Raw genomic sequence first — 56871 nt, 5'->3', positions numbered from 1 at the left:
GCGTTCACCGTCGAGCGTTACGTCTTCGACGGCTTGTTGGAAAAGGTCGAGGTTTTCTTGGTTTTCCAGCATTTCGCGGATGGCGGCTTTGTATAGGATACGGTCGGCCTGCGCGCGTGTGGCTCGTACTGCCGCGCCTTTGCTGGCATTCAAGCGGCGGAACTGGATACCGGATTTGTCGGTGGCCAACGCCATTGCGCCGCCCAATGCGTCGAGTTCGCGCACGAGGTGGCCTTTGCCGATACCGCCGATGGAGGGGTTGCACGACATTTGGCCGAGGGTTTCGATGTTGTGTGAGAGCAGCAGGGTTTGCGCACCCATGCGTGCAGCGGCAAGCGCGGCTTCGGTACCGGCATGGCCGCCACCGACGACAATCACGTCGTAGGTTTTGGGGTAAATCATGTAAGTCATTTTTATGTGTTCTGTAAAGGTTTCAGACGGCCTTTTGTTGATTAGGCCGTCTGAAAAGTGGAATCAAATCTTAAAAACCAAGCTTAGAAGGTATAGCCTGTTTCCAATTCGTCATCGCCGACCAATTCGACCAGCAACGCATAGAGCGGAGCCAAATCGTTGTAACGGCGGGATACACGGCGCAAATAGTTCAAGAAGCGCGGGATTTCAGGGCGGTATTTGTCTTTGCCGTCGCGGTAGTACAGGCGGGCAAAAATACCGGCCACTTTCAAATGGCGTTGTACGCCCATCCATTCAAACCAGCGGTAGAACTCGTCAAACTCGGCAGGCACGGGCAGCTGGGCAGCGCGTGCTTTTTCCCAATAACGGATGACCAAGTCCAATACAAATTCTTCTTCCCATTCGATAAACGCATCGCGCAACAGCGACACCAAATCATAGGAAATCGGGCCGTAAAGCGCGTCTTGGAAGTCCAACACGCCCGGGCGGCCTTTTGCCAACATCAGATTGCGGACGATAAAGTCGCGGTGGACATACACTTTGGGCTGCGCCAACAGGGGCGGCAGCAGCGTATCGACGGTTTGCTGCCACAACTGGCGTTGCTTGAAGGTCAGCTCGCGGCCCAATTCTTTGGCCACAAACCATTCGGGGAACAAGTTAATCTCGCGCAGCATGACTTCGCGGTCGTATTCCGGCAGTTTGCCGGGTTGGCTGGCTTTTTGCAGCTCGATCAATTCGTCGATGGCTTCGAGCAGCAGGGCTTTGTGGGCGGTTTCGCTGTTTTCCTGATTCATGGCGGTCAGGAATGTGGTGTTGCCCAAATCGTTCAACACCATAAAGCCCAATGCTTCATCCACACGAAGCACTTGCGGCACATTGACCATATTAAACAGTTTTTGCACTTTCAAATACGGTGCAACACTCATCTTCTCAGGAGGCGCGTCCATACAAATAACGGTCTGGCTGTCTGAAAACGTCGCACGGAAATAACGGCGGAAGTCGGCATCGGCTGCCGCAAAACTCAATTCGAACGGCTGGTTCGGGTAAACAGACTCCAGCCAGTTTTGTAATTCGGTTTGTCGTTGCATAGCGGTATCGCAGAATTTCAGGTTACAATAACCGCTATTCTAACTGGCAAACCGATTTAAGGGGCGATTTTGGCTCGTTTATTTTCACTCAAACCCTTGGTACTCGCCTTAATTATGGGCTTTGGCGCAACAGCCGTGCGCGCGGAAGATGCTTCTGTTCCGCAGGCGGAAGACTATACCCCTGCCCACGCCGCCGAATCCAAACCGGCAAAAACCGGCCAAAGCGAAGCCGATCCGCTTTCCTTGGGCAGCACTTGCCTGTTTTGCGACCACGAAGATGCCAAGCCGGCCGAAACCGCCGAAATCAAACGCAGCGGCGAGCCAGCCCTGCCTGCCGATTACACCCGCGTCAACGCCGATAAAATAGAAGGCCAGACCCAAGTCGGCGTCCGTGCCGAAGGCGACGTCATTGTCGAGCGCAATGCCGATGTTCTCAATGCCGATTGGGCGCAATACGACCAAGCCACCGATACCGTTACCGCCGGCGACCGCTTTACCCTGTATCAAAACGGTTCGACCGTATCCGGCGACCAATTGGTTTACAACCTCAAAAACCAAACCGGTTCCGGCACCGCCGTGCGCCTCAATACCGAACAAGGCGGCCGCCGCCTTCAAAGTGTCAGCGAAAAAGCCGAACTCAAAGGCAAAGGCCTCTATAAACTCATCAATACCAAATTCAACACCTGTTCGCCCGGCGATGCCAGCTGGTATATCCAAGCGCAAAGCATCGAAGCCGATGAATCGACAGGCATCGGCGTGGCCAAACACGCTTCGCTGGTATTCGGCGGCGTCCCCGTCCTCTACACGCCTTGGGCGGACTTCCCCATCAACGGCAACCGCAAAAGCGGCCTGCTCGTTCCGACCATTGCCACCGGTTCAGACGGCCTTGAGCTGAGCCTGCCCTACTACTTCAACCTTGCGCCGAATTTGGATGCCACCATCCGCCCGGGCATCATCAGCAAACGCGGTGTGCAACTGGGCGGCCAAGTGCGTTATCTGCAACCGAATTACAGCGGCGAAGTCGATGGCGACTGGATGCCGAACGACCAAAAAAGCGTCCACAACAACCGCTACCAGTTCAAATGGAAACACCAGCAGCAGCTGAACAGCAAAATCAGCGGCGGCATCAACTACAACCAAGTTTCCGACGACGATTACTACCGCGACTTCTACGGCCGCGAAGACATCGCGCGCAACGTCAACCTCGACCGTCAGGCATGGCTCAATTACAGCGACAAACTGCTAGGCGGCAGCTTCGACGGCTCGTTGCGCGTACAAAAATATCAAACGCTTGCCAACCAAGACGGTTATAAAGACGAACCTTATGCCATCATGCCCCGTCTGACCGGCCGTTGGCAAAGCCATCTCGGCAAAGCGCAACTCAACGTGTTCGGCCAATTTACCCGTTTTGACCACGATACCAAGCAAGACGGCAGCCGCGTGGTGCTCTACCCGAGCGTCAAATGGGACTTCCACAACCAATGGGGCTACATCCGGCCTAAAGTCGGCGTACACGCCACTTATTACAGCCTCAACAGCTTCAACGGCCAAAGCAGCCGCAATGTCAGCCGCGTCCTGCCGATCATCAACGTCGACAGCGGCCTGACTTTCGAGCGCAGGGCCCGTCTATTCGGCGGAGAATACCTGCAAACGCTCGAACCGCGCCTGTTTTACAACTACATTCCGACCAAGTCCCAAAACGACCTGCCTAATTTCGACAGCTCCGAAAACAGCTTTACCTATTCGCAGCTGTTCCGCGAAAATCTGTATTCGGGCAACGACCGCATCAATTCGGCCAACAGCCTGACGCTGGCCACACAAAGCCGTATCCTCACCCCCAACACCGGTGCAGAACTCTTCCGTGCAGGTATCGGCCAGAAGTTTTATTTCAAAAAAGACAACGTCCTGCCTGACGGCAACGTCAGCAATTATCCGCGCAGCCAATCCGACTGGGTAGCCTTTGCACACGGCAACCTTACCCCGAGCACCCGCATTGATTTGGACATCCACTACAACCAAAACCTAAGCCGTGCCGAAAGCTACGCCGCAGGGATTACCTACAACCCCGAACCCGGCAAAGTCTTAAGCGCGCGCTACAAATACGGACGCAACGAGCGCATCTATCTGCAAGCCAACGGCGACTATTTCTACGACAGGCTCAGCCAAGTCGACCTTGCAGCCCAATGGCCGTTGAGTAAAAACCTGTACGCCGTTGCCCGTTACAACTACGAAATCGAAGCCAAAAAACCGCTGGAAATGCTCATCGGTGCAGAATACAAAAGCAACTGCGGCTGCTGGAGCGCAAGCTTGGTCGGCCAACGCTATGTTACCGGCGAAAACAGCCACAAAAACGCCGTATTCTTCAACCTCCAACTCAAAGACTTGAGCAATATCGGCAACAACCCATTCGAAAAACTCCGCTTAGCCATCCCCGGTCACAGCAAAACCAACGAGGTAGTCAAACAATGAACTTCAAACCCCTGATTCTCGTCGCCGCACTCACTCTTGCAGTAGGCGCACACGCCGCCCCTAAAGCCAAAGCAGGCAAAGCGCGTGCCAACAAAACTCCAGTCGTCAGCGCCACCACCATGCCTGCCGTACAAAGCGGCGTACATCTTTCAGACGGCATTGCTGCGGTTGTCGACAACGAAGTCATTACCCACCGCCAAGTAGCGCAAGCCGTAGCGCAAGCGCGTCAAACCATGCCGAAAGGCACACAAATGGACGCCAACGAGCTGCGCCAACAGGTTTTGGCCCAAATGATCAACCAATCCCTGATCCTCCAAGCAGGCAAACGCCGCAACATCCAAGCGACCGATAGCGAAATCGAAGCCGTTATCGCGCACAATCCCAACATCAAAAATCCGTCTGCCGCCGTCCGTCAAGACATCGCCGACAGCATTATTGTTGAAAAAGTGCGCCAACAGGCCATCATGCAAAACAGCCGTGTCAGCGACTCCGAAGTGGCACGCTACATCGAGCAGGCCAAACAACAAGGCATCACCCTGCCTGAAGCCGACCCTGTGCGCCAATATCATGCCCAACACATCCTCATTAAAGCCGACAACGACAATGCCGCCGTCGGCGCAGAAAGCACCATCCGCAAAATCTACTCACAAGCCCGCAGCGGCGCAGATTTCGGCGGTTTGGCACGCCAATACTCGCAAGACGGCAGCGCCGGCAACGGCGGCGATTTGGGCTGGTTTGCCGACGGCATGATGGTTGCTCCATTTGAAGAAGCCGTCCACAAACTCAAACCCGGCCAAATCAGCGCCCCTGTCCGCACCCAATTCGGCTGGCACATCATCAAGCTGAACGACGTCCGCGAAGCAGGTACGCCTGAAGAGCGCCAACAAAACGCCGTCCGCCAATACCTGTCCCAACAAAAAGCGCAACAGGCGACCACCAACCTCCTGCGCGAACTGCACAGCAGCTCCTACGTTGACGTACGCTAATCGCGCGTATTGTTAAAAAGGCAGAAATCCGTACAATAAGGCCGTCTGAAAACCATTGTTCAGACGGCCTTTTCCCTTAAGCAACCATTGATTAAAGCACCCCATCATGTCCATCCGTCCTAACTGGCAAGCCGCCACCCTGCTGCAAGCCGAAGAAACCGCCCTTACTTCCGCCCACACCGGCCGCACCTACCGTATTCAAGCCGCGACACTCGGCGAGCGTCCGGCAGGCGGCTATCCCATACTGTATATTCTTGACGGGGATGCCTTTTTCCCCGCCATCCTCAATATGGCGCAATCCCTGCTCATCAACCCCATCACCAAAAGCCATGCCGCCTGTCTGATTGTCGGCATCGGCTACACCGGCGGCACCATCCGCGACTTAAGCCAACGCGCCCTCGACTACACGCCGCCGCTGCCCGACAACGCGCCCGAATCCGAACGCAAACAATACGGCCAAGCCGACCGCTTCAGCCACTTTATCGACGACGAACTCTCCGCCCTGCTCGACGGCAAATACCGCATCGATACCCAAAACCAAGCCGTCTTCGGCCATTCTTTCGGCGCCTTGTACGGCCTCTATTCCCTGTTCACCCGTCCCGAACGATTCCGCCATTATTTGCTGGTTTCGCCGTCTATCTGGTGGCAAGACCGCCGCGTGCTCGATTGGCTGCCCGACGCTTTGCCGCAAGGAATCGGCATCCGCCTCAGCGCAGGCGAGCATGAAGGCAGAAACAACCGTCCCGACCAAACCAGCCGCGGCATGGTCGCACAAGCCAAAATCCTTGCCGGCACTTTGCACCACCTCGGCGCAGATGTCCGCTTTACCCTCTACCCCAACGCCAATCACGGCAACGCCCCGTTTTACGCCCTGACCGACTGCATCGAATATTTGCGCAACGCATGGCAGCGTTGAAGCAGGTTTGCCAAACATTGAGGCCGTCTGAAACGCAAACTTAGAAGCGTATTGAACCTATTGGATCGATCTAAAATCCAATTATAAAAAGGCCGAGACCTTTGCAATAACATAGGTTGAGACCTTTGCAAAGGTCTCGGGGCATGAAAAAAGGAGAGGCTACCTGAAAAATAGATTTTCAGGTAGCCTCAAACCGGTTTGGCATGCATCCGAAACGGAAAATTTGAGCGGTTACATACCTTGGGTTGGTGGCAGTGTTATTTCAACTTGGCTGCCAATTTGTCGAATTTTTGTTTGATGTCGGCCTTGAAGGCTTCCACTTTCTCTTTGCGTTCGGCTTTGCGCTGTTTTTTCCAAGCTTCGTGTGCCTGACGTGCCACTTCTTCCTGCGCTTCTATTGCTGCCAATACGTCCTGTTGGGCAACGACTGCATCTTGCCGGAGAATAACGGTTTTGAAACGGTGGAAGAAAGCATCCAATACAGCCTCGTCGGATTCTTGCGCCAAAATAATGATTGCAGTACTGCCGTTATCCAGTTTTTTGGCTGTATTTTCCAGCAACGCCCCCTCTTCCAATGTTTGGGCAGTACCTGCATCACTGCCGATGAGTGCGCCAGTAGCTCCACCCAACAGAACACCGATAGGACCGCCGAGAATGCCGACCAGTGAACCAATGAGGCCGCCCGTCCATGTGCCTTCGACCGTATTGGCGGTAAAGTCGGTGCTTTCTGCTGGGATAATCAGGTCATTTTCCTTTTTAACCAAAACGGCTTGTGCCACCAAAGTATCTGTTGTCTGCGAGTAAGCTTTCAATTCAGAAAAGGCTTGATAAGCTTCGCTGGAGATGTTGAATAAGGCAACGATGATGTTTTGTTTCATAAGTCCACTCCCGTAGATTGAAAGATTTAAGAACATACTCGTTGTATGCAGTGTCATTATAAATTGCAAGGGGGGGGGGAAGCAATGCGGCAAACAAAACTTTGCCTATATAAAGCCTGTAGAACCGGCAAACGGATAACGAACAATACCCAGCCTTGCCTGTAGGAAATCGTCGCATCGTTCACACCACAGGTTGAGAGAAATAAGCCTGCAAGACCTCAAGCGTCGTCTGAAATCCGTTTCCACTCCAACGCTAAATCGTACAAGGTTTTTTTGCTTTCGCCGGTAATCTTGGCGGCAAGCTCGGCGGCTTGTTTGGTCGGCAACTCGGCCGCAAGGATTTTCATGGTATTTTGCGCCGCCTCGGGCAAATCGCTGTGTTTTTCTTTCACCGCAGGGTGCAACACCAGTACCATCTCGCCACGCGTTTGATTGCTGTCGTTTTTAAGGGCGGCTTGGATTTCGGTAACCGTGCCGCTGAGAAAGGTTTCAAACGTTTTGGTGATTTCGCGCGCCAAAGTCAAACGGCGTTCGGGGAACTGCGCGGCCATATCCGCAAGGCTTGCCTCGATGCGGTGCGGCGTTTCAAACATCACAATCGGAAAATCGGCTTCCGCCCATTTGGCCAACAGCTTTTGACGTTCGCCGGCCTTAGGCGGCAGGAAACCGTTGAAATAAAAATCGGATTCCGTCACACCTGCCACGCTCAACGCCCCCATGACCGCGCTTGCGCCGACCACAGGCACCACTTTAAATCCGGCTTCGCGCACGCGGGCGGCAAGTTTCGCACCGGGATCGCAAACCGCAGGCGTGCCCGCATCCGAAACTTGGGCGACGCTCAGGCCGTCTGAAAGATGGGCGATGATTTTATCGGCCATTTGCTGCTCGTTGTGTTCGCGCACGCTCACGAGTTTGCCCTGAATGCCGTACGCACTCAAAAGCTGGGCGGTAACACGGGTGTCCTCGGCGCAGATAATATCGGCCTTTTGCAGAACGGCCAGCGCGCGCAACGTTATGTCGGCTAAATTGCCGATGGGTGTGGCGACAACGTATAATGTCTGTTTTTCGATGCTGTCGACGGCTTTTTGCAGGTGTTTTGTGTACATAGATTCAAGGCCGTCTGAAACGGCGTCTCTTTAAAAACAATGATTATATAACGGGTAAACTTTTCATGCGCTTAAACCACAAACAGGGGGTGGCGGCCGAAGATGCGGCACTGGCATTCCTGCTGCGCAAAGGCTGCTCGCTGCTGGCGCGAAACTGGCATTGCGCCTACGGCGAAATCGATTTAATCGTCAAAAACGGCAGTACGATTGTGTTTGTTGAAGTAAAATACCGCAAAAACCGAGGTTTCGGTGGTGCCGCATACAGCATCTCACCGTCCAAATTATTGAAATTGCAACGAAGTGTAGAGTATTATCTGCAAAAGCACGGGTTAAACCATGCGCTCTGCCGCCTGGATGCGGTACTGATCGAGGGCGACGGCCAACCCGAATGGATTCAAAATATTACAGGTTAACCTCATGACAACATTACAAGAACGCGTTTCCGCACATTTTGCCGAGAGCATCCGCGCCAAGCAGGAAGCCGAAAAAGTACTGGTTGAGCCGACTGTACAGGCTGCCGAGCTGATGCTGCAATGCCTGATGAACGACGGCAAAATCCTGGCCTGCGGCAACGGCGGTTCGGCTGCCGACGCGCAACATTTCGCCGCCGAAATGACCGGCCGTTTTGAAAAAGAACGCATGGAATTGGCCGCTGTCGCGCTGACGACAGACACTTCCGCCCTGACCGCCATCGGCAACGACTACGGTTTCGACCATGTATTCAGCAAACAAGTGCGCGCGCTCGGACGCGCCGGCGACGTATTGGTCGGTATCTCCACCTCCGGCAATTCCGCCAACGTTATCGAAGCCATCAAAGCGGCACACGAACGCGACATGCACGTCATCGCCATGACCGGTCGCGACGGCGGAAAAATCGCCGCCATGCTCAAAGATACCGACGTTTTGCTCAACGTCCCTTATCCGCGCACTGCCCGCATTCAGGAAAACCATATTTTGCTGATTCACGCCATGTGCGACTGCATCGACTCCGTCCTGCTCGAAGGCATGTAACCCTTTCTTTTCAGACGGCCCAGCCCTTAAAGGCCGTCTGAACACCCAACCGTCCATACCCAAGGAAAAGGATATGAAGAATATCAAACGCTACGCCCTCCCCGTTCTGACTGCGACCCTCTTAAGCCTGAGTCTGAGCGGCTGCGTCGGCGCACTAATCGGCGGTGCAGCCGTCGGCACCAAATCCGCCGTCGACCGCCGCACCACCGGCGCGCAAACCGACGACAACGTTATGGCATTGCGCGTCGAGACCACCGCACGCTCCTACCTGCGCCAAAACAACCAAGTCCAAGGCTACACGCCCAAACTGAACGTTGTCGGCTACAACCGCCACCTACTCCTGCTCGGCCAAGTGGCTACCGAAGGCGAAAAACAATTTGTTGAACGCATCGCCCGTTCCGAACAAGCCGCAGAAGGCGTTTACAACTACATTACCGTTGCCTCACAAGCGCGTTCACTCGGCGACGTGACCAACGATACCTGGGGTACATCCAAAGTCCGCGCCACCCTGTTGGGCCTCAGCCCGGCCACCCAAGCACGCGTCAAAATCGTGACTTACGGCAACGTGACCTATGTGATGGGCATCCTCACGCCGGACGAACAAGCCCGCGTGACCCAAAAAGTCAGCACAACCGTCGGCGTACAAAAAGTCGTGACTCTCTATCAAAACTATGTTGCCAACTGATTCACAGGCAACTCAGGCCGTCTGAACATTCAGACGGCCATTCCTCCAACAATTACCTGCCACATCATGTCCAAGAATAATAAAACCCCTTTCCAACTTAAGCCCAAACACCTAATCCGCGCTTTATTCCTTGTCAGCTTTATCGCCGTCGCAGCCCTTGTTGCCGGCGTATTCAGTACCCTAAACTCCAGTAAAACCGACGTACCCGAAAAAAACCCTGCCGAACAAACCGACACACGCATTGAAGTTTGGCGCCCCAACGGCGCAGTCGAACCTGAAACCGTTCAACCTGCCAAAGACGGCGACGCAAAAACCGCCTCCGGCAATCCTGTCGTCCCACAAGACGAAAGAGGCGAAAAAGCGGAAGAAGGTATAAAAAACGACCGCCCCGCTGTACACCGCAGCAAACGCACAGAAAACAAACGCACTGAAGCCGACAAATCAGAAAACACACAATCCGACAACAGCAGCTCTGCCGCTCAAAACAAACCGAAAGCAGACAGCCAGCCGGTAGAAAACAAAGCCGCAAGCAACAAACCTGCCGCACAAACGGTAGAAAACAAACCGGAAAAAGCCAAAGCCCCCGAGTCCAAACCGACTCCGAAAGCCGAGCCTGAGGCAAAACCACAAGCCAAACCGCGCAATAAAGACAATCTCGACAACCTGTTTTAAACAGACGGCACACCCGTCCCGTTCAGACGGCCTCCATACTGTCTGAAACAAGAAGGAAACCTCATGGACAAAGTCATCATCAAAACCCCCGAAGAAATCGAAAAAATGCGCGAACTCGGCCGCTTGGTCGCCGAAGCCCTCGATTACATCGGCCAATTCGTCAAACCCGGCGTAACCACCAACGAAATCGACAAACTCGTTTACGACTACCACGTCAACGTTCAAGGCGGTTATCCAGCCCCCCTCAACTACGGCAACCCGCCCTACCCGAAATCCTGCTGCACCTCTGTCAACCACGTCATCTGCCACGGCATTCCTGATGACAAGCCGCTGAAAGAAGGCGACATCGTCAACATCGACCTGACCATTAAAAAAGACGGTTTCCACGGCGACTCCAGCCGTATGTTTACCGTCGGCAAAGTCTCCCCGATTGCCCAACGCCTGATCGACGTGACCCACGCCTCCATGATGGCGGGTATCGAAGCAGTCAAACCCGGCGCCACCCTCGGCGATGTCGGTTATGCCTGCCAACAGGTTGCCGAAAATGCCGGCTACTCCGTCGTACAAGAATTTTGCGGACATGGCATCGGCCGCGGTTTCCACGAAGCGCCGCAAGTAGTCCACTACGGCCGCAAAGGTGAGGGCCTCGTCCTCAAACCGGGCATGATTTTTACCATCGAGCCGATGATCAACCAAGGCAAACGCCATCTGCGCATCCTGAACGACGGTTGGACAGTGGTCACCAAAGACCGTTCCCTCTCCGCCCAGTGGGAACACGAAGTTTTGGTTACCGAAACCGGCTACGAAATCCTCACCATCAGCCCTGCCAGCGGTAAGCCTTAACCTTGAAAAAACCTTCAGGCCGTCTGAAAACATAGATTCAGACGGCCTGAAATTTATTCGCATTCTCAACCTAGAAAACCGAACAAAAACTCGAAATTAAGTTTTTACCCAAATTGAATTGTTTAATTATGTAAAAATTTGCCTACGCCATATTTAAGATAATCGCATAATTTGATGATTTATATAATGAAAATTTAATGAAATAATGAATTAAGAAATATTTACACAAATTATGGCAGACAGCGGAAAACTTCTTTCGAATATACTGTCTAATTATCTAGATCAGTCATTTGCAATACGCCCACATATCACCCCAAAAGCCTACAGGAAAGGGATGCCGGCATTCTTGCAGACCCATTTTTATGCCTAGAAGCATGCAACAAATACCACAATAAGGAAGATTCATGAAATCGTTCGAAAAAATTGAAAATATCCGCGATATCCGTAAAAAACTCGGCCTGAACCAAATGGACTTCTGGAGTCGCATTGGTGTGACTCAATCCGGTGGTTCCCGTTACGAGTCCGGCCGCAATATGCCTAAACCTGTACGCGAATTGCTGCGTTTGGTACACATCGAGCGCGTAGATTTGGCTAAAGTTAACCGTGACGACTTGGCCGTTGCTTCCCTGCTGAAAAACCGCGACCCTGAGTTGTACGCTTCTCTGAAAAAAGAAGCCAAAGCCGACAAAGGCAAATAATCAAGCTATTCAAAAGGCCGTCTGAAATTCGTTTTCAGACGGCCTTTTTACTTTCTACACTCTAAGGGCATGTCTGCACACATGCCCTTTTTCATTTACGGCTGATACTGTTTGAAATAGTCCAACACGGTTTGCGGCAGCCATTGCAGATTCAGACGGCCTTGATCGCGGCTGACGAAGCCGACATGACCGCCGTATGCCGGTTGCAGCAGCGTAACAGCCGAGGACACGTCCCGTCCAGTCGGCAGAGCTTCCGGCGGCAGGAAAGGGTCGTTGACGGCATTGAGCAACAGCAACGGCGTATCCACGCCTTTCAGGAACGGTTTGCAGGAATTGCGGCGGTAGTAATCGTGGCGGTCGGCAAAACCGTGTAACGGCGCGGTAAAGCGGTCGTCAAAGTCGCCAAGCGTTTTGCAGTTTTGCTGGCTTAAGGCCGTCTGAAACCGGGGAATCGCCCGGGCTTTCGGCAACAGCGAATTTAAAAAATAGCGCGTGTAAATCAGTCGCGTCATGCCCTGATCAAAACGCGTACCTGCCGCCACGGCATCAACTGGCGCGGAAACGACGGCAGAAGCGCGCGGAACGGCATTGCTGCCCTGCTCACCCAAATATTTGGCCAAGGCATTACCACCCAAAGAGACGCCGACGGCATAGATGGTTGAATAGCGTCGGGCAAGCGTGTTGAGCATAAAGGCGATTTCGGACGTATCGCCGAGGTGGTAGAACACGGGCGCGGTGTTTTCTATGCCGCCGCAACTGCGGAAATGGGCAACCACGCCATTCCAACCGCGCTGCTGTACGGCTTTCATCAGCTCGACCGCGTAATGGCTCTCGCTGCTGCCTTCCAATCCGTGGAACAAAACCACCAACGGCGCATCAGGATCAGCGCTGTCGACAAAATCGTAGGCAACTTGGGTTTTGCCGGTACTATCGGGCAGAAGCTCGCGGCGGTAGTCGGGCGCCTTGCCTTGCAGCAGCTTGGCAAACAGGGTGTCGGCATGGCCGTTTCTGAGCCAATACGGCGTGTTGGGTGAACGTGTATTCATGATTTATTTCTTCTATTTTTCAGACGGCCTGAAGATGAGCATATACACCAGCAAGGCAGTCAGCGTGCCGTTTGTCCAGCCTGCCCAAACGTCGGTGGGATAATGCACGCCCAAATAAATGCGTGAAAACCCGGTCAACAGGGCAAAGGAAATACCGCCTATCCAAGCGGCGCGGCGGTAGCGCGTGCGGCGGCAAAGCAATATCAGCATGACGGCAATGGCGGCGGAAAACGTACTGTGGCCGCTGGGAAAGGAAAAATTGCTCTCTTCAATCAGGCGCGGCCAAAGCAGCGGGCGTTCGCGGGCAAACCATACTTTCACAATCAGCATGTTCAAAGTCGGCACCAATGCCGCCAGTACGCAAAACAGTGCTTCACGCTTCTTATCGGCAAAATACAGGGCGGCGGCAACCGCGCCGATCAGCGGCACGGCAATCGCGGTTTTGCCCAGATAGTGCAACACGGTGGCAATCGGATCAAACTATGTTCCCGCGTGGGCATGGACGGCGTACATCAGAGGCGGTTCAAAAGCGAAGCCGCCATATTGTGCCAGCCAAATGCCGATGATGAGGGTCGGCGGCAAAAACAGCAAAGAGGCAAAAGTCAGTGCGCGTCTGGATTGGGCTGGGGATAAGTGCATTACTCCACCGTTTCTTTCAAAGTCGCGCCAATCGCCTGCAAACCCTGCAACGCATCTTCCCACGCCGCATCCAGCAATCGGCAGGCCTCGCCTTCCGCCTTGATGCCGAACTCGATATGCGGCGGAGTATAACGGCCGTCTGAATCGGTACGGCCCACTGTGGGCAGGCTGTACGAACGGATACCGGCGTAGGTATGTTCAAGATGTTCCATAATCGGCGTAATGCGCGACTCGGGTTGGTCGAACACATACACGCTACGACTGCCGCGTTCAGTTTGGTTGAAGCGGTCGGCGTAATAAGTTTCCAATACCCATTCGGCCATCGGGTGCGCCATCACGGGGAAGCCGGGGAAGAAATAATGTTCGCGGATGGAAAATCCGGCGATGTTGTTAAACGGATTGGGCACCAATTCCGCTCCCTCGGGAAAATCCGCCATTTTCAGACGCTGGGCGTGTTCCGGCGAATCGAGCGGCTCACCTCGCTTCTGGGTCACGCCTTCGATAAACTTGGCGGCTTCAGGATGGCGGACGACGGGCAAATCCAAAGCGGCCGCGGCGGCTTGGCGCGTGTGGTCGTCAGGCGTAGAACCGATACCGCCGGTCACGAAAGTCGGCAGGCCGTCTGAAAAACTGCGGCGCAGTTGTTTGACCAGCAAATCGGGTTCGTCAGGCAGATATTGCACCTGATTGAGCTTCAGCCCGTGCGATTCCAATAAAGATTTAAAAAAGGCGAAATGCTTGTCTTGACGGCTGCCGTGCAGGATTTCATCGCCGATGATAATAAGGTTAAAAGCGTTCATGATGAGGTTTCTTGAATACGGCCCTCCGAACATTCAGACGGCCTAATTGCTGACAATGTATTCCATTTATAAGATAATGGTTTCAACTTTTCAAGTCTGGAGAAATCCCAATGAGCCAAAACCATACCATTTTACAAAATCTCCCCATCGGTCAAAAAGTCGGCATCGCCTTCTCCGGCGGTCTTGATACCTCTGCCGCGCTTTTGTGGATGAAACTTAAAGGCGCACTGCCTTACGCCTACACCGCCAACCTCGGCCAACCTGACGAAGACGATTACAACGCCATTCCTAAAAAAGCAATGGAGTACGGTGCAGAAAACGCCCGCCTGATTGATTGCCGCGCACAACTGGCACACGAAGGCATTGCCGCCATCCAATGCGGCGCGTTCCACGTTTCCACCGGCGGTATCGCCTACTTCAACACCACGCCTTTGGGCCGCGCCGTGACCGGCACCATGCTCGTTTCCGCCATGAAAGAAGACGATGTGAATATCTGGGGCGACGGCAGCACCTACAAAGGCAACGACATCGAGCGTTTCTACCGCTACGGCCTCTTGACCAATCCGGCACTGAAAATCTACAAACCTTGGCTCGATCAACAATTTATCGACGAACTCGGCGGCCGCCACGAAATGAGCGAATTTCTGATTGCCAACGGCTTCAACTACAAAATGTCGGTTGAAAAAGCCTACTCTACCGACTCCAATATGCTGGGTGCCACCCACGAAGCGAAAGACTTGGAATTCCTCAACAGTGGCATCAAAATCGTTAAGCCCATCATGGGCGTTGCCTTCTGGGACGAAAGCGTCGAAGTCAAACCCGAAGAAGTCAGCGTACGCTTTGAAGAAGGCGTGCCGGTTGCATTGAACGGCAAAGAATACGCCGACCCTGTCGAACTCTTCCTCGAAGCCAACCGCATCGGCGGCCGCCACGGCTTGGGCATGAGCGACCAAATCGAAAACCGCATCATCGAAGCCAAATCACGCGGCATCTACGAAGCCCCGGGCATGGCGTTGTTCCACATCGCCTACGAACGTTTGGTTACCGGTATTCACAACGAAGACACCATCGAACAATACCGCATCAACGGCCTGCGCCTCGGCCGCCTGCTCTACCAAGGCCGCTGGTTTGACAGCCAAGCCCTCATGTTGCGCGAAACCGCCCAACGTTGGGTCGCCAAAGCCATCACCGGCGAAGTAACCCTCGAATTGCGCCGCGGCAACGACTACTCGATTCTGAACACAGAATCACCTAACCTGACCTACCAACCGGAACGCCTGAGCATGGAAAAAGTCGAAGACGCAGCGTTCACACCGCTCGACCGCATCGGCCAACTGACCATGCGCAACCTCGACATCACCGACACCCGCGCCAAACTGGGTATTTACTCGCAAAGCGGTTTGTTGGCATTGGGCGAAGGCTCCGTACTACCACAGTTGAATAATAAGGAGTAGAATTAGGGGGCTTTAAAGCCTCCTTTTTTTAAAGGAATAAAATGAAAGAATATAAGGCCGTCATTTATCAAGAGAACCTGCTTTCCAGTTTGGTTTTCGGCAGCGCCAAAATCAATCCGGTCAAATTCAGCGATTTCCTCAACAGCCACGCTTCGCAAGGCTGGAAGGTCGTTACCATGGAAAAAGATCAGCGCCGCATGCTGCTGTTTTTCGTACGTGAAGCCTACGTCGTCATTTTGGAAAAAGAACGTGTTTAAACTCGGCGTCTATGCCTGTCTCGGATTATTCGGAAGATTAGAGCCATGACAATCAACGATTTTTGGAACATCATTGATCAAGCACGTCCTGAATCTCGCAATATTGGGGAATTCAACCAAAACTTGAATCGGTTATTGGAATCTTTACCAGATGAGGATTTATTATATTTCGATTATTTCTTTAAGATGTACGAATGCACAATTATTGCCAGTCCCAATAGATTAATTTGGTCTGCGCTATCTTTGGTGTACGGTGGTAAGCATAAATACAATACTTATGGCTTTGCAGCTTGGCTGATTTTGCAAGGTAAAAGCCACTATCTTGCTGTTTTACACGATGCCGATCGGCTGGCTGATACCGAAGCCACTCCAAACTATTGCAGTGGTAGTTTGAAAGGGCATGAGCATGAGTTTCCTGAACAACGTTACTTGGCAGGCAGAATATACAGCAAGAGAAACCGCATCGGTATTCGCGCATTCGAAAAAACTACCAAAGAATTCGCCCCAAAAGCCAACACAGAGTGGCAAAAAATCGAACAGCAAGAATTAAACTCTCCCACCTTTCAGTCCAATAGAAATTGGACACTGGAAGATCTTGCCGTGATACTACCCAATACCTATCAAAAATATATATGTGTATGAATGTAGGATTAAATACATATCTGAAAAGAAAATGAAAGACGACGGATTTATCAACTGATACCGCTTTAAAAACACCCTATTTTGAAAACTTAACGCAACATCCTTGTTTAATAGACGAGGCCGTCTGAAATTTAAGTTTCAGACAGCCTTATTACCCTTCCCAAATTGATCAAATACCATGAAATTCTTTTCTCACTTTTATCTTGAAAACCATATGTATTTCAACGACTACTTGAAATACGTCCTGATTTTCGCCGCCCTCGTCATCCTCCTGCTCGCCGTATCGCAATACCTGCGCCACCGCATGGACACCAAATACCGCGACCTGAGCATTATTGCGCTGCTGTTGCTCATCCTCATCTGCGGCACGCAATATCTTTCATACAGCGAGCGTCAAAACTTTGCCGCCGATACTTCGCGCATGGTGGGTTTTCTCAATGCCTTGATTGAAAACCAAAAAGTTGAAAAACAAGACATCATCGTCAACAGCACGCGCCTGTTCAACGGCATGATTATCGGCATCAAAAACCAATACTACGAAGTCCATTTCAATCAAGACTTCTCCGCCTACACGCTGACGCCCATCAATTTGGTCAACAACAATATCGAACTCATCGATAAAGAATAACAGGATACACACACATGGAAGCATACTCCCTGCTCGCCCTCAAACTGCTGATGGGTATTTTAGGTTTGATTTTGCAAATCAACCTCTTAGGTAAAGGCAACCTCGCGCCGACCTCCGCCATGGACCAAGTGCAAAACTATGTACTCGGCGGCATCATCGGCGGCGTGATTTACAGCGACAGCGTCGGCCTGCTGCAATTTTTCCTTGTGCTGATTTTGTGGACGCTGTTGGTCTTGAGCCTGAAATTCATCAAAAACCACAACCGCTGGGTCAAATCCATCATTGACGGCAAATCCGTCTGGGTTATCGTCAACGGCAAAATCCAAACCGATGAATGCATGAAAAACGGCATCAGCGCACACGACCTCATGTTCAAACTCCGCGCCGCCGGCATCTACGAAATCTCTGCTGTCAAACGTGCCGTGATGGAACAAAACGGCCAGCTCGCCGTCATTAAGTACGGCGACGAAAGCCTGCGCTATCCGCTGATTACAGACGGCCAAGTTGACCCCGACATCCTCGAAATCATTAAGCGTGATGAAGAATGGCTGCAACAGGAACTCGACCGCCTCCACCTTGAAGCCTCGCAAGTCTATATCGGCGAATACATAGACGGAAAATTGGTGGCACACCGTTATCCTTCTTGATTTGAAAATAGCAGGCCGTCTGAAACCTTGATTTCAGACGGCCTTTTTGTATTCAGCCCAAACACTGATTTTTTAATCGCGATATTCAAACGTTGTGCCTAAAAATTGAGCCAGTGCGGAGACGTGGGAATGTCGGGGGTCTTTGACGGCGGTCAGCAATAAAATATTGCCGTGCTGTTTTTCCAAATCCAGCAGCCGTTTGATGGCTGCCTGCTCGGTATCGCCTTGCAGCTCTTCATGATAACGGCTGACAAAACCGTCGAAATTTTGAGCCGGATTTTCGTGATACCAGCGGCGCAGGTTTGCACTGGGCGTAATGTCTTTCAGCCAGAGCGCAGTGGCAAAAACCTCTTTGCGGACGCCGCGCGGATAGAGGCGGTCGATAAAGACGGCGGTTTGTTTAGAATCGGGTTGATAGGCGTAAATGCGCTGTACGGTAAACATTTTTTCTCGTCTCCAATGGATTCAGGCCGTCTGAAAATTCAGACGGCCTGATGCTTTTTAGGGTTTAGAACAGTTTTTTGACTTCGGCTTCGATATCGTCGGCTCGCATAAAGGTTTCGCCGATCAGGAAAGTATGCACGCCATGGCTGCGCATGAAATCGACGTCTTCTTTGTTGCGGATGCCGCTTTCGGTTACAACGGTTTTGCCGTTCAATTCAGGCAAGAGGTCGAGGGTTTGTTGCAGGGTCACTTCAAACGTACGCAGGTTGCGGTTGTTGACGCCCCACAGCGGCGTGGTCATGTTGCGGCATTTTTCCAGCTCGGACGCATCGTGCAATTCCAACAAGACAGTCATGCCCAATTCGTGGGCAACGGCTTCAAAACGCTCAAGCTGCCCGGCTTCCAATACGGCGGCAATCAGAAGAACCGCATCCGCACCCCACGCACGCGCCTGATAGATTTGGTATTCGTCGATGATGAAATCTTTACGCAAGACCGGCAGCGCCACGGCCGCACGCGCCTGTTTCAAATACTCCGGCGAGCCTTGGAAATAAGGTTCGTCCGTCAATACGGACAAGCAGGCCGCACCCGCTTTTTCATAGGCAACGGCGATTTCGGCAGGATGAAAATCAGGACGGATCAGGCCTTTGCTCGGGCTGGCTTTTTTGACTTCGGCAATAATAGCAGGCAGATTCTGCGCGTGTTTTTCACGGATTGAGCCGATAAAGCTGCGAACCGGCGCAGCAGCCTGCGCTTGGGCTTTGATGTCTTCCAAGGAAACGGCGGCTTTTTGGGCGGCCACTTCTTCTGCTTTGGTGGCAAGGATTTTGTTGAGAATATCGGTCATGGCGTTTTTCTATTGTGGCTGATTTTCGGGTTTGAATCGTGCAACATACTGTCGCAGATTAGATTTCAGACGGCCTGAATGCCGCTATTTTAATGGTTTGAAAAAAGGCGGGCAAGAATGCCCGCCTTTGTGTCTGCTTCAACTTAGTGATGAATGCCCAAAACGGACGCGTTGTGGCTGATGATTTCGTCCGCCAAAGTCGGATTGTCGTTCAGCTTGATACCGTAGCCGGGCACCAATTCTTTCAGACGGCCTGACCATGACTCGATACGGCCCGGGAAGCATTGGTTAATCAGCTTAATCATCAAAGGCACGGCGGTTGATGCACCTGGGGACGCGCCCAGCAATGCAGCCAGCGAGCCGTCGGCATGAGCGACGATTTCGGTACCGAATTGGAGTACGCCGCCTTTTTTCGGGTCTTTTTTGATGATTTGTACGCGTTGACCGGCGGTAATCAGTTCCCAATTGTCAGGATTGGCTTCCGGATAATACTCTAAGAGCGAATTAAAGCGTTCTTCTTTGGTTTTACGCAATTCGCCCAAGAGATATTTGGTCAGCGGCATATTAGCCCAACCGGCGCGGAGCATAGGATAGAGGTTGTCCATTTGGATGGACATCGGCAGATCCATGAGCGAGCCTTGTTTGAGGAAGTTGGGGCGGAAGCCTGCATATGGGCCGAACATCAGATGACGCTCGCCGTTCACGTTGCGGGTATCCAAGTGTGGAACGGACATAGGCGGCGCGCCAACGGAAGCTTGACCGTACACTTTGGCATTGTGTTGGGCAACGGTTTCAGGGTTGCTGTTGCGGAAGAACAGGCCGGAAACAGGGAAGCCGCCGTAACCTTTGCCTTCCGGAATACCGGATTTTTGCAGCAGGGTCAGTGCACCGCCGCCTGCGCCGAGGAACACGAAACGGCTGCGGAGGGTCAAATGGTCTTCATGGTTTTCGGTGTTGCAGGTTTTGAGTACCCACGCGCCGTCAGATTCGCGTTTGATGTCTTCAACATGGCGGTTGAATTCCATTTTCACGCCTTTTTCGCGCAGATATTGCACCATTTGACGGGTCAAGTTACCGAAATCAACGTCCGTACCTTCGGCGGAGTAGTTGGCGGCAATGGGTTGGCTTTCATCACGACCGTTGACAACCAGCGGCGCCCATTCGGCGATTTTGGCGCGGTCGGTAGAAAACTCCATTTTTTCAAAGAGTTTTTGGTTTTTGAACACGTCGAAACGTTTTTGCAGATAACTGCAATGGTCGGCGTTCATCACCAGCGACATATGGGGGACGGAATTGATGAAAGAACGGTCGGTCAGTTTGCCTTCTTCGACCAAAGTCGCCCAAAATTGGCGGCTGATATGGAATTGTTCGGCAATATTGAGGGCGCGGGTCGGATCGATCGTGCCGTCGGCAGTCAGGGGGGCATAGTTCAATTCGCACAGCGCAGAGTGTCCCGTACCGGCATTGTTCCATGCATTTGATGATTCCAACGCTACATCTTCCAAGCGTTCGATCAGGGTGATTTCCCAAGATGGTTCGAGTTCTTTGAGCAATACGCCCAAAGTGGCGCTCATAATGCCGCCGCCTACTAATACGACATCGGTTGCTTCAGCCATGGTTTTACTCCTACTAAAGTCAGGCATGGTTTGCCTTGTGGTTATCTATCATTATAAACAACTGATTTCAGAGGAATTATTTTTTGGTTTTGTTGTGTGTGAAACTTTTTGCCTGCTGAGTTTCCGAGCGTAAATGGCGGAAGGCAGTTTCGGTTTGGGTTCCAGATTTCAGGTCTTTATAATATGTTATTAAGAATTTAGTAGATTTTACGGAGAAATGCAAAGATTTTCTGTTCGGTTCATATAAAAATAATAGATTAGGCCGTCTGAAAACGTTTTCTTACCCTTTATCTGCCAATGTTTGCCAAGAAAAAAGAATTTTTCATTTCTTTTTTAATTGACTGTTTTTGTCAGCAATTTCGGCAGCAAACTAACGTGAATCAACCGCCGATCTGCTATCATTTCAACTTATTTCCCAAAGGCAAGCCGCCATGTACCTGACTCAAGAAAAGCCCTATCGCCCCCTATTGGTCACACTGATGTTCCTTACCCTGCCGCTGGCGATGATATTGCACAATATCGTGCAAATCGCCTTTTCAGACGGCCAAGGCCTGTTGGTCACGGTCAAAGACGGCGCATGGGCATGGCAAAGCGGTTGGCAGGATTCCGTCGCATGGTTTGTCTGCGGCATGTTTGCCTTCCTCAACCTGCCGATTGCCGGCGGACTGACCAAGCTGGCGTATAAAAAAATGATGCGCCGGCATTCGCGTTACGCCATCTTCCTTGCCGGTGTCGCAGCGTGTGCCTCGGCGGCGGCGGGTTTGATTTTTGAAGCCATCTTAGGCAATGCCGCATTGGCCGGTATGCGCGGACAAGGCGTGTTCTACTACACCCTCTCCGTATGGATCATCGCCATGCTGACCCTGCCCAAACAGCTCACGCGCGCGCCGGAGCAGCCCATCGTCTTTCACAAAATGAAACGTTGATTCGACAGGCACAAACATTTTCAGACGGCATGCTTTCCGTTACCATTACATCCAACGCGTTTTAACCAATAAGGAATAACAAATGAATCAGGCGCAACAGCTCCGCGACGGCATACAGGCACTGGGTTTGGACATCGACGAAGCCAAACAGGCCAAACTGCTAGACTATGCCGCCCTGCTGCAAAAGTGGAACAAAACCTACAACCTGACCGCCCTGCGCGATCCCGCCCAAACCGTCAGCCACCACCTGCTCGACAGCCTGACCCTCCTGCCCTATATCGAACACGCACAAACCATGCTCGACGTCGGCTCCGGCGGCGGACAGCCCGGCATACCCACCGCCATCTGCCGCCCCGATCTCGACATCACCCTCCTCGATGCCAACACCAAAAAAACCGCCTTTCTGCAACAAGCCGTCATCGAACTCGGCCTTAAAAACGTCCGCGTCATCAGCGGCCGCGTAGAAGCCGCCGCCGACTGCCGTGCCGATGTCATCACCAGCCGCGCCTTTGCCGAACTCGCCGACTTCGTCAACTGGACAGCCCACCTCCTCAAAGACGGCGGCTACTGGGCAGCCATGAAAGGCGTATATCCGCAAGAAGAAATCGACAAACTGCCCGAAAGCGTCGCCGTCGAAAAAGTCGAAGCATTGCACGTCCCCCAACTCAATGCCGAACGCCATATCGTCATCATCCGCAAAAAGGCCGTCTGAAAACAACCCAAGCATACCGAATAACGGTACAATCCAGCCATCCACACTTAACACGACAGCAAAGCACATGAGCGCACAAATCCTCGCCGTCGCCAACCAAAAAGGCGGAGTCGGCAAAACCACCACCACCGTCAACCTAGCCGCCTCCCTGGCCTCCAAAGGCCGCCGCGTCCTCGTCGTCGACCTCGACCCCCAAGGCAACGCCACCACAGGCAGCGGCATCAACAAAGCCACCATCGAAAACGGCGTTTACCAAGTTGTCCTCGGCGAAACCGACATCCCCAACGCCGTCGTCCGCAGCAAAGAAGGCGGCTACGACGTATTGGGCGCCAACCGCACACTGGCCGGCGCAGAAGTCGAACTCGTCCAAGAAATCGCACGCGAAATCCGCCTTAAAAACGCCCTGCAGCTCGTTGCCGACGACTACGACTACGTCCTCATCGACTGCCCTCCGTCCCTGACCCTGCTCACCCTCAACGGCCTGGTCGCCGCCAACGGCGTCATCGTCCCCATGCTTTGCGAATACTACGCCCTCGAAGGCATCTCCGACCTCGTGGCCACCGTCCGCAAAATCCGCCAAGCCATCAACCCCGACCTCGACGTAACCGGCATCGTCCGCACCATGTACGACAGCCGCAGCCGCCTCGTCGTCGAAGTCAGCGAACAACTCAAACAACACTTCGGCAACCTACTCTTCGACACCGTCATCCCCCGCAACATCCGCCTCGCCGAAGCCCCCAGCCACGGCCTTCCCGCCCTCGCCTACGATGCCCACGCCAAAGGCACTCAGGCTTATCTCGACTTGGCCGATGAACTGATTGCGCGGTTGGAAAAATAAACAGAAATATTGAATATAAAAAGGCCGTCTGAAAAGTTGGGAAATACTTTCAGACGGCCTTTGGTTTAGTTGGAAAGAACTTTTTTTAAAAAAGACTGCGTGCATGCCTTTGGGCAGTAAGTCGATTGATTTGGCGAATACGGAGAAACTGTTTAGGTGGATAGAAAATAAACAAATAAAATAATAGCTACTATTTTTTCTGCGAATCAGTAGGAAAATGTTGTAATACAACAAGATGATGATGAACAGTATATGGCAAACCTGTTGTGCTATGAATATGTCGCGTAATAAAACTTAAACCTTTTCTATCTTGATGCGGATCAATAAATTCTAAATTTTCAAAACTATTATCACAATTATCTTGAATATAGCTTTTCCAGTCTTCTAAAACATCTGTTGCTTTTATTTTTCTTAGAGATTTGTTTACAATATATAAAAGTAAACCACCCTCTGAACAGGTAGGGCTACCACTAGCATACCTATCCACCAACTGTCTAAATCCTTTCAAAGAATAAGAATCTCCATTTATTCTTCGCTTCGCTTCACCAAGCCAAATATTTCTGTTCACTTGTATTTTTATATCTGTATGCCCACCATTGTGGCTATCATGAGTAACATCAAAATAATTCCCTAACTTACCATTTAGCCACGTAACCAAATTAAATGAAATATTATCCTCTGGTTGATCGCATAATAAGTCCTTATATTGCTCAGCCCATATAACCCAATCTATAATTTTTTCAGAAATTATTTCATAAAATAGCGGTGCATTTGTTCGTGCATTTATGCATTTCGCCTCGAAAGAATCATTTCTTATAATATTATCAAGAGTTAATTTTTCCATTAAAGCATACCTCTACTATTTGACGCATGCTTTAATTCCCTAGCATAATCACTTAATTTGAAAGTAATGAATAATCTTTCAGGTCTGAACGGCACTTCTCTATTTCCATTATCAACAGCAATCATCCCTTTTTCTCTAATTTCTGTTATCTCATCTTCATCAAGTTCAATTGGTTCATTAGGAAAATCATCATAACGATAAATAGGATCTAAGAGATGCCATTTGTTATTGCATAGAATAAACGCATCGAGGACAATCGATAAATCAGAGCTGTTGCTAATTTCTAAAATACGATTAGGTGTAATATTTTTTAAAATATTAGCATCTGTTTCTTCTATGTAATTAACCAACAAAAGCAGCCGATTTCTTTGAAGGCTACTCAAAGAATCGGCTTGTTTTATCTCATTATAAATAGAAGAAAAATCTTTCATTTTAATTATTTGAAAACATAAGAATTTTCTCTGTCAATGAATCTAAGTCTTCTTGACACGCACAGTCATCAATTTCTGCCATGAAACATGCTGATACTCTATGATTCGTTGAATCTAAGAAGCTTTTATAAGATAAAGAAACAGTCGGTTCAAATAATTCTGTTTGTGAAACAGATCTCCACTTTTTCTCAATTGCATGAAATTCCGTTCTAAATTCAATACTCTGCATACCACCAACATGATATTGCTCAAATCGTAAATCTTCTTGACTATTTTTTCTATCTAATTTTTCATGTTTTACCGAACCAGAATCTGTATAATGACTAAAGCTAGTTACTCTACCCATATCTTCATCATATAAATTCCGTATTGCTCTTCCAATATTCTTTTTACACGCAGTAGAAGCTAGTGGAGGATAAATTTTAATTAAATAAGAAAATAATGTATCTGATAAATAGTCCATATCACTCTGGCTTGTAATTGCTGTGGCATCACTATAAAAAGTAAGCAGCCCATTTAATTTGTCAATAGTAAAATAACTTACCAGTTGTTTAAAGTCTTGTCTAATTGCTACTACTTCATCGTAAAGACCCACATCAAACCCGCTAAAATATTCCTGAACTTCATCAGGTGCATCACCTAACTGGAACTCTTTTCGGTGTTTAAAAGATTTCTTTCCGCAAACCCAATACTTATCTATATTTTCACTCTGTTGTTCATGCAATACACAAAATAATTGAGTACTTTGATCTTCCAAAATATCCTCGGGAATCAGATTTGGAAAGAATTGTGAATATTCTGTACTTGAATTATCTCGAATTACCTCTTCAAGTTTCTTAGAAAATTCATCTAATTCATTTTCATCAATAGAAGAAATATCAAAAAATACAATGGCTTTTTTACCAAATTTTAAATTTTTGGAATATTCTTCATTTAGTGCAGTATGTATTTTTGTTAAAAATTCGTTGTTATCTGGTAGACTTCTAACTTTCTCTTTTAAGCTTATCCAAGTTTGCACCTTAAAAATACCATTTGAGTTTAAAATTTTACTCAATTTTCGTATTGAATAATCACGATTTTGCAAAAAACTAATTAATTTTAAAATTTCTTGTTTAATTTCACTATGTACCATAGTCATGCTTATCACTCCAAGCAGTTTAATTACTATAAATTACCATAATTTTCAAATCCCCTCAATAATCTCTTCACCGACACCGGATACGGCGTCTTCAACTCCTGTGCAAACAGCGACACCCTCAATTCTTCAATCATCCATTTAAACGCGGCGAGGTCGTCTGAAATGGGTTGTCCTTGTTTTACCAAGCTATCGGTTTTCTCCTGCCACATTTGTTCCAACTCCTGTATATCGGCTTCGCGGGCTGCGTCGCGGGCGGGATTGCTGCTGTATTTTTCGAGGCGCAGGGTCATGGCTTTGAGGTAGATGGGGAGGCGCGGCCATTGTGCCCACGGGGTGCGGGTGGCGAAGCCGGCGGCGAGCAGGGTTTGCAGGCGTTGGCGCATGAGGTGGGTGAGCGGGTGCTTGCCGAGTTTGCCGTTCAGTTCGGCGTAGGCAGCGGCGGTTTCCTGCAAGTAGCGGCTGAGGGCTTCTTTGACGGCGGGCAGGCGGCTGCGGGCGCGTTTGATTTGCTCTTTGAAGGCTTTTTCGTTGCGCGGCAGCTCGTCTTCGCCGATAAAGGCGCGGTCGCAGACGGCTTGGGTGAGGTCGTCGCGCAGGGTGTCGGCGTTGATGTGTTTGAGCAGCATGGCGGCTTGGGTGAAGCCTTGGATGCCTTTGTTCAGGTCCTTAACTTGTTCTTTTAGTTGTAGTTTCATCAATTCGATTACGCCTTGACGGTGTGCCTGCTCGGCGGCTTCGGTAGTGTCAAACAGACGCAGGGCGATGCGGCCGTCTTTTTCTTTTTGCAGGCCGAGGTAGCCGGTGAGCTGTTGCTTGCCGCGTGCGAATTTGATGGATTCGGGCAGGGTGCCGATGTCCCATGTGGTCACGTTGTCGCGCTCGAATTCTTGGGTGTTGTCGCGGAAGGTAACGGCAGCGGCTTGGCCGAGTTGTTGTTGCAATTCGTGCAGTTTGCGGCCGCCGGCAAGCTCTTGTCCGCCGTCATCGATAATGCGCAGATTCAGATAGCAGTGTTCGGGCAATTCTTGCGCCGCCCATGCGTCTTGGTCGATTTGCTCGAGAATCCGCATATCGCCGGCGCTTTTGGCGATAAAGTGCGCCAACTGGGGAATGATGGCCGCTTGGCGGTCGGGATTGCTTTCGAGGAATTTGGTGATGAAATCGGGTACGGGCACGCAAATGCGGCGGATTTGCTTCGGCAGGGCTTTAATCAGCAGCTGGATTTTTTCGCGTAACATACCGGGCACCAGCCATTCAAGCGACGGCGCGTGCAGGCGGTTGAGGACGGTCAGCGGCACGGTCATAGTCACGCCGTCGAGCGGATGGTGTGGCTCGAAACGGTAGGAAAGTTTGAACTTGCCGTCTGCGGTTTGCCAGAATTTGGGGAACTGCTCTTCGGTAATGTGCGCGGCGGCGTGTTGCATCAAATCGTCGCGACTGAGAAACAGCAGACGCGGATTGTCGCGCTCGGCGGTTTTGAGCCAGGCTTCAAAGGTGCGGATATCGGCAAGGGGCAAAGGTTTCAGACGGCCTTTTTGAGATGCTGGCCGCTTTTGGGGTTTGGGGTCGTCTGAAACATTTTGCCGGGTATGTGAACTCGGTTCACGCTCGCGCTTGTCCGTATCGTTGGAATCCGCGTGCGTGGCTTGCGCCACACGCCCTGCGTTGCGCTGGTTTGCTTGTCCGTTTTGATCGGCTGTCTTGTCCGACTGGGTTTGTCCGCCCTCTTCGCTTCCCCAAACGCCGCCTTTCGCGTCTTTCCACACCAGCTTGGGCAGTCGTTCGTTATAAAACGCAAACAGGGCTTCGTCATCGACCAATACGTCTTGCTTGCGCGATTTATGTTCGAGTTCGGTAATTTCTTTAATCAGCTTTTTATTGTGGGCAAAAAAGGCCGTCTGAAGATTGCTTTCCTGCGCCACCAATGCGCCGCGGATAAAGATTTCGCGCGCTTCTTCAGGTGCAACTTTGCCGTAAGACACGGGGCGGCGCGGCAATACGGTCAGGCCGTAAAGCGTAACGCGTTCGCTGGCGACGACTTCGCCGCGTTTTTGTTCCCAGTGCGGCTCGAAATAATGGTAGCGGACGAGGTGCGGCGCTTCCTGCTCGATCCATTCGGGCTGGATAACGGCGACATCGCGCGCGTAAAGGCGCGTGGTTTCAACCAATTCTGCCGCCATCACCCATTTAGGTTTCGCCTTGAACAAGGCTGAGGCGGGGAAAAGGTGGAAGCGGCTGCCGCGCGCGCCGGTATAGTCGTTGCCGTCGGGCGATTTCATGCCGACGTTGGCGATGAGGCCGGTGAGCAGGGCGCGGTGGATTTGTTCGTAGCCCGCTTCTTTGGCGGCGCGGATTTGGGCGCGGTGTTGTTTCTTGTCCAATTGTTTTTGTTTGAGTTTGGCCGCCAAATCTTGGTCACCTTGACTTTCAGACGGCCTTAATTGTTCTTGGGTAGGAGGTTGTCTAAACGCCGCTTCTTTTGTGGTCAAACCCATTTCAATCGCGGTTTGGGCAAGCTGATGGTGTAGCTCGCGCCATTCGCGCATACGCAGGTGCGACAAGAAATATTGACGACACCACTGCACCAGCTGCTTGTTGGATAAACCTTTGTCGCGCTCGCGCTGGAAGCTGTCCCAAATATTCAGATAGGCAAGAAAGTCGGATTGCTTGTCGGTAAAACGCTCGTGCGCCTTGGCCGCGGCATCGCGTGCTTCCAGCGGCCGCTCGCGCGGGTCTTGAATCGACAGCGCGGACGCGATCACCAATATTTCCGCCATGCAGTCGTGTTTCTTCGCTGCCAGCAAAATGCGCGCAATTTTCGGGTCGATGGGCAGGCGCGCCATTTGTTCGCCGAGTTTGGTCAGACGGTAGCGCGTGTTGGCACCGATATGGCCCGAACTGTTTTGCAGGCCGTCTGAAACATTGGCTGGGTTGGATCGGGCATCCATGCCTGATCGGCGTATTTGGTTTTTCATATTTTGCATAGTCTTGTCGGTCGGGCATCTTCCCCGACATCATCTTAATTTGTCTTTATTGGTTTGCACGCCGCTTATTGCGGATAAACATACTCCGCCTTGCCGTCGCGAATGTTCAAGCTGCCTGCATCGCCTGTAATCAGGTTGCCCGTTACCGAGCCTTCGCTACAACCTGAAACCGGCATATCGTAGCCCAGCGTATGAATCAGGAACGTTGAAAGCTGCTGATGGAAGGCAATCTCGCAAGGTGTAAAAGCTTGGTTGGCAGCCTGTTGCACGGCCTTATCCGGGCTGTACAACACCAGCGGCACGAGATAGCTGTCGGGCTGCACCGTGCCTTGATTGTAGGTATCTTGGCGCACATACTGACCATGATCGGAGGTATAGGCAAACAGCCAGTTGCCGTCAGGCTGCTTTTGCAGCTGCTCGAATACGGTTTGAATCATTTGGTCGGTTTTGTGGATGGTGTTGTCGTACTTATCCACAATATTGGCTTCGCCGAATACTTTATCTTGAGGCTGCAACAATGCGCCGTATGGGACGTGCGAACCGCGTTGGTGCAACACAATAAAATGCTTGCCCTGCTGCAAATTGATTTTGTCAAACAGCGGCAGCAGCTTCTCATCAGGCATATTGTCGCTGTTGCCGTAGCCAAGCTGCGTCGGCTGAATCAGATGGTCTATCCATTTCTTACCGATTAAGTTCAAAATCGCCATCTCGTTTTCCGCCTGCGCGCTGTAAAAATACGTTTCATAGCCCTGCTCTTTGGCAAGGCGGAACATATTGGTATCGCCGCTGCTGATTTGCTCGTAGCCGTTGGCATGCGGTATCGCATTGAAAAAGCTGGGCAGGGACACAGCCGTCATCAAAGCGGCAGAATAGCTTTGCTTCACAATCGGCTTAAAGTCGGCTTGCGAAAGCTGGGTCAAAAACGGCGAAGTTTCGCGTCCGTAGCCAAACAATTTCAAATGTGCCGCGCTTTCACTCTCGCCCATAATCAGGACGATATTTTGAACACTGCCCTGCCCGATTTTGCTTGGCGCAGACTGTTTGAACACAGGAATCTTGCTTAAATCAAACAACTGATACGGCAACACGCGTCCGATAAAATAGCCAAAGCTGAAATAATTGGCTTTGATGCGGCTGTATGTTGGTTTGGGCGAAATACCGTGTTCCTGCGTCGTACTGAATGAACGTCCAAAAATCAGCAACATCGCCGCAATAAACAAAATATCGGCAGCAAAATGCGTCTTACGGCGGAACTTGGCAAGGCTGCAAAACAGCACGACTTCCAACACGCCCCACAACACAGGCAGCCACAACTTATCCAACATCGACGCGCCCGCGCTGCCAACTTCGGTAACCTCTTTCAGCATCAGCCAATAATTAATGCCCGTTATCCAACTTTGATAAACCGCGTAATGCACATTATTGGCAATAATGCTAAACGCGAAAAACACCGCAATCAACAAACGCGTCGCCTTATAACGCGCAAACAGATACAGCGCAGCAATCACAAATGTCAGCGCAAACGTTTCCGCAATTTTCGCAGCCGGTAAGGTTTCAATCCCGAATACAAAGCGATAGGCAATTTCGCTGGCAGTCAGTAAAGACGAATACAGAACAAGCGTGAGGAAAGATTTTTTCATCATTAATATTTCACAATAAAAATTTACCGATTGAGTGTTAAAACCCAATATTCCCTTTTCAATAGTTTTTTTTAGGCCGTCTGAAAATGAAGCATAGCCTGCCTTCTTATTAAGAAAACTTTTATTTTCAGACGGCCTCCACCGCACCCAATTCCAGCAACACTTGAAAACCGTCATTGATATACCGCTGGTCCGGCGCTTCGAGGAATGGGAATGCCGCCACATCGCCCAGGTTCAGCGATGCCATGCGCAGGATGACGGCGGCGAGGTTGCTGCGGACGATTTCGGGGTCGGTGAATTCGGGGCGGCTATTGAAATCTTCTTCTGAAAATAAGCGGATACACACGCCTGCGGAGACGCGTCCGCAGCGGCCGGAGCGTTGGTGGGCGGCGGCTTGGGAGATTTTTTCGACATGAAGCTGCTCCACTTTTGCTCGTGCGGAATAGCGTTTGACGCGCGCGAGGCCGGTGTCGATGACGTATTTGATGCCCGGCACGGTGAGCGAAGTTTCGGCGACGTTGGTTGCTAACACGATGCGGCGTTTCGCGCCTGAGGGGTGAAAGATTTTGTGCTGTTCGGTGTGCGACAGGCGTGCGAACAGGGGCAGGATTTCGTCGTTGCGGCGCAGCGTGGATTTGCGCAGGGCTTCGGCGGCTTCGCGGATTTCGCGCTCGCCCGGCAGGAACACCAAAATATCGCCTTCGCCATATCGCGCCAATTCGTCGGCCGCATTGACAATCGCATCGGTCAGCTCGACTTCTGCGTCGTCTTCGTCTTTGCTGGTCAGCGGTCGGTAGAGGATTTCGACGGGATAGGTGCGTCCGCTTACTTCTAAAACGGGCGCGCCGTTGAAGTGTTGGGAAAAGCGTTCTGCGTCTATCGTGGCCGAAGTGATGATGACTTTCAAGTCGGGGCGGCGCGGCAGCAGTTGTTTCAAATAGCCCAAGAGGAAGTCGATGTTCAGGCTGCGCTCGTGCGCTTCGTCGATGATAATCGTGTCGTAGGCGGCGAGATAACGGTCGGTCTGGGTTTCCGCCAACAGGATGCCGTCGGTCATCAGCTTGACGCAGGCATCGCGCGAGGTGTGGTCGGTAAAACGCACCTTATAGCCCACTGCGCTGCCGATTTCCGATTTCAGCTCTTCGGCAATCCGCTCCGCCACCGAGCGCGCGGCCAAACGGCGCGGCTGGGTATGCCCGATTAGCCCCGCCGCCCCGCGCCCGAGTTCCAGACAAATCTTGGGCAACTGCGTGGTTTTGCCCGAACCGGTTTCGCCGCAAATAATCGTTACCTGATTTTCGGCAATGGCTTTTTTGATTTCGTCGAGTTTTTCGTGAACGGGCAGCGTGTTGTCGAATTCGGGCTTGGGCAGTTTGGACAGGCGTTGCAAATAGAGGTCGTGCGATTTTTTGTATTTTTCCTCAACCTTGGCCAAGCCTCCGTATTTATTGGGGTTTTTAAAGGCAGATCGCAGAAAATGGCGGTCTTTGGAGAGGGTTTGGGCGAAATCGGGTTGCGGCATGATGGTGCAATGAATTAAATAATGTGAAAAGAATGGAATTATAGCAAAAGGCCGTCTGAAACTTGCTTGCTTTCAAGTTTCAGACGGCCTTTGTATGGATAAACCGTTTTAGTCGGCGGCGTGCCAAGGTTTTTGCATACCGGCGTGGAAACTCGGTTTTTCTCCGCCCCACAAGGTGTCGATGTCGTAAAAGTCGCGCACGGCAGGGAGCATGACGTGGACAACAAGGTCGCCTGCGTCGACGAGCGTCCATTCACCGCTGTCGCCTTCGGTGCTGAGGATTTCGAAACCGGCTTCTTTCAAATCGACGGCAACGTTGTTTGCCAGTGCTTTGACTTGGCGTGTGCTGTCGCCGCTGGCAATAATCATGCGGGCGAACAGGGAGGTTTTGTCTTGGGTTTCCAAAACAGAGATGTCTTTGGCTTTAATGTCTTCAAGGGCGTTTACGGCCACTTCGACCATTTTTTGCAGGTCTTGCAATTCTTGTTCGTTCATTATTTTCCTAGTTGAAATGTTTTCAGACGGCATTATAGCTTATCTGCCTGAATAAACGCTATTTTTCATAGAGTTTGTGTTGGCGGATGTATTGGGCGACAGGTTGCGGCAGGCCGTCTGAATGGTGCGTTTTAGCGAGATCGGCGCGGATTTGGGTGGAGCTGGTGTTGTGCAGCGGCGCATTGAGGATGCGAACGCTGCCGTTTTGCAGGGCTTCGCCGAGCCATGCGTGCAATTCGCGCGGGGTTTTGTTGAGGTTGTCGCCTTGGCGCATGGCGATGGCGATATTAGTCTGGCGCACGAGGGTTTGCCATTTTTTCCATGTGTGCAGCTGCATCAGGCTGTCGCTGCCCATCAGCCACCACAGTTGCGCGCCGGGAAATTGCTGGCGGAAGATTTGGACGGTGTCAAACGTATAAGTCGCGCCGTCGCGGACGATGTCGCAGTCGCTGGCGGCGAATTTCGGCTCGTCGGCGATGGCGAGTTCGACCATATTGAGGCGCTCTTTTGCCGGCGTGCGCGTGCTGTCTTTGTGGTACGGGTCGCCTGCCGGCAGGAAGACGACAAGGTCCAAACCGATTTCGTCGGAGAAGGCGCGGGCGATGTGGAGGTGGCCGTTGTGTATGGGGTCAAACGTGCCGCCGAATAATCCGATGTTTTTCATTTCGTGGTGGTGTCTGCGTTAGATGTTTTGGCCGTCTGAAGCAGGCAGACTGCCGTCAACAATCAGGTTGAGCTTGCCTGTGGTCGGGTGGATGACCAGGCCGTGGATGGCGATATTGTCGGGCATCAGCGGATGTTTGCGAATCAGCTCGACGGTATGGCGCACGCTGTCTTCGACGTTGTCAAAACCGGTCAGCCAACCGTCCAAATCAATACCGGCATTGCGCAGGGTTTCGATGCGGTCATCGGGGATATTGCTGTCGTGTACGCGCTGGAGGAACTCTTCTGCGTGTAGTCCGCGCATACCGCAGTCGTGGTGGGCAATGACCATGATTTCTTTGACTTTGAGTTCAAATACGGCGACCAACAAACTGCGCATCACCGAACCCCAAGGGTGGGTCACCAGCGCGCCGGCGTTTTTGATGAGCTTGGCATCGCCGTTTTTCAAGCCCAAGGCATTGGGTAGCAATTCGATAATGCGTGCGTCCATGCAGGAAAGGATGGCCAGCTCGCGGCCGGGGTATTTGTTGGTGAAATATTTTTCGTACTCTCCCGATTCAACGAAACGTTGGTTGTAGGAAAGGATATCGGTCAATTCACTCATGATGATGTGCTCGTTTCGGATGGTTTACTCTATTATAGCTGTTTTCAGGGAATATGGTCGTTTTGCAAATTCGCCGTAAACGGCTAAAATCGACGTATCTTTAGTTCTTTTGGAGGATGCGCCATGTCTCAGTCTTTCCGTTTTGAACAAGTATTCACACCCGATGTCCACGACGCATTGTGGGATTGGGCGCAGACAAGCTATGGCGCATCCGACGATTGGTGCATTCTGTATCTCAACGGCCTGCCTTTAGGCCGTCTGAACCCATTATGGCGCGAACGCCTCGGGCAAGATTGGACAGGCAGGCAGTCAACCCTTTCAGACGGCCTGAATTTGGAAACAGACAGCTGGGCTCAGATGGGCGACAGTTTACAAACGCTGGCGCAACAATGGCGCGAGTGCGGTTGGCTCAAAGGTTGGCGCGGTGAAAAGTTCGACATCTGCGACCAGTCGGGCAAGCCTTTATGCGCACTCGAACGCGCAGCCTTCCGTCCGTTCGGCCTGATGAGTCAGGCAGTGCATTTGAACGGATTGGTCGAAACAGAAGACGGTTTGCGCTTTTGGATAGGCCGCCGCAGTCCGCACAAAGCCGTCGATCCAAACAAACACGACAATCTGACCGGCGGCGGCATCAGCAGCGGCGAGAGGCCGTCTGAAGCCGTCTGCCGCGAAGGCGAAGAAGAAGCCGGCATTCCCGCTTCGTTAACACCCCATATCCGACCGACCGCCCAAATATATAGTTTGCGCCCCGTTAATCGCGGTGTCCACAACGAAATCCTGTATATCTTCGACATCGTCCTGCCCGAAGGCTTCCAACCCGCCAACCAAGACGGCGAAGTCGCCGGTTTTGAACTGATGGACATCCCTACTCTGCTCGATGCCATGTTGGGCGGACACATGATGCACGATGCCCAGCTGGTCACGATCGAAGCCTGCCGTCGATACGGCCTGATCGACCCCAAACATCCGCTGTCCGCATGGCTCGACAGCATCCGTTGCCGACCCCATTTTTAAAGGCCGTCTGAAACCATGTTGCAACTCAAAAACATCAACAAACGCTTCGGCAGCAAAACCGTTGCCCAAGACATTAATCTAAACGTCGAAGCAGGCGAAATCCTCGCCGTACTCGGCCGCTCCGGCTGCGGCAAATCCACCCTGCTCAAAACCATCGTCGGCCTGGTGCGTCCCGACAGCGGCGAAGTCTGGCTCAACGGCGACAACATCACCGACATGCCGTCTGAAAAGCGCAATATCTCGCTGATGTTTCAAGACTACGCCCTTTTGCCGCATTTAACCGCCCTCGACAACGTCGGTTTCGGCCTCAAAATGCGCCGCCTGCCCAAAGCCGAAATCGAAGAACAATCCATGCAGGCCTTGCGCGACATCGGTTTGGAACACGAAGCGCAACGTAAACCCGAAAGTCTCTCCGGCGGCGAACAGCAACGCCTCGCCCTCGCACGCGCCCTCATCACGCGCCCGTCACTGTTGCTCTTGGACGAAGCCTTCTCCAGCCTCGACACCCACCTGCGCCACCACCTGCGCACCCTGACCGCCGAACGCATCCGCAGTCAAAACATCCCCGCCATCCTCGTGACCCACTCCGCCGAAGAAGCCTGCACCATGGCCGACACCATCGCCATCATGCACGAAGGCCGCATCCTCCAACACGGCACACCGGAAACCCTTATCCGCCGCCCCGTCAACGCCCAAGCCGCCCTGCTGCTCGGTTTGTCCAACACCGGCGACACACGCTACATTCCCCAACACGCCATCCGATTCGACCCGAACGGCACAGCCGTCCGCATCAGCGAAGCCGTCCCCCTCGCCGAAGGCACACGCCTCACCCTCGCCCATCCGCAATACGGCGATTTGATTTGGTATCCCCACGCCGACCACAATGCAGACAAACCGCAAACCGGACAGGAAATCCGCATCAGCGTGGATGAAAATCAGATTGTTTGGTTTGATTGAATGTGATGGATTAAAAAAAAGAAAAAGGCCGTCTGAAAAGCAACAAACACCGTCATTCCCGCGCAGGCGGGAATGACGGCAGATGGGTTTGGGGCGGGGGAAAGGTTTCAGGCTGCCTTGGGGAAGGGCAACCTGAAAATGGGGAGGCTGTCTGAAAGAGCAGTTTCAGACAGCCTTTGGGTAGCTTGGGTTGAAAACCCAACACAAAACAGGATGATTTAACGGTTTTATTGGGTCTTGACCCAACCTACGCTTGCTTATTCATAACAACTTAGTGTTATTCCATCTAGCTTACATGGGTTAATTAAATTACTTAACACACCCTTTTTGTATAAGGCATCTTGATATTCCTCATTTTCTTGCAATTCTTTTAATACATTATTGTTGGTTTCAAGATTAAGCTGACAAATTGAAGAAGTCATCGCTCTATAAATATTCTTACTACACATCGAATATTGTTTTATATCTTCTTTAAATCTAGCTGCTTGGGAGTTATCGCCTAATTCATTTTTAACAATTAAGTCATATTTTTTAATGACTTCATCATAATTTTTAATGTTTTCATTTATTTTGGCTTGTAAATTGCTGATTCCTTCCATTTCTTTTTTGCATAATTCCTGTAAGAATCTATAAGATTCTGGTTGGTAGAATTTTTTATCGTAGAAAATTAATGTTTCGCTTACTCCTTCAAGATTGTCCTTTCTATCAAGATTTAGATCTGATGTTTGAAAGCATAAATCATTAGTCTTGAGTAAATCTTTATTGTTTGAATAAAATAAAACGCTATCTTCTTTTTTAAGAATAAATTCATAAAAAAACTTTGGATCAAATTTTAATGCACCATATTGTTCTGGTTTTTTATTTTTTAATTTTAAAAAATTTTCAATGACATCTTTATCTTTATCTTGATACGCTCGCCAATATCCCTCTTGATTGACTTTATACCCTTTACGAGTAATTTTATCTTCGTAACTTTCAAATAAATTGTTATTCGTAAGCCAGATTGTTGCCACTACCCCTAATATAAAAAGTATTATTGATCTTAGTCCATTTTTTAGTGATCCTCCGAAGATCCACAAAAAGAAATTTTTAATCAAATTACATACATATTTTATTACATTCATAATTTCATCCTAATCTAATATTGATTAGATATTGATTTGGTAATTCAATGCCTGAAAACAGATTTTTGTTTCCAGGCAAATTTTGTTTTTAAATTACCCCCTCAACTTCGCCAACTGCGCTTCCACTTTCCCCATCTTATCCGTCAACTCCGCCAAATCCGCCTTATCCTTCTCCACCAGATGCGCCGGTGCTTTGTCGGTGTAGCCGGGTTTGGACAGTTTGGCGTTGAGTTTGTCCAAGGCTTTTTGCAGTTTTTCGGCTTCTTTGGTCAGGCGGGCGGTTTCGGCGGCTTTGTCGATTTCCACTTTGAGCATCAGGCGCGCGCCGTTGCAGACGGCCACGGGCGCGTCTTCGGCTTCGGGCAGTTTGTTCACCAGCTTGGCTTCGGTGAGGCGGGTGAGCGCGGGCAGGTATTTGAGGCAGTCGGCCAAGTCGCTGCCGCCTTCGACAAACAGCGGGGCTTTGACGTTTGGCGCGATACCCATTTCGCCGCGCAGTTTGCGCACTTCTTCCACCAAGTCTTTCAATGCGGCCATTTTGTCGAAGGCCGTCTGAACGATTTGTTCTTTATCGGCTTGCGGATAGGCGGCCAACATAATGCTGTCGGCGGTTTTGGCATTCGCCAGAGGCGCAACGACCTGCCACAGCTCTTCGGTAATGAACGGCATAATTGGGTGCAGCAGGCGCAGAATGGTTTCGAGTACGCGCACGAGGGTGCGGCGTGTGGTGCGCTGGGTTGTCGGGCAGCCGGTTTGGATTTGCACTTTTGCCAGCTCGATGTACCAGTCGCAATATTCGTTCCACACAAATTCGTACAGCGTTTGTGCGGCAAGGTCGAAGCGGTAGGTTTCAAAGGCTTCGGCAACGGCGGCTTCGGCTTGTTGCAGTTTGCCGATAATCCATTGGTCGGCAAAGGTAAACGCCAACGGCTGCATTTCGTCTTGACCGCAGTCTTTGTCTTCGGTGTTCATCAACACGAAATTGGTGGCGTTCCACAATTTATTGCAGAAATTGCGGTAGCCTTCGGCACGTTTGAAGTCGAAGTTGACGCTGCGGCCGAGGCTGGCATAGCTCGCCATGGTGAAGCGTAATGCGTCCGCGCCCATGCTAGGGATGCCTTCGGGGAAGAGTTTTTTGGTGGCTTCTTCCACTTTCGGCGCGGTTTCGGGTTTGCGCAGGCCGGTGGTACGTTTTACCAGCAGTTTTTCCAAGTCGATGCCATCAATCAAATCCACAGGATCGATGACGTTGCCTTCGGATTTGGACATTTTTTTGCCTTCGTGGTCGCGCACGATGCCGTGGATGTACACGTCTTTAAACGGTACTTTGCCGGTAAAGTGGGTAGTCATCATAATCATGCGCGCCACCCAGAAGAAGATGATTTCGTAACCTGTTACCAAGACATTGGATGGCAGGAAGGCTTTGAGTTCGTCGGTTTCAGACGGCCAGCCGAGTGTAGAGAACGGCACGAGCGCGGAGGAGAACCATGTATCCAATACGTCTTCTTCGCGGGTCAAACCAGTTTTGCCGGCTTGTTTTTCGGCTTCTTCCTGATTACGGGCAACGTACACATTGCCTTCGTTGTCGTACCACGCGGGGATTTGATGCCCCCACCACAGTTGGCGCGAGATACACCAGTCTTGGATGTTGTTCATCCATTGGTTGTAGGTGTTGACCCAGTTTTCAGGGATGAAGCGCACTGCGCCGCTGTCAACAGCTTTTTTGGCTTTGTCGGCAAGGCTCAAGCCTTTGAATTCGCTGTCAGGCTCGCCGCCGTTTGGCGTGGCGGACATGGCGACAAACCATTGGTTGGTCAGCATCGGCTCAATCACCGAACCTGTACGGTCGCCTTTCGGTGTCATCAGCGTGTGCGGTTTGATTTCGACCAAGAAGCCTTGTTCCTGCAAATCGGCAACCATTTGTTTGCGCGCGGCAAAACGGTCCAAGCCTGCGTATTTTTCAGGCAGGGCAAAGCCTGGTTGCGCTTCGCCTTTGAAGTTGAATACTTCGGCATTTGCCAGCACTTTGGCTTCCAAATCGAACACATTCACCAAACGCGTGTCGTGGCGTTTGCCGACTTCGTAGTCGTTGAAGTCGTGCGCAGGCGTGATTTTCACGCAACCTGTGCCAAAGTCTTTTTCAACGTATTCGTCAGCAATCACGGGGATGGTGCGACCGGTCAGCGGCAGGATTAATTCCTTGCCGATCAAATGGGTATAACGTTCGTCTTCAGGACTGACGGCTACGGCAACGTCGCCCAGCAGCGTTTCGGGGCGGGTGGTCGCGACGATAACGGCTTCGGCGGGATTGTCCGCCAGCGGATAGCGGATGTGCCACATAGAGCCTTGTTCTTCCACGCTTTCCACTTCCAAATCCGACACCGCCGTACCGAGCACGGGATCCCAGTTCACCAAGCGTTTGCCGCGGTAAATCAAGCCCTGTTCAAACAGGCGCACAAACACTTCGGTTACGGTTTCGGCGCGCACGTCGTCCATCGTGAAATACTCGCGCGTCCAGTCGGCAGAACAGCCCACGCGGCGCATCTGCTGCGTAATCGTGCCGCCGGAAACTTCTTTCCATTCCCACACTTTTTCTAAGAATTTTTCACGGCCCAAGTCATGACGGGACACGTTTTGCGCGGCAAGCTGACGTTCGACCACGATTTGCGTGGCGATGCCCGCGTGGTCGGTACCCGGAATCCAGGCGGTGTTGCAGCCTTTCATGCGGTAGTAGCGGGTCAGGCCGTCCATGATGGTTTGGTTGAAGGCATGACCCATGTGCAGCGTGCCGGTTACATTGGGCGGCGGCAATTGGATGGAGAAAGACGGTTTCGTCAAATCCATATCAGGCTGGAAATAGCCCTGCTCTTCCCAGTTTTGATAATGTTTGGATTCGATTTCGGCTGGATTGTATTTGTCTAACATGATGGAACTTTGTGAAATTAAGGTTATTTTTGATGTGCGGATTATAACGCAAAAAGGCCGTCTGAATCATTTCAGACGGCCTTTGGCATACGGGTTTTAAAAATGGAACAATACCAGGCTAACGGCGATTACCGCCATACCCGTTGTCAGGCCGTAAACGGTTTCGTGGCCGTCTGAATAACGTTTGGCGGCCGGTAATAGCTCGTCCAACGCCAAAAACACCATCACACCAGCTATCACACCGAATACCGAACCAAACACGGCAGGCGACAAAAACGGCTGCAAAATCAAATAGCCCAAAGCCGCCCCCAAAGGCTCGGCCAGGCCAGATAGCAGACACGCCCATACCGTTTTCTTACGGCTTCGGGTGGCAAAATAAACCGGCGCGGCGATGGAAATGCCCTCCGGAATATTATGGATGGCAATCGCCAAGGCCAAAGGCATCCCGACCGCCGGATTTTCCAAGGTGGCAAAAAACGTCGCCAAGCCTTCGGGAAAGTTGTGCGCCGTAATCGCAAACGCCGCCATCATGCCGACTCGCGCGATATGGCGACGTTTGCTTTCTTGAAACGACGGATCTTGAGCATCCAAGGTTTCATGCGGGTTCGGCACCAGGCGGTCAATCAGCGCGATGCCGCCCATCCCAGCCAAAAATGCCATGGTCGCTGCCGCAAACGCGTGGTCTTTATCATAAATTTCAGCGAACGCCTCACTGGATTTACTGAAAATCTCCGTCAGGGAGACATACACCATCGCACCGCCGGCAAATGCCAAACCAAACGACAACACGCGCGGATTGGGCGTTTTGGAAAACATCACCAAGCCGCTACCTAATACGGTAAACAAACCGGCAGCCAGCGTGATGGAAAAGGCAACGGCCAAATTGGACATCGAAAAATCGGGCATGAGAAAACCTGCGCTAAAAGCTGGGACAGGTTCAGACTAACACTTTTTAATGCATATGATAATAGTTATTATTTATTTTATTGATTGGATACACGGATTTTGAAACATAAGGCCGTCTGAAAAATGATTTTCAGACGGCCCTTAAGTTTGAAATGTCACTAAACCTTATCGCTTTCCAGCTTAAGCCTGATAGCGCGACAGGCTCAAATCGTCGCTTCGGATTTCGGTGTCTTTGCCGCTCACGATATCGGCAGTTAATTTTGCCGAACCCAGCGACATGGTCCAGCCCAAAGTGCCGTGGCCGGTATTTAGGAATAAGTTTTCAAAGCGGGTGCGCCCGATTAACGGCGTGCTGTCGGGCGTCATCGGTCTGAGGCCGCTCCAGAACAATGCCTGATTCAAGTCGCCGCCTTCGGGGAATAAATCGTTGACGACCAAAGCCAATGTTTCGCGGCGTTTTTCGGGCAGTTTGATTTCGTAGCCGGATAATTCCGCCATGCCGCCGACACGGATTCTGTTGTCAAAGCGTGTGATGGCGACTTTGTAGCTTTCATCCAAAACAGTGGACACCGGTGCGCCGTCGGAATTTGTGACCGGCAGGGTCAAGGAATAGCCTTTGACGGGATAAATCGGCAGATTGAGATCCAACTGCGCCAACACAGTCCTGCTGAAGCAGCCGAGCGCGCAGACAACGGCATCTGCTTCAAACCGCCCTGTTTCGGTTTCAACGGCTTTGATGCGCAGTCCGTTGTGGTCGATGCGGCTGATGGTTTGGTTGAAATGAAACTGTACGCCCTTTTCCTGACACAATTTGTATAGATTTTCGGTAAACAGATGGCAGTCGCCGGTCGCGTCTGCAGGCAGGTGCAGGCCGCCGGCAATTTTGGCGGTAACGCGCGCCAGCGCAGGCTCAAACTCTGCACATTCTTCGGGTTTCAGACGGCGGTACGGCACGCCGTAGCGTTCCAAAACGGCAATGTCTTGTTCTGCCGCTTCAACTTCTTTAGCCTGACGGAAAATCTGCAACGTCCCTTTTTTGCGCCCTTCAAAATTCATGCCGGTTTGCGCTTCAAAACGGCGGAACATTTCACGGCTGTATTCGGAAATCCTGACCATGCGCTCTTTGTTGGTTTGATAGCGCGCTGCCGTGCAGTTTTGCAGCATTTGCCACAGCCATTCGATTTGATACAGGCTGCCGTCAGGGCGAAACAGCAAAGGCGGATGGCTTTTAAACAGCCATTTCAGCGCTTTGGTCGGGATACCGGGTGCAGCCCAAGGCGTGGTATAGCCGTAAGAGAGCTGGCCTGCGTTGGCAAAACTGGTTTCCATCGCCACGCCCTCGGCGCGGTCGATGACTGTGACTTCGTGTCCGGCTTCCGCCAGATACCAAGCGCAGGATATACCGGCAACACCCGCACCTAAAACAAGCACTTTCATTTTGTTCCTCCTCTGACTTTTTTCAAAACAAACTTAATATACATCGGGCCGTCTGAATGTTCAGGTTCAGACGGCCTTGTATATTAATGCGGCAATTCGCCGTTTTTGATTTTTTGTTTGAAATCGCGCGTTTCATTGACGATGACTTTCGCCATCAACAAAAGCGCAATCAGGTTGGGCAAAGCCATCAAGCCGTTGAATGTGTCCGAAGCCAGCCACACCAAATCAAGGCTCAACACGGTTCCCAGCATGACCGAAGAAACATAACCGACGCGGTACAAACCGGCAAACTTCTCGCCGAAAACGTAAACCGCGCATTTCTCGCCGTAATAACACCAGCCGAGAATGGTTGAGTAGGCAAAGAAAATCAGGCCGATGGTCACAATCCAGCCGCCGATGCCGGGCAGCATTTTTTGGAAAGTGACGGTTGTCAGCGCCGCGCCGCTCAATTCAGGTTTCACAAACTCGCCACCTGCGCCGAGCAGACCCATGACCAACACGATACCGGTAATCGAGCAGACAACGATGGTGTCCAAAAAAGTACCGGTCATGGAAACCAAAGCCTGACGGACGGGGTGGTCGGTTTTCGCGGCTGCGGCGGCAATCGGTGCAGAACCCATACCCGCCTCATTGGAGAACACGCCGCGCGCCACGCCGTAGCGGATGACTGTACCGATGGCACCGCCTGCCACGGCTTGCGCGCTAAACGCATCGGAGAAAATCAGTTTGACGGCAGGCATCAGTACATCGGAATTAATCACGATAATGGTAATACCGCCTACTACATAAAACACAGCCATGGCAGGTACGATAAAGGACGCGGCTTTGGCGATGCCCTTAATGCCGCCCAAAAGCACAATGGCCGTTAATACGGTCAATATCACGCCGGTGTAGGCAGGTTCGACACCGAAGCTGGTTTGCACTGCCTGCGCAACCGAGTTGGACTGCACCGAGCTGCCGATACCGAATGAAGCGAATGTGCCGAACAGCGCAAATGCAACGGCCATCCATTTCCAGTTTTTGCCCAAGCCTTTTTCGATGTAGTACATCGGGCCGCCGGACATTTCACCTTTGGAATTGGTGACGCGGTATTTCACCGCCAACACGCCCTCGCCGTATTTGGTTGCCATGCCGAAAATGGCGGTCATCCACATCCAAAATACCGCGCCCGGGCCGCCGGTTACCACCGCAGTCGCCACACCGGCGATGTTGCCCGTACCGATGGTGGCGGACAGCGCGGTCATCAACGCCGCAAAATGGGAAATATCGCCTTCGTGGTCTTCGCCGTCTTCATGCTTCTTTGACGGCACAAACGCCTGTTTCAGCGCATAACCCAACATGGTGAACTGCAAGCCTTTCAGCAAAACGGTCAGCAAAATGCCCGTACCGACCAGCAGCATCAACATAATAGGTCCCCAGACCCAGCCGCTGATGGTTTCGAAAAAGGCTTTGAGATTATCTAAAAAAAATTGCATGGCTTTCTCCTTTGTCTGTTTTATTTTTTATGCACTACTTTTTGTAGTGTCATGTAATTTCAGCACAGAATATTCAATAAGACAATATCTTTCTTTTTAAAAAGATTTTTGAGGTTTTACCCTAAAAAGATATCTATTTAGACCGACCAGATTGTTTACAATCCGCTAAAAATAAAGGCTGCGGCCGAGATAAAATGCCAAATGAAAGTTAATCAACCATCAATTAAGACTGCAACAATTAAAATGACACAATCGACAAATGGCACATTATTGAAAAATACAAATGCGCAAATCTTGTTTAAAAAAAGCCTCAGGCCGTCTGAAAGATGGTTTTCAGACGGCCTGAGGCTTGTTATTTATAAAGTCAGGTTGATGAATGTTACCCAAGCAACTGTGCCAACACTCGGGCAAAGCGTTCCGTCGTGCCTTCGCTGGTGTGCAAATACAGGGCGGGCTCGATAAGTTCCAATTCATTGAGCAGGAAGGTGTCGCCGACCAATGTGCCGTCCACTCGGGCGTAAACCGGCATTTGCGGCAAAGCGGCCAGTGCGTCTTGCGCGGCACGGACGGCAAACTCGGGCGGCTCGATACCAAATACCGACACGCCATAGGCCGAGTTGGCGCGCCATTCGCCTTGAGGCGGCTGACGGCGTACGGCATGGCTGAATACGCCGTTGAAAAACACCAGCGAGGTTTCACCCGCCGTTTCGATTTCGCGGATATAAGGTTGAACAATCATGCCTTGCGGATAATCCGCCATATCCACGTCCAATACCTCCGCACAAACTTTGACCACGCCTTTGCCGCTCTGCCCGAATGCCGGCTTGATGACTGCTTCCGTCCAGCCTTGTCGGTTCAGGATGTCGGCCAATTCGGCTTTTTGCGGCGGAACGAACACGCTGGGAATCACTCGCGCGCCGCACGCCGCCAAATCGCACAAATAAGTCTTTTCCATATTCCAAGCCATCAGCTCGGGCGGATTGATAAAACGCTGCCCCGCCTGCTCGGCTTGCTCCAGCCATTGGCGGAAGGCTTCGGGTTCGGCGGCATAATCCCATGCACACAAAGGCAGCAAAAACGGCGCGGACGGATGGTTTTGCCACGCATCAAATACGGTTTTCACGCCCATGGTTTCCAAGCATGCCGCCAATGTTTTCAGGTTGTCCGATGGTTCGGGATAAGTTTGGCAGGTAATGAGTGCCAAAACGGTTTGCTCGGTCATGGTTGCCGCCTCATTGCTAAAACCAAAATTATATAGCAAAATCAAACCAAAAGATTTTTCAGACGGCCTGATACATGAGGCTGATTCTGATAAAATGGTTTTCCCTTTTCCGTCGGAACATGCTCATGAAATCTGCTCACGTCCTTGTCTGGTTCCGCCGCAACCTCCGCCTGCACGACAATACCGCGCTTAATGCCGCCGTTGCAAGCGGTTTGTCCATCGCCTGCGTCTGGGTCAGCCAAAGGCCGTCTGAAAACCACAATCCGCGTCAAAGCCTGTTCCATTATCAAGCCGCACAAGAGCTACATACCCGTCTGGCGGCACACCATATCCCTTTATATGTCGTTGCTTCCGACAAAGACCTCCTCCACTTGGCTGCTGCGCTCAATGCCCATACCGTCATCACAGACGAAGCCTACACCGAAGCCGAAATCCGCCAAGACAACCACCTCTGGCACAATTTCGACCGGGCAGGCATTGCCCTGCAACACGCCAACGACCGCGGCATTTTGGCCAAATTCCCCCTCATGGATGCCAACGGCCTGCCCTACACCGATTTTGCCGCCTATAAACAAGCATGGTTGCAGGCTTATTCAGGACAAAGGCCGTCTGAAACCAAATTGCCTGTTCAAACCGGACAAAACGTTCCACTGTTTCCAGCCCATACCGGCGCAGTATTGCCTGCCTATCAACAGGGCGGCGAAACCGCAGCCTTAACGCAATGGCACGCGTTCAAACAGAATTTGGTTCACTACCCGATTACCCAAAATTTTCCGGCACGAAAAAACACCAGCCTCCTCAATGCCTACCTGTCCTCAGGCTGCATTTCACCGCGCCTGCTGGCCGCCGAAGGCTTGGCAAACCGACATTTCGAGTGGCTGGACAAGCTTATTTTCCGCGACTACTGCTACCAGCTCGCCTACCACCGCCGCCTGCCCGAAACAACCGATGCCGCGCCGGTACGCGAATACTGGCGACACGGCCAAACCGGCGTACCCATCATCGACGCCTCCATCCGCGGCCTCGAAGCCACCGGCCACTTACACCCCGTTCTCCAGCAGCTGTGCGCCCACTATTTCTGCCATGCGCTCAACCTAGACCCCAATCAAGGCATCGCATGGACAGCCTCCGTCCAAACCGGCACCGACCCCGCGCTCAACCAAGCCAACTGGCACCTCGCTGCACAAGATACGGCCACCGTCCGCTATGCCCACCGTTCGCATCAAATCGATCCCGACGGCAGCTACATCCGCAGTTACATCCCCGAATTGGCACACCTGCCCTCCACCCTCATCCACACGCCGTGGGCCGTCGCCGATGACATCGACACACACGGCTACCCCTTTCCCAAGGCCGTCTGAAACCTGCGTTCACACCAAAAAACCACACTAAATACAGCTGAAAAACGTTCAAACAAAATATTTTGGTTTCAGACGGCCAAACAGATTGAATAGCCAAGATTTACACGGTAAACTTACGTCATTAAAAAATTTTATTATTTCATGACAATGAAACCCGCATTCGACATAAAAACGTCACGTTTGGACGTCTTATCCATCCATCTGCACACCGCAGATTTAACCGAATTGGAAGAATTCCTGCGCCAACTGGCAGGCCAATCCCAAGACGAATTCGTTCCCTTTATTTTAGACGTACAAGATTTCGACCATCCCGAATCCATCGATTTAGGTGGCATGATTTCCCTGTTTGCCCGTTACGGCATGCAAATTTTAGGGTTGCACCACACCAGCGACACATGGGCGGCAGCGGCGGCGCGTTACCACTTGGTCTTCAAACAAGGCAACTCCACCCAGGCAGCCGACACACAGGCAGCACCTGCTCCGCGCCAAGCACCGCAGCCGCAAGACGTACAAGCCACCGTCATCAACAATCCGACCGTGTTGGTCAGCACGCCCGTGCGTACCGGCCAGCAGGTTTACGCTGAAAACGGCGACCTCATCGTTACCGGCATCGTCAGCCAAGGTGCGGAACTCATCGCCGACGGCAACATCCATATTTACGCCCCCATGCGCGGCAGAGCGTTGGCTGGTGCAAAAGGCAATACCAACGCGCGCATCTTTATTCATTCCATGCAGGCCGAATTAGTCTCCGTTGCCGGTATATACCGCAACTTCGAGCAAGACCTGCCCGAGCATCTGCACAAAAAACCCGTACAAGTATCATTGCAAGACAACCGACTGGTTATCAGCGCAATCGACGCCGAATAAACATCAGTACTTAAAAAGGAAATATCGTGTCCAAAATCATCGTAGTAACTTCAGGTAAAGGCGGCGTAGGCAAGACCACTACCAGCGCCAGCATCGCAACCGGCCTGGCCCTGCGTGGCCACAAAACCGCCGTAATCGACTTCGACGTCGGTTTGCGCAACCTCGACCTGATTATGGGTTGCGAACGCCGCGTCGTGTATGACCTCATCAACGTCATCCAAGGCGAAGCCACACTCAACCAAGCCCTGATTAAAGACAAAAACTGCGAAAACCTCTACATCCTGCCCGCCTCGCAAACCCGCGATAAAGACGCACTGACCCGCGAAGGCGTAGACAACGTGATGAAAGAGCTGGCCAGCGAAAAAATGGGCTTCGAATTCATTATCTGCGATTCCCCTGCCGGTATCGAACAAGGTGCACTGATGGCACTCTACTTTGCCGACGAAGCCATCATTACCACCAATCCGGAAGTATCCAGCGTCCGCGACTCCGACCGCATCTTGGGCATTTTGCAAAGCAAATCCCGCAAAGCAGAACAAGGCAGCACTGTTAAAGAGCACCTGCTGATTACCCGCTACTCCCCTGAGCGCGTAGCCAAAGGCGAAATGCTGTCTGTACAAGACATCTGCGACATCTTGCGTATTCCGTTGATCGGTGTGATTCCTGAATCACAAAACGTTCTGCAAGCTTCCAACGCCGGCGAACCTGTCATCCACCAAGACAATGCCGCCGCAGCCGAAGCCTACAAAGACGTTATTGCCCGCCTCTTGGGTGAAAACCGCGAAATGCGTTTCCTCGAAGCTGAGAAGAAAAGCTTCTTAAAACGACTGTTCGGAGGTTAATACATGTCACTGCTCGATATGCTGTTCGGCAGAAAGCCGAAAACCGCCACAGTCGCGCGCGACCGCCTGCAAATCATCATCGCGCAAGAGCGCGCACAAGAAGGCCAAGCTCCGGACTATCTGCCGACCCTGCGCAAAGAGTTGTTGGAAGTCCTGTCCAAATACGTCAACGTATCATTGGACGATATCCGCATCTCCCAAGAGAAACAAGACGGCTTGGACGTTCTTGAGCTGAACATCACCCTGCCGGAACAAAAAAAGGCTTAACACATGACCTTGACCGAATTGCGTTACATCGTAGCCGTCGCACAAGAACGTCACTTCGGACGTGCCGCACGACGCTGCTTTGTCAGCCAGCCCACCCTCTCCATCGCCATCAAAAAGCTGGAGGAAGAGCTGTCGGTATCCCTGTTCGACCGTAGCAGCAACGACATCATCACGACCGAAGCGGGCGAGCGCATTGTCGCCCAAGCCCGCCGGGTTCTGGAAGAAGCAGAACTCATCAAGCACCTTGCCAATGAAGAGCAAAACGAATTGGAAGGCGCATTCAAACTCGGCCTGATTTTCACCGTTGCCCCCTACCTTCTGCCCAAGCTCATTACCGCGCTGCGTGAAACCGCACCGAAAATGCCGCTGATGCTGGAAGAGAACTATACCCACATCCTGACCGAGTCGCTCAAACGTGGCGATGTCGATGCAATCGTCGTTGCCGAGCCGTTCCAAGAGCCGGGCATCGTAACCGAGCCTCTGTATGACGAACCTTTCTTCGTCATCGTTCCCAAAGGCCATCACTTTGAAGAACTCGATGCCGTTACGCCTCAGCTTTTGGGCGAAGAACAAGTGTTGCTGCTGTCCGAAGGCAACTGTATGCGCGACCAAGTGTTGGCAAGCTGTTCCGAATTGGCTTCCAAACAGAAAATCCAAGGTTTGACCAATACCCTGCAAGGCAGCTCCATCAACACCATCCGCCACATGGTTGCCAGCGGTTTGGCCATCAGCGTCATGCCTGCTACCGCATTGACCGAAAACGACCATATGCTTTTCAGCATTATCCCGTTTGAAGGCAATGCGCCGCACCGCCGTGTCGTTTTGGCCTATCGCCGCAACTTTGTCCGCCCGAAAGCACTGACTGCTTTGCGCACTGCTATTTTGCAATCGCAACTGACCGGTGTAACGTTCGTCAACGAATAAACCACAAAACAAAAGGCCGTCTGAATATTCAGACGGCCTTTTTATTTCTAACCGAATAAAGGATTAGTAGCGGGTATGAACTTGACTGCCGATAACGCCACCCAAAGCCGCACCACCCAAGGTAGAGCCGGTATCGCCACCAATCAAGTTACCTGCCACGCCACCCAATACCGCACCAGCAGCAGTGTTGCGTTGGGTTTGAGTCATATTGGCACATGCCCCCAAAGAGGCGGCCAGCATGATCAAGGTCACAGTTTTTGCGAAAGTTTTCTTCATGGTTTGATTCTCCATCAGGGGTTAAGCTGTATATGGAACAGTATGGCACAACCTTTCATTAATATATTTTCTGATAAGTAAAGACAGATTAAACTAAGATAACGCTTTTGATGAACGGTTAACTTCAAAAACAAACGGAAATTCCAATAGAATATTTATAAAATTTAATATCTTTGGCATAAAATTGCGCATACATCAACCGCATTCGGTAGTGATACAATGACGACTTGTCTGAACTACCGGAAACACCCGTCATGAGTACCTACGCACTGGCACACATCATCCACGTTTATTGCGCGATTGCCTTTGTCGGCGGCGTATTTTTCGAAATGCTGGTTCTCTCCGTTTTGCACACCGGCCGCGTTTCACGCGAATCGCGCCGCGAAGTCGAACGTGCCATGTCCTATCGTGCCGTACGCGTAATGCCGCCTGTCGTCATTACCCTGTTCATCAGCGGCATCGTGATGGTGTACAACCGCTACCTGCCGATACTGCACCACCCATTCGACAGCTCTTTCGGCATCATGCTGAGCATCAAAATCCTGTTGGCAATAAGCGTTTTGGTACATTTTGCCATCGCCGTCGTCAAAATGGCACGGCACACCCTCACCGTCGGCTGGTCGAAATACATACACGCCGTTGTCTTCAGCCATATGCTGTTTATCGTCTTTTTTGCCAAGGCGATGTTCTACCTGTCTTGGTAAACCTTACCTATACCCCACACACAAGGATTTTTTATGACCCAATACCCGTCCGTCGGCTCGCCGATGTTTTACGGCATCTTTTTTATTGCCGTCTTAATCATGATCGCCATCGATATGGTATCGCTGAAAAAAAACGGCGCCCACAAAGTCAGCATCAAAGAAGCCCTCGCTTGGAGCGGTATTTGGGTGACCGTATCCTGTGCATTTGCAGGCTGGCTCTATTTTGAACTGGCGGGCAACCCGACTTACGGGGCCGTTGTCGCCAAAGAAAAAGTCCTCGAATTCTTCACCGGCTATGTACTCGAAAAATCCCTTGCCGTCGATAACATCTTCGTTTTCCTGATGATTTTCGGCTACTTCAAAGTCGAACCCAAATTCCAACACCGCGTCTTGCTCTATGGCGTATTCGGCGCCATCGTCCTGCGCGCCATCATGATCTTCATCGGCGCCGCCTTGGTACAACAATTTGAATGGATTTTGTACCTCTTCGGCGCATTCCTCTTATACACCGGCATTCATATGATGAAGCCCGAAACCGAAGCTGAAGAAGATCTTTCCCAAAACAAGATCCTGACCCTGCTCAAAAAAGTCATCCCGACCAGCCAACAGTTTGACGATGAAAAATTCTTTACCATTGAAAACGGCAAACGCATCGCTACGCCGCTTTTGCTGGTATTGATTATGATCGAATTGAGCGACGTCATCTTCGCCGTGGACAGCATCCCCGCTATTTTTGCCGTAACCACCGACCCTTTCATCGTCCTCACTTCCAACATTTTTGCCATCTTGGGCCTGCGTGCCATGTACTTCCTACTAGCAGACTTTGCCGAACGCTTTATTTTCCTCAAATACGGCTTGGCTTTCGTGTTGAGCTTTATCGGCATTAAGATGCTGATTATGTACTGGGTGCATATCCCGATTTCCATTTCCCTGTCCGTCGTCTTCGGCGCACTGGGCGCGTCCATCCTGACTTCTTTGGTGTACACGCGTCAGCAAGAGAAAAAATAATCTGCCGATACAAAAAGGCCGTCTGAAAAACATTTTTTCAGACGGCCTTTTTGTATCTGACACCAGCTTATTTAGCAGCGTCTTTCAATTTGTCGGCAGCTTCTTGAGTTGCATCGGCAGCTTTACCCAAAGCATCTTTAGCCGCATCTTTGGCAGCGTCTTTAGCTTCGCCCACAGCAGCTTTTGCATCGTCCAAGGCTTTGTCGCTGGCTTCTTTAGCACCATCGATGGCTTTACCGGTAGTTTCTTTAGCATCGGAAATTGCTTTCTCCGCAGTTTCCTTCGCATCGGCACCGGCTTCTTTAGCGTCAGAAACAGCCTGTTCAGCAGCGCCTTTAGCTTCGGAAGCAGCAGCATCGGCAGCAGAAGCCGCGTGTTCGGCAGCAGCGTTCACATCAGAAGCAACGGCAGAAGCCGCTTCTTGAGTTTCCTGTTTCGCCTCTTGAGAACAAGCAGCCAAACCAGCTACCATCATCGCAGCAATCAATAATTTTTTCATGTTGTATATCCTTTGGTCTAAAAAATATCCATCAGAACTGACAGATTAGAAAATCATAACATAATTAATACTCGAAAAAGGGAGAATTAACGCCAAATAACAACCGATTTACGTTTTTTGAAAAAAATTTCAAAAAAACAGTTGACGAAAAGAAACAAGTTCCCTATAATGCACAGCTTATCGGGTCGTTAGCTCAGTCGGTAGAGCAGCGGACTTTTAATCCGTTGGTCGAGCGTTCGAATCGCTCACGACCCACCAAATATGAAAACCTGCTTTGAAAAAAGCAGGTTTTTTTATATTCTCCATCAAGCCTTTCTTCACTCAATACCTCCATTATTATCAACATCAAGAATATTCGAGCTTTGTCACAATGCTGTTATAGATATAACTCAAAGCATCACCAACCTCTTGAATCAATCAAACCCAACTCCCCACCCATCATCTTTTTCTAAAAACTTCCAAATACCTACCATCAACCCACGCCAAATCCTCTTGTATGCCAGACAATTTAGGCATAGACTAAAACTACATCCAACTACAACAACAGGAGAAGGTTTGATGAAACAACTGTCTATGTATATCAACGGCCGCTTTGAAACTGACTTTAACGGCACATGGCGTGATGTATTGAATCCAGCAACTGAAGAAGTCATCGCGCGTGAGCCTAAAGGCGGAAAAGCCGATGTTGATCGTGCCATTGCCGCAGCCAGAGATGCGCAAACTGCATGGGAGCGTTTGCCTGCCGTTGAGCGCGGCGCATACCTGCGCAAAATTGCCCAAGGCATCCGTGAACGCGCCGACGAGCTGACTGATACCATTGTTGCCGAAGGCGGCAAAACCAAAGATTTGGCACGCATAGAAGTCATGTTCACTGCCGATTATCTCGACTATCAAGCAGAATGGGCGCGCCGTTATGAAGGCGAAATCATCCAAAGCGACCGTCCGCGCGAAAACATTTTATTGTTCAAACGTCCTTTAGGCGTGATCGCCGGCATTTTGCCGTGGAACTTCCCATTCTTCCTGATCGCCCGCAAAATGGGCCCGGCTTTGGTAACAGGCAATACCATCGTCGTCAAACCAAGCAGCGTTACCCCGATTAACTGCCACATCTTTGCTGAAATCGTTCATGCTTCAGGCTTACCGGCCGGCGTATTCAACGTCGTTAACGGCCCGGGCGCAGAAATCGGCAATGCCTTGGCATCGCATCCACAAGTCGATATGGTCAGCCTAACCGGTTCTGTCGATGCCGGCCGCCAAGTGATGGAAGCCGCCGCTACCAACATCACCAAAGTCTCACTGGAACTGGGTGGCAAAGCCCCTGCCATCGTCCTGAAAGATGCCAACTTGGATCTGGCCGTCAAATCCATCTTGGCTTCACGCGTGGGCAATACCGGCCAAATCTGTAACTGCGCTGAACGCGTGTATGTCCATAGCAGCCTGAAAGACGCGTTTATCGAAAAAATGACTGCCGCCATGAAAGGCGTGCGCTACGGCAATCCGGCCGAAGCTGAAGCAGGCGCACTGGAAATGGGCCCGTTGATTGAAGAGCGTGCCGTAAAATCCGTTGCAGAAAAAGTCGAACGCGCAGTTCGACAAGGCGCAACTTTGGTTTGCGGCGGCAAACGCGCCGAAGGACGCGGCTATTTCTTCGAGCCGACCCTGCTGACCGATACCGACAACAGCATGGACATCATGAAGGAAGAAACCTTCGGCCCCGTCCTGCCGGTTGCCACTTTCGACACGCTCGATCAAGTCATCGCTTTGGCAAACGACAGCGAATTCGGCCTGACCAGCTCCGTCTATACCACCAATCTGAATGAAGCGTTTTATGTAACCCGCCGCCTGAGTTTCGGCGAAACCTACATCAACCGCGAAAACTTCGAAGCCATGCAGGGCTTCCATGCCGGTTGGAAAAAATCAGGTATCGGCGGTGCCGACGGCAAACACGGTTTGGAAGAATATCTGCAAACCCAAGTCGTTTATTTGGAAACCGATATCTAACCGCCGATACGGCCCTTCATGAAACAAAAGGCCGTCTGAAACCGATTTTTCAGGTTTCAGACGGCCTTTCTGCCTTTATAGAAAAAAACACCGACATCGCGTAAAATAGAGCCAATTTTTCACTTTATTCAGGCCGTCTGCAAACTCCGGCAGCCTGACTCATTTTTCCGGAAAACACCATGAGCGAACAAAACAATCCGCAAATCGAGCCGCAGTTGGACGAAAACCAAATCATCGCCCTGCGCCGCGAGAAACTGCACAACATCCGCAAAGAACGCAACGCCTACCCTAACGATTTCAAACGCGACAGCTTTGCCGCCGACCTGCATACCCAATACGGTGAAATCAGCAAAGAAGAACTAGACCCGCAAGGCATTCCCGTCAAAGTTGCCGGCCGCATGATGCTCAAACGTCAAATGGGCAAAGCCAGCTTCGCCACCATTCAAGACGTTACCGGTCAAATCCAGCTTTATTTGAACAACAAAGGCGTGAGCCAAGAAGTTTTGGACGACTTCAACCACTGGGACTTGGGCGATATCGTCGGCGCGGAAGGTACTTTGTTCAAAACCAACCACGGCGAATTGACCGTGCGCGTGTCCAACATCCGCCTGCTGTCCAAATCCCTGCGCCCTCTGCCGGACAAACACAAAGGTTTGAGCGATCAGGAAACCAAATACCGCCAACGCTACGTCGATTTGATTGCCAACGAAGAGTCGCGCAATACCTTCATCAAACGCAGCCAAATCATCCAATCCGTGCGTAATTTCATGGTGAACGAGCATTATTTGGAAGTTGAAACCCCAATGATGCACCCGATTCCGGGCGGTGCGACAGCAAAACCATTCGTTACCCACCACAATGCCTTGGACATTCCGCTCTACCTGCGCATTGCGCCCGAGCTGTATCTGAAACGCTTGGTTGTCGGCGGTTTGGAACGTGTGTTTGAAATCAACCGCAGCTTCCGTAACGAAGGCATGTCCGTACGCCACAACCCTGAATTCACCATGATCGAATTCTACGAAGCCTTCTCCGACTACGAACGCATGATGCAAATGGCGGAAGACATCATCCGCAACGCTTCCCGCGCGGTAAACGGCACGGCAAAAATCAGCTACAACGGCAAAGAAGTCGATTTGGAAAGCCCGTTTGAACGCCTGACCATTCTCGGTGCCATCAAAAAATACAATCCGCACTACACCGATGAGCAGTTGAACGATGAAGAATGGCTGAAAAAAGAAATCGTCAAACACGGCGAAAGCCTGCCTCCATCTCCGGGTATCGGCAGCCTGCAGCTTGCCCTGTTTGAAGGTTGCGCTGAGAGCAAACTGTGGAACCCGACTTTCATCATCGACTACCCTGTCGAAGTGTCGCCATTGGCACGCGCATCTGACAGCAAACCGGGCTTGACCGAACGCTTCGAGCTTTTCGTTGTCGGCCGCGAACTGGCAAACGGCTACTCCGAGTTGAACGATCCAGAAGACCAAGCCGAACGCTTCAAGGCGCAAGTGGCACAAAAAGATGCCGGCGACGACGAAGCCATGCACTACGATGCCGACTACATCCGCGCAATGGAATTCGGCCTGCCGCCGACAGGCGGCTGCGGCATCGGTATCGACCGCTTGGTCATGTTGCTGACCGATTCGCAAACCATCCGCGACGTGATTCTGTTCCCGCAAATGCGTCCCGAATAACGCATTGAAATAAAATCAAGGCCGTCTGAAAACAAGACTCTGTTTTCAGACGGCCTTTTTGTTCAAATATGTAAAACGGAAAAATTAAAATCGATAAATCCTTTACACCATAATAATAAAATCACATGATAATCAAAAAGATAATATAAAAAAGAATATGTAAACGTTTTTCAGTTTGTTGACAGTCTGCTAGAATACATCCAGTTACAGACAGCCTTCACACATAGGCCGTCTGAAAATGCAGAAACTCTGAAAGGTTTGTATGGATCAATTTTTCGAACAGCTTCACGGCTGGGTAAACGCCATCAACGACCCAATGTGGTCGGGGTTGGTATATATGCTTTTAGGCGCAGGCCTCTTTTTCACCGTTACCACCGGTTTTGTACAATTCCGTCTCTTCGGCCGCAGTATCAAAGAAATGCTGGGCGGTCGCAAACAAGGTGATGACCCGCACGGAATCACACCGTTCCAAGCATTCGTTACCGGCTTGGCCAGCCGCGTAGGCGTGGGCAACATCGCCGGCGTGGCGATCGCCATCAAACTCGGCGGGCCGGGCGCAGTGTTCTGGATGTGGGTAACCGCCTTAATCGGCATGAGTTCAGCGTTTGTCGAATCTTCACTGGCCCAACTCTTTAAAGTCCGGGACTACGACAACCACCACTTCCGCGGCGGCCCTGCCTACTACATCACTCAAGGCTTGGGACAAAAATGGCTGGGCGTTTTGTTCGCCCTGAGCCTGATTTTCTGTTTCGGCTTTGTATTTGAAGCTGTACAGACCAATACCATCGCCGATACCACCAAAGCGGCATGGGGCTGGGATCAACACTATGTCGGCGTCGCCCTGGTCATTCTGACTGCCCCGATTATCTTCGGCGGTATCCGCCGCGTATCCAAAGCTGCGGAAATCATCGTTCCGCTGATGGCGGTTTTATATCTCGTCATAGCACTCTTCATCATTGTTACCAATATTTCCCTGATTCCTGACGTGTTCGGTCAGATTTTTTCCAACGCGTTCAACTTCGATTCGGCTGCAGGCGGTTTCCTCGGCGGTCTGATTTCGACCACCATGATGCAGGGCATCAAACGCGGTCTGTATTCCAATGAGGCGGGTATGGGTTCCGCGCCGAATGCCGCAGCCGCAGCCGAAGTGAAACACCCCGTCTCCCAAGGCATGATTCAAATGCTGGGCGTTTTCGTCGATACCATCATCGTCTGCTCATGCACCGCCTTTATCGTCTTGACCTATCAACAGCCTTACGGCGACCTGAGCGGTGCGGCGCTGACCCAAGCGGCAATCGTCAGCCAGGTAGGCGAATGGGGCGCGGGCTTCCTTGCCGTCATCCTGTTTATGTTTGCCTTTTCAACCGTTATCGGCAACTATGCCTATGCCGAGTCCAACGTCCAATTCATCAAGAGCCATTGGCTGGTTACCGCCGTTTTCCGCATGCTGGTTTTGGCATGGGTCTACTTCGGCGCAGTTGTCAACGTACCCTTGGTATGGGATATGGCAGACATGGCAATGGGCATCATGGCATGGATTAACCTCATCGCCATCCTGCTCCTGTCACCACTTGCCTTCCTGCTGTTGAAAGACTACACAGCCAAGCTGAAAATGGGCAAAGACCCAGAGTTCAAACTCTCTGAACACCCGGGCTTGAAACGCAAAATCAAATCCGATATCTGGTAAAACCAAAGGCCGTCTGAAATTTCAGACGGCCGAGACCTTTGCAAAATTCCCCAAAATCCCCTAAATTCCCACCAAGACATTTAGGGGATTTCTCATGAGCACCT

The 56871-nt window shown here is 51.3% G+C and carries 57 protein-coding genes and 1 tRNA gene (1 of these 58 only partly in view); 30 read left to right on the top strand and 28 right to left on the bottom strand.

Annotation, left to right across the window (positions count from 1 at the left end):
- Positions 1 to 411 carry the beginning of a tRNA uridine-5-carboxymethylaminomethyl(34) synthesis enzyme MnmG gene (mnmG, locus tag ACTHSX_RS09095; RefSeq protein ID WP_440377455.1) on the bottom strand. Its footprint begins 1485 nt before the window's first position, so 411 of the gene's 1896 nt are visible here — the first part of the coding sequence; the start codon lies at positions 409 to 411; its stop codon lies beyond the left edge, outside the window.
- Between the two features lie 83 nt (positions 412 to 494).
- Positions 495 to 1499 (bottom strand): N-acetylmuramate/N-acetylglucosamine kinase AmgK, encoded by a 1005-nt coding sequence (gene amgK, locus ACTHSX_RS09090; protein ID WP_440377454.1) that lies wholly within the window; start codon positions 1497 to 1499, stop codon positions 495 to 497.
- A gap of 69 nt (positions 1500 to 1568) precedes the next feature.
- Here amgK and ACTHSX_RS09085 point away from each other — a divergent pair, with 69 nt between their 5' ends.
- The 3 genes from ACTHSX_RS09085 (at position 1569) to ACTHSX_RS09075 (ending at position 5870) form a co-directional block, all read left to right on the top strand.
- Positions 1569 to 3968, top strand: coding sequence for an LPS-assembly protein LptD (locus tag ACTHSX_RS09085; protein ID WP_440379663.1), 2400 nt, complete (start codon positions 1569 to 1571; stop codon positions 3966 to 3968).
- Positions 3965 to 4954: a peptidylprolyl isomerase gene (locus ACTHSX_RS09080; protein WP_004520255.1), complete on the top strand. Its 990-nt coding sequence runs from the start codon at positions 3965 to 3967 to the stop codon at positions 4952 to 4954. The genes ACTHSX_RS09085 and ACTHSX_RS09080 overlap by 4 nt, the downstream gene beginning before the upstream one ends.
- Before the next feature lie 106 nt (positions 4955 to 5060).
- Entirely contained in the window at positions 5061 to 5870 is an 810-nt protein-coding gene (locus ACTHSX_RS09075; protein WP_440377451.1) for an alpha/beta hydrolase, read from the top strand.
- 257 nt (positions 5871 to 6127) lie between these two features.
- On the opposite strand, the gene ACTHSX_RS09070 is transcribed toward ACTHSX_RS09075, so the two are convergent.
- Both ACTHSX_RS09070 and rsmI read right to left on the bottom strand, forming a co-directional pair.
- A complete protein-coding gene (locus ACTHSX_RS09070) occupies positions 6128 to 6748 on the bottom strand; it encodes a DUF1269 domain-containing protein (RefSeq protein ID WP_440377450.1) in 621 nt (206 codons plus the stop codon).
- A 218-nt stretch (positions 6749 to 6966) separates the two neighbouring features.
- Positions 6967 to 7854: a 16S rRNA (cytidine(1402)-2'-O)-methyltransferase gene (rsmI, locus tag ACTHSX_RS09065; protein ID WP_440377449.1), complete on the bottom strand. Its 888-nt coding sequence runs from the start codon at positions 7852 to 7854 to the stop codon at positions 6967 to 6969.
- Between the two features lie 65 nt (positions 7855 to 7919).
- Here rsmI and ACTHSX_RS09060 point away from each other — a divergent pair, with 65 nt between their 5' ends.
- The 6 genes from ACTHSX_RS09060 (at position 7920) to ACTHSX_RS09035 (ending at position 11763) form a co-directional block, all read left to right on the top strand.
- Positions 7920 to 8267 carry a YraN family protein gene (locus ACTHSX_RS09060; protein WP_440377448.1) on the top strand — a complete coding sequence of 116 codons (348 nt, stop codon included), beginning with the start codon at positions 7920 to 7922 and terminating at the stop codon, positions 8265 to 8267.
- Between the two features lie 4 nt (positions 8268 to 8271).
- A complete protein-coding gene (locus tag ACTHSX_RS09055) occupies positions 8272 to 8865 on the top strand; it encodes a phosphoheptose isomerase (protein ID WP_003680645.1) in 594 nt (197 codons plus the stop codon).
- Positions 8866 to 8938: 73 nt separating this feature from the next.
- The gene (locus ACTHSX_RS09050) at positions 8939 to 9550 is read left to right on the top strand and encodes a BON domain-containing protein (protein ID WP_003749389.1); all 612 of its coding nucleotides are present in this window, start codon (positions 8939 to 8941) and stop codon (positions 9548 to 9550) included.
- A 66-nt stretch (positions 9551 to 9616) separates the two neighbouring features.
- The gene (locus tag ACTHSX_RS09045) at positions 9617 to 10222 is read left to right on the top strand and encodes a hypothetical protein (RefSeq protein WP_440377447.1); all 606 of its coding nucleotides are present in this window, start codon (positions 9617 to 9619) and stop codon (positions 10220 to 10222) included.
- 42 nt (positions 10223 to 10264) lie between these two features.
- Positions 10265 to 11065: a type I methionyl aminopeptidase gene (gene map / locus ACTHSX_RS09040; protein ID WP_223168821.1), complete on the top strand. Its 801-nt coding sequence runs from the start codon at positions 10265 to 10267 to the stop codon at positions 11063 to 11065.
- Positions 11066 to 11469: 404 nt separating this feature from the next.
- Complete coding sequence (locus tag ACTHSX_RS09035; protein WP_003684039.1) at positions 11470 to 11763, top strand: helix-turn-helix domain-containing protein; 294 nt, start codon at positions 11470 to 11472, stop codon at positions 11761 to 11763.
- Positions 11764 to 11858: 95 nt separating this feature from the next.
- On the opposite strand, the gene ACTHSX_RS09030 is transcribed toward ACTHSX_RS09035, so the two are convergent.
- The 4 genes from ACTHSX_RS09030 to ACTHSX_RS09015 are packed head-to-tail and all read right to left on the bottom strand — an operon-like array spanning position 11859 to position 14248.
- The gene (locus ACTHSX_RS09030; RefSeq protein WP_440377446.1) at positions 11859 to 12809 is read right to left on the bottom strand and encodes a YheT family hydrolase; all 951 of its coding nucleotides are present in this window, start codon (positions 12807 to 12809) and stop codon (positions 11859 to 11861) included.
- 12 nt (positions 12810 to 12821) lie between these two features.
- Positions 12822 to 13271: a phosphatase PAP2 family protein gene (locus tag ACTHSX_RS09025; RefSeq protein WP_440377445.1), complete on the bottom strand. Its 450-nt coding sequence runs from the start codon at positions 13269 to 13271 to the stop codon at positions 12822 to 12824.
- Between the two features lie 18 nt (positions 13272 to 13289).
- The gene (locus ACTHSX_RS09020) at positions 13290 to 13448 is read right to left on the bottom strand and encodes a hypothetical protein (protein ID WP_440374332.1); all 159 of its coding nucleotides are present in this window, start codon (positions 13446 to 13448) and stop codon (positions 13290 to 13292) included.
- Positions 13448 to 14248 (bottom strand): competence/damage-inducible protein A, encoded by an 801-nt coding sequence (locus ACTHSX_RS09015; protein WP_440377444.1) that lies wholly within the window; start codon positions 14246 to 14248, stop codon positions 13448 to 13450. The genes ACTHSX_RS09020 and ACTHSX_RS09015 overlap by 1 nt, the downstream gene beginning before the upstream one ends.
- Positions 14249 to 14358: 110 nt before the next feature.
- On the opposite strand from ACTHSX_RS09015, the gene argG reads away from it, so the two are divergent.
- The 5 genes from argG to ACTHSX_RS08990 all read left to right on the top strand — a co-directional run bounded on the left by argG (position 14359) and on the right by ACTHSX_RS08990 (position 17876).
- On the top strand, positions 14359 to 15702 hold the full coding sequence (argG, locus tag ACTHSX_RS09010) for an argininosuccinate synthase (RefSeq protein ID WP_070645264.1): 1344 nt from the start codon (positions 14359 to 14361) through the stop codon (positions 15700 to 15702).
- Positions 15703 to 15743: 41 nt separating this feature from the next.
- Complete coding sequence (locus tag ACTHSX_RS09005) at positions 15744 to 15959, top strand: DUF4177 domain-containing protein (protein ID WP_003749376.1); 216 nt, start codon at positions 15744 to 15746, stop codon at positions 15957 to 15959.
- A 45-nt stretch (positions 15960 to 16004) separates the two neighbouring features.
- Positions 16005 to 16601: a DUF4240 domain-containing protein gene (locus ACTHSX_RS09000; RefSeq protein WP_296185080.1), complete on the top strand. Its 597-nt coding sequence runs from the start codon at positions 16005 to 16007 to the stop codon at positions 16599 to 16601.
- A gap of 178 nt (positions 16602 to 16779) precedes the next feature.
- Complete coding sequence (locus ACTHSX_RS08995; RefSeq protein WP_049330865.1) at positions 16780 to 17229, top strand: DUF3290 domain-containing protein; 450 nt, start codon at positions 16780 to 16782, stop codon at positions 17227 to 17229.
- 14 nt (positions 17230 to 17243) lie between these two features.
- Positions 17244 to 17876, top strand: coding sequence for a DUF421 domain-containing protein (locus tag ACTHSX_RS08990; protein WP_049336846.1), 633 nt, complete (start codon positions 17244 to 17246; stop codon positions 17874 to 17876).
- A gap of 72 nt (positions 17877 to 17948) precedes the next feature.
- Here ACTHSX_RS08990 and ACTHSX_RS08985 read toward each other — a convergent pair whose 3' ends face one another.
- From ACTHSX_RS08985 to ACTHSX_RS08975, 3 genes are all read right to left on the bottom strand, one after another.
- Complete coding sequence (locus ACTHSX_RS08985; RefSeq protein WP_296185075.1) at positions 17949 to 18320, bottom strand: DUF488 domain-containing protein; 372 nt, start codon at positions 18318 to 18320, stop codon at positions 17949 to 17951.
- Positions 18321 to 18384: 64 nt separating this feature from the next.
- The gene (trpC, locus tag ACTHSX_RS08980) at positions 18385 to 19167 is read right to left on the bottom strand and encodes an indole-3-glycerol phosphate synthase TrpC (protein ID WP_296185072.1); all 783 of its coding nucleotides are present in this window, start codon (positions 19165 to 19167) and stop codon (positions 18385 to 18387) included.
- 143 nt (positions 19168 to 19310) lie between these two features.
- Positions 19311 to 20783, bottom strand: coding sequence for a malate:quinone oxidoreductase (locus ACTHSX_RS08975; protein ID WP_440377443.1), 1473 nt, complete (start codon positions 20781 to 20783; stop codon positions 19311 to 19313).
- A 431-nt stretch (positions 20784 to 21214) separates the two neighbouring features.
- On the opposite strand from ACTHSX_RS08975, the gene ACTHSX_RS08970 reads away from it, so the two are divergent.
- From ACTHSX_RS08970 to ACTHSX_RS08960, 3 genes are all read left to right on the top strand, one after another.
- On the top strand, positions 21215 to 21709 hold the full coding sequence (locus ACTHSX_RS08970; protein ID WP_371489918.1) for a hypothetical protein: 495 nt from the start codon (positions 21215 to 21217) through the stop codon (positions 21707 to 21709).
- A gap of 82 nt (positions 21710 to 21791) precedes the next feature.
- Complete coding sequence (gene rsmG, locus ACTHSX_RS08965) at positions 21792 to 22421, top strand: 16S rRNA (guanine(527)-N(7))-methyltransferase RsmG (protein WP_440377442.1); 630 nt, start codon at positions 21792 to 21794, stop codon at positions 22419 to 22421.
- Between the two features lie 67 nt (positions 22422 to 22488).
- On the top strand, positions 22489 to 23259 hold the full coding sequence (locus ACTHSX_RS08960) for a ParA family protein (protein WP_049336841.1): 771 nt from the start codon (positions 22489 to 22491) through the stop codon (positions 23257 to 23259).
- Positions 23260 to 23449: 190 nt separating this feature from the next.
- On the opposite strand, the gene ACTHSX_RS08955 is transcribed toward ACTHSX_RS08960, so the two are convergent.
- The 9 genes from ACTHSX_RS08955 to ACTHSX_RS08915 all read right to left on the bottom strand — a co-directional run bounded on the left by ACTHSX_RS08955 (position 23450) and on the right by ACTHSX_RS08915 (position 33580).
- Entirely contained in the window at positions 23450 to 24103 is a 654-nt protein-coding gene (locus ACTHSX_RS08955) for a hypothetical protein (RefSeq protein ID WP_440377441.1), read from the bottom strand.
- Complete coding sequence (locus tag ACTHSX_RS08950) at positions 24103 to 24534, bottom strand: hypothetical protein (RefSeq protein WP_440377440.1); 432 nt, start codon at positions 24532 to 24534, stop codon at positions 24103 to 24105. Before ACTHSX_RS08950 ends, ACTHSX_RS08955 begins: the two co-directional genes overlap by 1 nt.
- 1 nt (position 24535) lies before the next feature.
- Positions 24536 to 25672, bottom strand: coding sequence for a hypothetical protein (locus ACTHSX_RS08945; protein ID WP_440377439.1), 1137 nt, complete (start codon positions 25670 to 25672; stop codon positions 24536 to 24538).
- Between the two features lie 26 nt (positions 25673 to 25698).
- The gene (locus tag ACTHSX_RS08940) at positions 25699 to 28656 is read right to left on the bottom strand and encodes a DUF3418 domain-containing protein (protein ID WP_440377438.1); all 2958 of its coding nucleotides are present in this window, start codon (positions 28654 to 28656) and stop codon (positions 25699 to 25701) included.
- A 65-nt stretch (positions 28657 to 28721) separates the two neighbouring features.
- Positions 28722 to 30299 carry a lipooligosaccharide phosphoethanolamine transferase gene (gene lpt3 / locus ACTHSX_RS08935; protein ID WP_440379662.1) on the bottom strand — a complete coding sequence of 526 codons (1578 nt, stop codon included), beginning with the start codon at positions 30297 to 30299 and terminating at the stop codon, positions 28722 to 28724.
- A gap of 124 nt (positions 30300 to 30423) precedes the next feature.
- Entirely contained in the window at positions 30424 to 31818 is a 1395-nt protein-coding gene (hrpA, locus tag ACTHSX_RS08930) for an ATP-dependent RNA helicase HrpA (RefSeq protein WP_440377436.1), read from the bottom strand.
- Positions 31819 to 31926: 108 nt separating this feature from the next.
- Entirely contained in the window at positions 31927 to 32313 is a 387-nt protein-coding gene (rsfS, locus tag ACTHSX_RS08925; protein WP_002246503.1) for a ribosome silencing factor, read from the bottom strand.
- 58 nt (positions 32314 to 32371) lie between these two features.
- Entirely contained in the window at positions 32372 to 32977 is a 606-nt protein-coding gene (gene nadD, locus ACTHSX_RS08920; protein WP_440377435.1) for a nicotinate-nucleotide adenylyltransferase, read from the bottom strand.
- Between the two features lie 18 nt (positions 32978 to 32995).
- Complete coding sequence (locus ACTHSX_RS08915) at positions 32996 to 33580, bottom strand: beta-class carbonic anhydrase (RefSeq protein WP_070461258.1); 585 nt, start codon at positions 33578 to 33580, stop codon at positions 32996 to 32998.
- 123 nt (positions 33581 to 33703) lie between these two features.
- Between ACTHSX_RS08915 and ACTHSX_RS08910 the strand changes: the two genes are divergently transcribed.
- Positions 33704 to 34594 carry an NUDIX domain-containing protein gene (locus ACTHSX_RS08910; RefSeq protein WP_440360648.1) on the top strand — a complete coding sequence of 297 codons (891 nt, stop codon included), beginning with the start codon at positions 33704 to 33706 and terminating at the stop codon, positions 34592 to 34594.
- A 15-nt stretch (positions 34595 to 34609) separates the two neighbouring features.
- The gene (locus ACTHSX_RS08905) at positions 34610 to 35551 is read left to right on the top strand and encodes an ABC transporter ATP-binding protein (RefSeq protein ID WP_440377434.1); all 942 of its coding nucleotides are present in this window, start codon (positions 34610 to 34612) and stop codon (positions 35549 to 35551) included.
- Between the two features lie 257 nt (positions 35552 to 35808).
- On the opposite strand, the gene ACTHSX_RS08900 is transcribed toward ACTHSX_RS08905, so the two are convergent.
- The 6 genes from ACTHSX_RS08900 to ACTHSX_RS08875 all read right to left on the bottom strand — a co-directional run bounded on the left by ACTHSX_RS08900 (position 35809) and on the right by ACTHSX_RS08875 (position 44640).
- On the bottom strand, positions 35809 to 36675 hold the full coding sequence (locus ACTHSX_RS08900) for a hypothetical protein (protein WP_440377433.1): 867 nt from the start codon (positions 36673 to 36675) through the stop codon (positions 35809 to 35811).
- Between the two features lie 93 nt (positions 36676 to 36768).
- Entirely contained in the window at positions 36769 to 39600 is a 2832-nt protein-coding gene (locus tag ACTHSX_RS08895; protein ID WP_440377432.1) for a valine--tRNA ligase, read from the bottom strand.
- A gap of 96 nt (positions 39601 to 39696) precedes the next feature.
- On the bottom strand, positions 39697 to 40506 hold the full coding sequence (gene zupT / locus ACTHSX_RS08890) for a zinc transporter ZupT (RefSeq protein ID WP_004520220.1): 810 nt from the start codon (positions 40504 to 40506) through the stop codon (positions 39697 to 39699).
- Between the two features lie 180 nt (positions 40507 to 40686).
- Entirely contained in the window at positions 40687 to 41943 is a 1257-nt protein-coding gene (locus ACTHSX_RS08885; RefSeq protein ID WP_440377431.1) for a D-amino acid dehydrogenase, read from the bottom strand.
- An 83-nt stretch (positions 41944 to 42026) separates the two neighbouring features.
- Positions 42027 to 43418 carry an alanine/glycine:cation symporter family protein gene (locus tag ACTHSX_RS08880; protein ID WP_440377430.1) on the bottom strand — a complete coding sequence of 464 codons (1392 nt, stop codon included), beginning with the start codon at positions 43416 to 43418 and terminating at the stop codon, positions 42027 to 42029.
- 379 nt (positions 43419 to 43797) lie between these two features.
- A complete protein-coding gene (locus ACTHSX_RS08875) occupies positions 43798 to 44640 on the bottom strand; it encodes an ATP-grasp domain-containing protein (RefSeq protein WP_440377429.1) in 843 nt (280 codons plus the stop codon).
- A gap of 125 nt (positions 44641 to 44765) precedes the next feature.
- On the opposite strand from ACTHSX_RS08875, the gene ACTHSX_RS08870 reads away from it, so the two are divergent.
- From ACTHSX_RS08870 to ACTHSX_RS08850, 5 genes are all read left to right on the top strand, one after another.
- Positions 44766 to 46001: an FAD-binding domain-containing protein gene (locus ACTHSX_RS08870; RefSeq protein ID WP_440377428.1), complete on the top strand. Its 1236-nt coding sequence runs from the start codon at positions 44766 to 44768 to the stop codon at positions 45999 to 46001.
- 147 nt (positions 46002 to 46148) lie between these two features.
- Positions 46149 to 46868: a septum site-determining protein MinC gene (gene minC, locus ACTHSX_RS08865; protein WP_063076223.1), complete on the top strand. Its 720-nt coding sequence runs from the start codon at positions 46149 to 46151 to the stop codon at positions 46866 to 46868.
- A 26-nt stretch (positions 46869 to 46894) separates the two neighbouring features.
- Positions 46895 to 47710 (top strand): septum site-determining protein MinD, encoded by an 816-nt coding sequence (minD, locus tag ACTHSX_RS08860; protein WP_049330767.1) that lies wholly within the window; start codon positions 46895 to 46897, stop codon positions 47708 to 47710.
- Positions 47711 to 47713: 3 nt separating this feature from the next.
- Positions 47714 to 47977: a cell division topological specificity factor MinE gene (gene minE, locus ACTHSX_RS08855; protein ID WP_003680625.1), complete on the top strand. Its 264-nt coding sequence runs from the start codon at positions 47714 to 47716 to the stop codon at positions 47975 to 47977.
- Positions 47978 to 47980: 3 nt separating this feature from the next.
- A complete protein-coding gene (locus ACTHSX_RS08850; protein WP_004520212.1) occupies positions 47981 to 48901 on the top strand; it encodes a hydrogen peroxide-inducible genes activator in 921 nt (306 codons plus the stop codon).
- 63 nt (positions 48902 to 48964) lie between these two features.
- On the opposite strand, the gene ACTHSX_RS08845 is transcribed toward ACTHSX_RS08850, so the two are convergent.
- On the bottom strand, positions 48965 to 49177 hold the full coding sequence (locus ACTHSX_RS08845) for a glycine zipper 2TM domain-containing protein (RefSeq protein ID WP_003684747.1): 213 nt from the start codon (positions 49175 to 49177) through the stop codon (positions 48965 to 48967).
- Between the two features lie 254 nt (positions 49178 to 49431).
- Between ACTHSX_RS08845 and ACTHSX_RS08840 the strand changes: the two genes are divergently transcribed.
- Both ACTHSX_RS08840 and ACTHSX_RS08835 read left to right on the top strand, forming a co-directional pair.
- Positions 49432 to 49881 (top strand): CopD family copper resistance protein, encoded by a 450-nt coding sequence (locus ACTHSX_RS08840; protein WP_222571312.1) that lies wholly within the window; start codon positions 49432 to 49434, stop codon positions 49879 to 49881.
- 33 nt (positions 49882 to 49914) lie between these two features.
- Positions 49915 to 50889 (top strand): TerC family protein, encoded by a 975-nt coding sequence (locus ACTHSX_RS08835; RefSeq protein ID WP_440377427.1) that lies wholly within the window; start codon positions 49915 to 49917, stop codon positions 50887 to 50889.
- Between the two features lie 67 nt (positions 50890 to 50956).
- Here the strand turns inward: ACTHSX_RS08835 and ACTHSX_RS08830 are convergent, their stop codons facing one another.
- Positions 50957 to 51388 carry an Ag473 family lipoprotein gene (locus ACTHSX_RS08830; protein ID WP_003749309.1) on the bottom strand — a complete coding sequence of 144 codons (432 nt, stop codon included), beginning with the start codon at positions 51386 to 51388 and terminating at the stop codon, positions 50957 to 50959.
- Positions 51389 to 51570: 182 nt separating this feature from the next.
- Between ACTHSX_RS08830 and ACTHSX_RS08825 the strand changes: the two genes are divergently transcribed.
- From ACTHSX_RS08825 to ACTHSX_RS08810, 4 genes are all read left to right on the top strand, one after another.
- A tRNA-Lys gene (locus ACTHSX_RS08825) sits at positions 51571 to 51646 on the top strand.
- 300 nt (positions 51647 to 51946) lie between these two features.
- Positions 51947 to 53389, top strand: coding sequence for an aldehyde dehydrogenase (gene aldA / locus ACTHSX_RS08820; protein ID WP_440377426.1), 1443 nt, complete (start codon positions 51947 to 51949; stop codon positions 53387 to 53389).
- Positions 53390 to 53568: 179 nt separating this feature from the next.
- Positions 53569 to 55080 carry a lysine--tRNA ligase gene (gene lysS / locus ACTHSX_RS08815; RefSeq protein WP_107858168.1) on the top strand — a complete coding sequence of 504 codons (1512 nt, stop codon included), beginning with the start codon at positions 53569 to 53571 and terminating at the stop codon, positions 55078 to 55080.
- A 262-nt stretch (positions 55081 to 55342) separates the two neighbouring features.
- A complete protein-coding gene (locus ACTHSX_RS08810; protein ID WP_440377425.1) occupies positions 55343 to 56767 on the top strand; it encodes an alanine/glycine:cation symporter family protein in 1425 nt (474 codons plus the stop codon).
- The last annotated feature ends 104 nt before the right edge of the window (positions 56768 to 56871 follow it).

It is taken from the genome of Neisseria sp. P0014.S002, from assembly GCF_051958295.1.
Lineage (GTDB): Bacteria > Pseudomonadota > Gammaproteobacteria > Burkholderiales > Neisseriaceae > Neisseria > Neisseria flavescens_B.
Note: the sequence above shows the minus strand (reverse complement) of the source record. Positions and strands in the feature narration are given on the sequence as shown.

Excerpts from the sequence above, each read along its gene's own strand:
- amgK (WP_440377454.1), bottom strand. The coding sequence starts at position 1,499 with ATGCAACGACAAACCGAATTACAAAACTGGCTGGAGTCTGTTTACCCG.
- ACTHSX_RS09080 (WP_004520255.1), top strand. The coding sequence starts at position 3,965 with ATGAACTTCAAACCCCTGATTCTCGTCGCCGCACTCACTCTTGCAGTA.
- ACTHSX_RS09075 (WP_440377451.1), top strand. The coding sequence starts at position 5,061 with ATGTCCATCCGTCCTAACTGGCAAGCCGCCACCCTGCTGCAAGCCGAA.
- ACTHSX_RS09070 (WP_440377450.1), bottom strand. The coding sequence starts at position 6,748 with ATGAAACAAAACATCATCGTTGCCTTATTCAACATCTCCAGCGAAGCT.
- rsmI (WP_440377449.1), bottom strand. The coding sequence starts at position 7,854 with ATGTACACAAAACACCTGCAAAAAGCCGTCGACAGCATCGAAAAACAG.
- ACTHSX_RS09060 (WP_440377448.1), top strand. The coding sequence starts at position 7,920 with ATGCGCTTAAACCACAAACAGGGGGTGGCGGCCGAAGATGCGGCACTG.
- ACTHSX_RS09055 (WP_003680645.1), top strand. The coding sequence starts at position 8,272 with ATGACAACATTACAAGAACGCGTTTCCGCACATTTTGCCGAGAGCATC.
- ACTHSX_RS09050 (WP_003749389.1), top strand. The coding sequence starts at position 8,939 with ATGAAGAATATCAAACGCTACGCCCTCCCCGTTCTGACTGCGACCCTC.
- ACTHSX_RS09045 (WP_440377447.1), top strand. The coding sequence starts at position 9,617 with ATGTCCAAGAATAATAAAACCCCTTTCCAACTTAAGCCCAAACACCTA.
- ACTHSX_RS09035 (WP_003684039.1), top strand. The coding sequence starts at position 11,470 with ATGAAATCGTTCGAAAAAATTGAAAATATCCGCGATATCCGTAAAAAA.
- ACTHSX_RS09030 (WP_440377446.1), bottom strand. The coding sequence starts at position 12,809 with ATGAATACACGTTCACCCAACACGCCGTATTGGCTCAGAAACGGCCAT.
- ACTHSX_RS09020 (WP_440374332.1), bottom strand. The coding sequence starts at position 13,448 with ATGCACTTATCCCCAGCCCAATCCAGACGCGCACTGACTTTTGCCTCT.
- ACTHSX_RS09015 (WP_440377444.1), bottom strand. The coding sequence starts at position 14,248 with ATGAACGCTTTTAACCTTATTATCATCGGCGATGAAATCCTGCACGGC.
- argG (WP_070645264.1), top strand. The coding sequence starts at position 14,359 with ATGAGCCAAAACCATACCATTTTACAAAATCTCCCCATCGGTCAAAAA.
- ACTHSX_RS09005 (WP_003749376.1), top strand. The coding sequence starts at position 15,744 with ATGAAAGAATATAAGGCCGTCATTTATCAAGAGAACCTGCTTTCCAGT.
- ACTHSX_RS09000 (WP_296185080.1), top strand. The coding sequence starts at position 16,005 with ATGACAATCAACGATTTTTGGAACATCATTGATCAAGCACGTCCTGAA.
- ACTHSX_RS08995 (WP_049330865.1), top strand. The coding sequence starts at position 16,780 with ATGAAATTCTTTTCTCACTTTTATCTTGAAAACCATATGTATTTCAAC.
- ACTHSX_RS08990 (WP_049336846.1), top strand. The coding sequence starts at position 17,244 with ATGGAAGCATACTCCCTGCTCGCCCTCAAACTGCTGATGGGTATTTTA.
- ACTHSX_RS08985 (WP_296185075.1), bottom strand. The coding sequence starts at position 18,320 with ATGTTTACCGTACAGCGCATTTACGCCTATCAACCCGATTCTAAACAA.
- trpC (WP_296185072.1), bottom strand. The coding sequence starts at position 19,167 with ATGACCGATATTCTCAACAAAATCCTTGCCACCAAAGCAGAAGAAGTG.
- ACTHSX_RS08975 (WP_440377443.1), bottom strand. The coding sequence starts at position 20,783 with ATGGCTGAAGCAACCGATGTCGTATTAGTAGGCGGCGGCATTATGAGC.
- ACTHSX_RS08970 (WP_371489918.1), top strand. The coding sequence starts at position 21,215 with ATGTACCTGACTCAAGAAAAGCCCTATCGCCCCCTATTGGTCACACTG.
- rsmG (WP_440377442.1), top strand. The coding sequence starts at position 21,792 with ATGAATCAGGCGCAACAGCTCCGCGACGGCATACAGGCACTGGGTTTG.
- ACTHSX_RS08960 (WP_049336841.1), top strand. The coding sequence starts at position 22,489 with ATGAGCGCACAAATCCTCGCCGTCGCCAACCAAAAAGGCGGAGTCGGC.
- ACTHSX_RS08955 (WP_440377441.1), bottom strand. The coding sequence starts at position 24,103 with ATGGAAAAATTAACTCTTGATAATATTATAAGAAATGATTCTTTCGAG.
- ACTHSX_RS08950 (WP_440377440.1), bottom strand. The coding sequence starts at position 24,534 with ATGAAAGATTTTTCTTCTATTTATAATGAGATAAAACAAGCCGATTCT.
- ACTHSX_RS08945 (WP_440377439.1), bottom strand. The coding sequence starts at position 25,672 with ATGACTATGGTACATAGTGAAATTAAACAAGAAATTTTAAAATTAATT.
- ACTHSX_RS08940 (WP_440377438.1), bottom strand. The coding sequence starts at position 28,656 with ATGCAAAATATGAAAAACCAAATACGCCGATCAGGCATGGATGCCCGA.
- lpt3 (WP_440379662.1), bottom strand. The coding sequence starts at position 30,299 with ATGATGAAAAAATCTTTCCTCACGCTTGTTCTGTATTCGTCTTTACTG.
- hrpA (WP_440377436.1), bottom strand. The coding sequence starts at position 31,818 with ATGCCGCAACCCGATTTCGCCCAAACCCTCTCCAAAGACCGCCATTTT.
- rsfS (WP_002246503.1), bottom strand. The coding sequence starts at position 32,313 with ATGAACGAACAAGAATTGCAAGACCTGCAAAAAATGGTCGAAGTGGCC.
- nadD (WP_440377435.1), bottom strand. The coding sequence starts at position 32,977 with ATGAAAAACATCGGATTATTCGGCGGCACGTTTGACCCCATACACAAC.
- ACTHSX_RS08915 (WP_070461258.1), bottom strand. The coding sequence starts at position 33,580 with ATGAGTGAATTGACCGATATCCTTTCCTACAACCAACGTTTCGTTGAA.
- ACTHSX_RS08910 (WP_440360648.1), top strand. The coding sequence starts at position 33,704 with ATGTCTCAGTCTTTCCGTTTTGAACAAGTATTCACACCCGATGTCCAC.
- ACTHSX_RS08905 (WP_440377434.1), top strand. The coding sequence starts at position 34,610 with ATGTTGCAACTCAAAAACATCAACAAACGCTTCGGCAGCAAAACCGTT.
- ACTHSX_RS08900 (WP_440377433.1), bottom strand. The coding sequence starts at position 36,675 with ATGAATGTAATAAAATATGTATGTAATTTGATTAAAAATTTCTTTTTG.
- ACTHSX_RS08895 (WP_440377432.1), bottom strand. The coding sequence starts at position 39,600 with ATGTTAGACAAATACAATCCAGCCGAAATCGAATCCAAACATTATCAA.
- zupT (WP_004520220.1), bottom strand. The coding sequence starts at position 40,506 with ATGCCCGATTTTTCGATGTCCAATTTGGCCGTTGCCTTTTCCATCACG.
- ACTHSX_RS08885 (WP_440377431.1), bottom strand. The coding sequence starts at position 41,943 with ATGAAAGTGCTTGTTTTAGGTGCGGGTGTTGCCGGTATATCCTGCGCT.
- ACTHSX_RS08880 (WP_440377430.1), bottom strand. The coding sequence starts at position 43,418 with ATGCAATTTTTTTTAGATAATCTCAAAGCCTTTTTCGAAACCATCAGC.
- ACTHSX_RS08875 (WP_440377429.1), bottom strand. The coding sequence starts at position 44,640 with ATGACCGAGCAAACCGTTTTGGCACTCATTACCTGCCAAACTTATCCC.
- ACTHSX_RS08870 (WP_440377428.1), top strand. The coding sequence starts at position 44,766 with ATGAAATCTGCTCACGTCCTTGTCTGGTTCCGCCGCAACCTCCGCCTG.
- minC (WP_063076223.1), top strand. The coding sequence starts at position 46,149 with ATGAAACCCGCATTCGACATAAAAACGTCACGTTTGGACGTCTTATCC.
- minE (WP_003680625.1), top strand. The coding sequence starts at position 47,714 with ATGTCACTGCTCGATATGCTGTTCGGCAGAAAGCCGAAAACCGCCACA.
- ACTHSX_RS08850 (WP_004520212.1), top strand. The coding sequence starts at position 47,981 with ATGACCTTGACCGAATTGCGTTACATCGTAGCCGTCGCACAAGAACGT.
- ACTHSX_RS08845 (WP_003684747.1), bottom strand. The coding sequence starts at position 49,177 with ATGAAGAAAACTTTCGCAAAAACTGTGACCTTGATCATGCTGGCCGCC.
- ACTHSX_RS08840 (WP_222571312.1), top strand. The coding sequence starts at position 49,432 with ATGAGTACCTACGCACTGGCACACATCATCCACGTTTATTGCGCGATT.
- ACTHSX_RS08835 (WP_440377427.1), top strand. The coding sequence starts at position 49,915 with ATGACCCAATACCCGTCCGTCGGCTCGCCGATGTTTTACGGCATCTTT.
- ACTHSX_RS08830 (WP_003749309.1), bottom strand. The coding sequence starts at position 51,388 with ATGAAAAAATTATTGATTGCTGCGATGATGGTAGCTGGTTTGGCTGCT.
- aldA (WP_440377426.1), top strand. The coding sequence starts at position 51,947 with ATGAAACAACTGTCTATGTATATCAACGGCCGCTTTGAAACTGACTTT.
- lysS (WP_107858168.1), top strand. The coding sequence starts at position 53,569 with ATGAGCGAACAAAACAATCCGCAAATCGAGCCGCAGTTGGACGAAAAC.
- ACTHSX_RS08810 (WP_440377425.1), top strand. The coding sequence starts at position 55,343 with ATGGATCAATTTTTCGAACAGCTTCACGGCTGGGTAAACGCCATCAAC.